The sequence below is a fragment of the Bartonella capreoli genome (assembly GCF_902813205.1).
Classification (GTDB): domain Bacteria; phylum Pseudomonadota; class Alphaproteobacteria; order Rhizobiales; family Rhizobiaceae; genus Bartonella; species Bartonella schoenbuchensis.
This window is the reverse complement of the sequence record NZ_CADDZX010000002.1, coordinates 1-57,671: the sequence shown is the minus strand read 5'-3', so window position 1 is coordinate 57,671 and position 57,671 is coordinate 1. Positions and strand designations below refer to the sequence as shown.

Below are 57,671 nucleotides of genomic sequence, written 5' to 3'. Positions count from 1 at the left end.
TGATGAGGCTGGTATTGTTTATATTGGTGCTGAAGTTCAGCCTGGCGATATTTTAGTTGGTAAAATTACACCAAAAGGTGAAAGTCCAATGACGCCGGAAGAAAAGCTTTTGCGTGCGATTTTTGGTGAAAAAGCTTCAGATGTCCGTGATACCTCTATGCGGATGCCTCCTGGAACTTTTGGTACTGTTGTTGAGGTGCGTGTTTTTAATCGTCATGGTGTGGAAAAAGATGAACGTGCAATGGCGATTGAACGTGAGGAAATCGAGCGTTTAGCCAAAGATCGTGATGATGAGCAGTCGATTCTTGATCGAAATATTTATGCACGTCTTGCAGATATGTTGAAAGATAAAGTTGCAATAGAAGGTCCGAAAGGGTTTTTTAAAGGCAAGAAGCTTGATAGCGCAATAATGGATTCTTATCCACGATCGCAATGGTGGCAATTTGTTATTGATGATGAAAAGATTCAAAATGAAATTGAAGCTTTACGTAAGCAGTATGATGAATCAAAAGAAACGTTGCAACGTTGCTTTATGGATAAGGTTGAGAAAGTTCAAAGGGGCGACGAGATGCCTCCTGGTGTCATGAAAATGGTAAAGGTTTTTGTAGCTGTAAAGCGCAAAATCCAACCAGGAGATAAAATGGCAGGGCGCCACGGTAATAAGGGTGTTGTATCGCGCATTCTTCCTGTAGAGGATATGCCTTTTCTTGAAGATGGAACGCATGCTGATATCGTGTTAAATCCACTGGGTGTGCCTAGTCGTATGAATGTTGGTCAAATTCTTGAAACGCATCTTGGTTGGGCGTGTGCAGGGATGGGTAAAAAAATTGGTGATTTGGTTGAGCTTTATCAGGGGACTGGGGATATACTTCCTTTACGTCAGTGTATTGAGAATCTCATTCCTGATAATGACCGTAATGAACCAGTGCGTCAGTATAATAATGAAAGTCTTTTTAAATTGGCGCTTCAGATGAGAGATGGTGTTTCAATTGCAACACCTGTTTTTGATGGTGCTCATGAAGCTGATATCAACATGATGTTGGAAGATGCTGGTTTAGATAGTTCAGGACAGGTGACGCTTTACGATGGTCGTACGGGAGAGCCTTTTGATCGTCCGGTGACGGTAGGTTATATTTACATGCTTAAATTGCATCATCTTGTTGATGATAAAATTCACGCACGTTCAATAGGGCCTTATTCACTTGTTACTCAGCAACCGTTAGGTGGTAAAGCGCAATTTGGTGGTCAGCGTTTTGGTGAAATGGAAGTATGGGCTCTTGAAGCTTATGGTGCTGCATATACTTTGCAGGAGATGTTGACGGTTAAATCAGATGATGTGGCTGGTCGGACAAAAGTTTATGAAGCGATTGTTCGTGGTGATGATACATTTGAGGCAGGTATACCTGAAAGCTTTAATGTGTTGGTAAAAGAAATGCGTTCACTTGGTCTTAATGTAGAACTTGATGATGCACGCGGACTTGTAGCGCACCAGGCGTTGTCTGATGCAACAGAGTAATGAATAAGGGCGCACAGGAAACAGTGCGCTCTAATCAGTTTGAAGGGCTATAATAAAAATTCTATTAAGGTAGTAAAAGCTGATTTAAGAAGTAGAAATAGGTTTTAAATAAGACTGTGATAAAAAAGAGCCATCGCAGCGGATTCTAAAAATCTTTGAAGGAGAACAGCATGAGCCACGAGGTCATGAATCTTTTCAATCCTCAGGTACCAACGCAGACATTTGACTCTATTCGTATTTCAATTGCGAGTCCTGAGAAGATTCTGTCCTGGTCATACGGCGAAATAAAAAAGCCAGAGACTATTAATTATCGGACGTTTAAGCTAGAGCGTGATGGTCTTTTTTGTGCGCGTATATTTGGTCCTATTAAAGACTATGAATGTCTATGTGGCAAATATAAGCGTATGAAATATAAAGGCATTATCTGTGAAAAGTGTGGTGTAGAAGTTACTCTTTCACGTGTGCGCCGTGAACGCATGGGGCATATTGAACTTGCAGCGCCGGTCGCTCATATTTGGTTCCTTAAGTCATTGCCGGGTCGTATTTCTACTCTTTTAGATTTAACTTTAAAGGATATCGAAAGAATTCTTTATTTTGAAAATTATATTGTTACCGAACCGGGTCTGACGTCGCTCAAAATGCACCAGCTTCTTTCCGAAGAAGAATATATGTTGGCTATTGATGAATTTGGAGAGGACCAATTTACTGCTATGATTGGTGCAGAAGCTATTTATGAGCTTCTTGCTGCAATGGAGTTGGATAAAATAGCGAATGATTTACGCGTTGAATTGGCTGAAACAACTTCGGAATTAAAACAAAAAAAACTGATTAAACGGCTCAAGATTGTTGAAAGCTTCCTTGAATCCGGTAATAAACCGGAATGGATGATTATGAAAACAATTCCGGTGATTCCGCCAGATTTACGTCCATTGGTTCCGCTTGATGGTGGTCGTTTTGCAACATCGGATTTAAATGATCTCTATCGACGTGTTATAAATCGTAACAATCGTTTAAAACGACTGATTGAGCTGCGTGCTCCTGGAATTATTGTACGCAATGAAAAGCGTATGGTACAAGAAGCGGTCGATGCATTGTTCGACAATGGTCGCCGTGGACGCGTGATTACTGGGGCAAATAAACGTCCATTAAAGTCACTTTCAGATATGCTAAAAGGTAAGCAAGGGCGTTTCCGTCAAAACTTACTTGGGAAGCGTGTTGATTATTCAGGTCGTTCAGTTATTGTGACGGGGCCTGAATTGAAATTGCATCAATGTGGTCTTCCTAAAAAGATGGCTCTCGAATTGTTTAAGCCATTCATTTATGCACGCCTTGATGCAAAGGGCTATTCATCAACTGTAAAACAAGCAAAAAAGCTTGTTGAAAAAGAACATCCGGAAGTTTGGGATATTTTGGATGAAGTTATTCGTGAACATCCTGTTTTGTTAAATCGTGCACCAACGCTTCATCGTCTAGGAATTCAAGCTTTTGAGCCTGTTTTGATTGAAGGAAAGGCGATACAACTTCACCCATTGGTGTGTACAGCTTTTAACGCGGATTTTGACGGCGATCAAATGGCAGTGCACGTTCCTCTTTCACTTGAAGCTCAGCTTGAAGCTCGTGTTTTAATGATGTCGACTAATAATATTCTACATCCAGCCAATGGTGCACCGATTATTGTTCCATCACAAGATATGGTTCTTGGTCTTTATTATCTTTCAATTGTTTCTGATAAAGAACCAGGTGAAGGAATGGCATTTGCTGATATGGGTGAGCTGTATCATGCTTTAGAGAATAAAGTTGTGACTCTTCATACGAAGATCAAAGGCCGTTTTAAAAATATAGATGAAAATGGTAAAGAGGTTGCCAAGCTTTACGATACAACGCCTGGTCGTTTGATTATTGGCGAGCTTTTGCCTAAAAATCCGAATATCTCATTTGATATTGTTAATCAGGAGATGACTAAAAAGAACATTTCTAAAATAATTGATCAAGTTTATCGGCATTGTGGGCAAAAAGAAACGGTTATTTTCTGTGATCGTATTATGCAACTTGGTTTTTCTCATGCTTGTCGTGCTGGTATTTCCTTTGGTAAAGATGATATGGTTATCCCCGATAGCAAGTCACGTTTGGTTGCAGAAACGGAAGCTTTGGCTAAGGAATATGAGCAGCAATATAATGATGGTTTAATTACACAGGGTGAAAAATATAACAAAGTTGTAGATGCCTGGGGTAAATGTACTGATCGCATTGCGGATGAAATGATGAAGCGTATTCAAGCTGTTGCATTTGATCCAAAGACAGGTTCTCAGCGGCAAATGAATTCAATCTACATGATGTCGCATTCGGGTGCGCGTGGTTCTGCTAATCAGATGAGGCAGTTAGCTGGTATGCGCGGATTAATGGCAAAACCATCTGGTGAAATTATCGAAACACCGATCATTTCTAATTTTAAAGAGGGTTTAACTGTTAACGAATACTTTAACTCGACCCATGGTGCTCGTAAGGGGCTTGCTGATACTGCATTAAAAACTGCTAACTCTGGTTATCTAACGCGGCGTCTTGTTGATGTTGCGCAGGATGCTATTATTTCAGCGGTTGATTGTGGTACTGTAAAAGGTCTTACTATGCAACCAATCGTTGATGCAGGACAGATTGTTGCGTCGCTTGGTCAGAGAATCCTTGGTCGTACAGCACTTTTTGATATTTTGCACCCAGTTTCTGGTGAAGTTATTCTTCAGGGTGGTGCGATGATTGAAGAGGCTGATGTCGCTAAGATTGAAGAAGCTGGAATTCAGTCTGTTCAGATTCGTTCTGCTCTGACTTGTGAAACGCGTCTTGGTGTTTGTGCTAAATGTTATGGTCGTGATTTGGCACGTGGAACGCCGGTCAATCAAGGTGAAGCAGTTGGTGTGATTGCGGCTCAGTCAATTGGTGAACCAGGAACGCAGCTTACCATGCGTACATTCCACTTAGGAGGAACGGCGCAGGTTGTTGATTCATCTTATTTTGAAGCGTCTTATGAAGGTACAGTAGAACTACGTAATCGTAATGTAGTTCGCAACTCTGAAGGCCATTTGGTGGTTATGGGGCGCAATATGGCTGTTATTGTCAAGGATGAGACTGGTAAAGAGCGTGTTGTGCATCGTATTAGCTATGGTTCACGCATTTTTGTTGATGATGGTGATGTTGTTAAACGTGGACAACGTATAGCAGAGTGGGATCCTTATACACGCCCAATTCTTACTGAAGTTGATGGCTATATAGGTTTTGAAGATATGATTGATGGTTTATCAGTAACTGAAACAGCTGATGAATCTACGGGGATTACGAAGCGTTTGGTGATTGATTGGCGTGCTAATCCACGCAGTGCTGAGCTAAAGCCAGCAATTATCATTCACGCAGATAAGAAAGGTGAGCATATTGCTAAATTGCACAAAGGGGGGGAAGCTCGTTACATGATGTCAGTGGATACTATCCTTTCTGTTGAGCTTGGTTCTTACGTTAAGGCGGGTGATGTTATTGCGCGTTTGCCACTGGAAAGTGCTAAGACCAAAGATATTACGGGTGGTTTACCACGTGTGGCTGAACTTTTCGAAGCGCGGCGTCCGAAAGATCACGCTATCATCGCTGAAGTTAGTGGTACAGTTCGATTTGGTCGGGGTTATAAAAATAAACGCCGTATTATTATTGAGCCAAATGATGCAAATTTTGAGCCAGTAGAATATTTAATTCCAAAGGGTAAGCTATTTCATTTACAAGAAGGCGATCAAATTGAAAAAGGTGATTATATTCTTGATGGCAACCCAGCACCTCATGATATTTTAGCGATTAAGGGTGTTGAAGCTTTGGCGTCTTACCTTGTTAATGAGATTCAAGAGGTTTATCGTTTACAGGGTGTTTTGATTAATGATAAGCACATTGAAGTGATCGTTCGTCAAATGTTGCAAAAAGTTGAAATTACAGAATCTGGAGATTCTGGTTATATTCCAGGTGACAATGTTGACCGTATTGAATTAGATGAAATCAATGATAATTTAATTGCGGAAGGTAAAAAGCCTGCATCTGGTAATCCTATACTTCTTGGGATTACGAAAGCATCTCTTCAGACACCGTCCTTTATTTCAGCAGCGTCATTTCAGGAAACAACTCGGGTGCTTACTGAAGCAGCAGTTTCAGGAAAGATTGATACTTTGCAAGGGTTGAAGGAGAATGTTATTGTTGGCCGGCTTATTCCTGCAGGTACAGGTGGCACAATCGCTCAAATTCGTCGTATTGCCACGATTCGTGATGATTTGATTGTAGATGAACAGCGTAAGTCTAGTCATAGTGAAGAAAGTAAAGCTATGTTGACGGATATGACGGCGAATGCTGCTGTTGAATAATTTTGATTAATATATGCCAAAGAGTAATAGGAAAATGCCTGAGTAAAATTCAGGCATTTTTTTTGGTTTTTAAATGCAGAAATGGCAGATTATTCCTAATAAATATAACTGTAAAATTTAAGCAATTATAATTTCGTTTTATTTTTACATTCATTGATAATGATTGATATCAGTAGTGCTTATTGTTTAGCTGTAAAGTTTTAATTGTTGTGCAACCAAATGAAAATTCATGTCGACTGATATTTTCTATAAAAGGTCATGAGAGGGGGTAGAGAGCGACAGATTGTCTCAAATGATCTAAAATGATTGATTTTAGGGGATGTCAGAGAAGTAATTTGTTAGATCAATTCTGTATTATCTTTTTCCAGAAAGGTGCTAGAGTGATATTATGATGGAAGGGTTAAAAGTTAAAGCCAGCAAAAAAATAAAATGGCTATTAATGCATAAGAATTTATAGATTTTCACGAGTTGATATAGTGGAAAAATATGTGAAATATAACTCAAATCTTAGGCTTAGGTAATATTTCATGCTAATTAAAGTCATGACATTTGGGAACTCAAATTTTGGGAAGCGAGTGTGTTTTATTTAATTACATTGCATTGGTTTTTCTTGTGCCATAGAAAATTTTTTCTATTAAACAGCAATGGTATTTCAGTTTATCTTCTTGTAGGGGGAAAGTAAAAACAAATGGCTAATTCTACTTTTGATATTTTTCAATCTGTTTTGTCACGAAAATCAATTAGAGCTTTTACTGATCAGCCTGTTGAGCAGGAAACAATCAAGAAAATTTTAAAACTCGCAGCGCGAGCACCATCTGGAGCAAATCTTCAGCCTTGGCAAGTAATTGTTATAACAGGAGATATGTTGCAGAAAGTAGGGGGAGAACTTTCACAGCTTGTACTATCAGGTGTAAAAGGAGAGCGTGAATATCATTATTACCCTCGCCAATGGCGAGAGCCTTATCTTTCACGGCGTCGAAAAGTTGGTTTGGATCTTTATAAAAGTCTTGGAATCCAGAAAGGTGAACAGGAAAAAATGCTTCGCCAACATGCGCGAAATTTTTCATTTTTTGGTGCACCTGTTGGACTCTTGTTTACAATGGATCAAGATATGGAAATTGGTAGTTGGCTTGATTTAGGTATGTTTATGCAGACAATTATGTTAGTAGCGCGTGGATTTGGATTAGACACATGCCCTCAAGCAGCTTTTGCTGATTACCATAAGCAAATTTGTACACTTTTATCAGTGTCTTCTGAGCAACGTCTTATATGTGGTATGGCACTTGGTTATCGTGATGCAAACGCTCCAGAAAACAATTTTGAAACTGAACGCGAACTAATCGAAAATTTTGTACGTTTTATTTGATTTGTGCTAATGAAATGTTCTTGTGTTATTGGATAGTTAATTTTAAAATTTGAGGTATTATAAGAAATATCTCAATGCAATTTATAACCTCCGTTTTATTTTAACATTGCATGTTGACATTTATTTTATTAAACTTATTACGCTAAAATAGCGGTATTTTGGATAACCAATTAATTCCTCAAAGGTTGAAGATGGAAGATAGTATAGAAAAAAATTGTTGGGTGGTAGCAAGGCGCGCAACATTGGTATTTATTGCTGTCATTTTTTTAGCTTATCTTACAATTTGATTTTAAATGAGACAAAAATAATAAAAGAACTTATACTCAAAATCTGCATTTTGTTTTGGGGTAAGTAATGTTTCTATCTGTTTTTGAACTTTTTAAAATTGGTATCGGCCCTTCTAGTTCTCATACAATGGGGCCGATGACGGCTGCTAATATGTTTTTGCAAGAAATTATTGCAAAGGATTTATCTTGTTCATCTCATATGAGAGTTTCTCATATTCGTGTTTATCTTCATGGCTCGTTGGCTTTTACTGGTGTTGGTCACGCTACAGATAAAGCTATTATATTAGGATTGTTGGGAGAAAAAGTGTCTACTGTTGATCCTAATAGTATGGGGATGCTTTTAGAAAAAGTTAAACATGAAAAAAAGGTGCAACCGATAGGCCACCCTGCTTATCATTTTGATTTGCAGAATGATCTTATTTTTGAACAAAAAAAAGTTTTATCTGGACATGCTAATGGTCTTGCATTTGAAGGGCTTGATTCTGATGGAAACGTCCTCTTACGGCGGGTTTATTATTCTATCGGTGGCGGTTTTGTGGTAACCGAAGATGAATTAAATGATGCGAATTATAATACAAAATTAGAAACATCTCAGGTGCCATATCCTTTTGACTCAGCGAGTGAAATGTTACTAATGGCAGAAAATTCAGGTCTTTCAATTGCTGAAATGAAACGCATCAATGAAGAAACAAAGATGGAGCGTGCTGCTTTTAATGCTGCGCTCGATGAAATTTGTTCAGCTATGTCAGATTGCATTGATAGGGGGCTTGCACAAGAAGGTGAATTACCAGGTGGCTTGCGTATTCCAAGACGTGCTAAAAAATTGTATAAAGAGCTTTTAGAAGATCAGAAAAAAAATCGTAATCACTCACTTTGGGTCAATGATTGGCTTTCTGTATACGCTATAGCAGTAAATGAAGAAAATGCAGCAGGTGGTCGTATTGTCACCGCACCGACGAATGGTGCAGCTGGTGTTGTACCTTCTGTTCTACGTTGTTATCTGCAATTTAATAATAGTTCCAATCGGGAAGGGGTGCATAATTTTTTATTAACGGCAGCAGCTATTGGCGGTATCATTAAACATAATGCTTCTATCTCTGGTGCAGAAGTTGGTTGTCAGGGTGAAGTGGGAACAGCATCTTCAATGGCAGCTGCAGGATTAACAGCAGCATTAGGTGGTACGCCCGCTCAAATTGAAAACGCTGCTGAAATTGCTCTTGAACATCATTTGGGAATGACATGTGATCCAGTTGCTGGCCTTGTACAGGTTCCATGTATTGAACGCAACGCTATAGGTGCTGTTAAGGCTGTAACAGCTTCTTCTCTTGCTTTACATGGTAATGGAACACATTTTGTTTCTCTTGATGCTTGTATTGAAACGATGCGTCAAACAGGACATGATATGAGTGAGCGCTATAAAGAGACAAGTAAAGGTGGCCTTGCACGCAATGTTACATCATGTTAGCTAAATAAAGATACTTTATTTGATAAAATTATCGGATTATTTATGCATCGAGAGAAGCACTACTTTATTAAGAGTGCTTTATGCATTGAAAGAATGTGATTTTAATAAGGAAATATCGTTTAAATGAAATAAGAAAATGATCGGAAGAATTTCTTTTTAGTAAATCATTGGTATCGAACATTCAGTGTTGCTATTATCGTTTCATAGATATTTTCTTTACTATAACGAAGGTGTAAGCAATATACCGTTTTTAATGTTAGATTCTGCATTGATACTAATAGTTTTGATATTTTTGCGTCTTTTAAGAACAATGTTATTTGAACACCATAAATGTTAAATAATAAAAATAGAAATTCACGCTGGAATCTCTGTAAATTTAAGATAAAAGCCCACGCACTTAAAATCTTTAAAATCTTATATAGTGAATAAATACTTTGTTATCAATCAAGTATTTCTTATAAGGGATGGCTGATATTTAAGTATTGGTTGCCCCTAAACGGAGTTTGACAGGTATATTTCCTGTGCGACTTGCAACTCGTAAATGAATGCGTACAGGAGGCGTAGCTAAACGACGGTTTCGATTTGTTTGACAAATAAGAAGATTAACAAGAGAATGTGTGTTGGACACCATTGGGGTATGCTTTAAATTGGCAAGTTTAGTTGCAGCATCGTGAAGAGAACGTAATGAGAGGAGAGACGATTGTTTTGACTGCTTTCCCTTTTTAAGAGACGGGGAAATAACATTATGTGTCATGGCACTGTCCTTAATACAGAATTCAAAAACTTTTTAATAGATTACAGTATAGCAGTTAAAATTTGCTTTCTTTAGGGTAGAACAAGCATTGTGCGCAGCTTTTTTTGATTGAAAGCCAACAAATCGAGCACGATAATAACGATGTCCACTTTTTTCAAACAGTTGCATATGTGCAGATGTATGTTTTAGAGCTGAATAAGCTGTATTCTTGGCTTTTAAAAGCAGAGAGTTTGCCTGTTCTTTACTGGGAAGAGAACCAATTTGAATGGCCCATCCACCAGTTGTAGATAAAGAAGCAGTAATGATTTTATCTATCTCCCCAGATGTAGTTTTGTGAGGATTAGGAGTTGGTATAATCACCTGGTTTACGGCCGCTATAGCTGTGTTTAATTCATTAGGTTGTGCTGCAAGTGCTGTTAGAAGTGCAGAAACATCGTCATCTAAATCAGTTAGATTTGTTTTAGCAATAGGTATAGGGGTGGCTGCTCTAGTGGGTAAATTATATGACACCGCAGCTACTAAATATTCATTTGTTTTCTTACGACTTGCTTTTGGCAAATATCGGTTTAACAAGTTAGTCATATGAATATCACGTTCTGTAGATGATTTTCCTCCCATTACTACGGCAACAATGGAGCGTCCTTCAATATGCATTGATGTGGCTAAATTAGAACCTGACATTTGTGTATAGCCTGTTTTAATTCCGTCAACACCTTTTATTGTTTTTACTAATTTATTATGGTTGTTAATTGTTTTGCCACGAAAAGAGAAACTTGTTGTTTTAAACAGTTTATACTGCTGAGGAAAATGTTTACGCAAAGCTAACGCCAAAGTGGCCATATCTTTTGCTGTAGAATAATTGCGTGTATCTGGAAGACCTGAAGCATTTGCAAAACGAGTATTTGTCATACCAAGTTTACGGGCTTTCACTGTCATTATTCGAGCAAATTTTTGTTCACTGCCACCAAGATATTCACCTACAGCAGTAGCAACATCATTTGCTGATTTTGTAATAAGAGCTTTAGCAGCTTCTTCTACAGAAATTGTTTGACCTGGTTTAAAGCCTATTTTCGTTGGTGGGCGTGCAGCTGCGTAAGCTGAAACAGGAATGGGTGTGTTTGGCGTTACGCGACGCATTTCCATAGCTTCAAAGAGCATGTACAACGTCATCATTTTTGTTAAAGAGGCAGGATAACGTTTTAAGGTTGCATTGGCTTGAAATAAGGTCTTTCCTGTGTGTGCATCTATAACAATAGCCGCATATTTATCGGGGTAAGCTTCTTTAGGAGTAGCTTTTGCTGAAGAGTAAGAAATAGTTAGAACAATAAAAGTAGTCACTATTCCTTTGTAGAAAGGTGCAATTTTTCGCCAGTTAATATACACGTGTAATACCTTATTTATGCCAAATAATCGCATCAAGATCTTTCTTGTTGCAGTTAGTTTAACACAATTTAGATGAATGGTGTTACTAATTTATTTATAAAATCATTTTGTAAGTCTCTCCATTTGACTTACAATTTGATCATAAAAGAAAATTTATTCTTCATATACTCAAATATTGCGATGGTTATGAGAGGATTTTAAATTAATAAAAAGTATACTACATGGAAAATGATAATGATATTAACTGAAAAACCCGCACTTCATACTATGCAAAATGAAAAGGGCAAGGGCTGGAGCGAAGATAAATATGATACTATTGTTATACCTCAAGTTAAGCCGAAATTTCAAAAGCCTAAATTATACCGTGTTCTTTTGCTGAATGATGATTACACACCTATGGATTTTGTTGTTTTTATTTTGGAAAGCTTTTTTAAAAAAAGTTTTGAGGAAGCAACTCGTATTATGTTAAATGTTCATCAAAATGGGATAGGTGAATGCGGTATTTATACCTATGAAGTGGCTGAAATGAAAGTTGTGCAAGTTATGGAGTGCGCGCGTCAAAATGAACATCCATTACAATGTGTAATGGAATAGAAGAGAGAGGGTTATGCCGTCTTTTACGCCCAGCCTTGAAGAAGTTTTGCATCGTGCATTAACAATTGCTACTCAAGCGCAGCATGAATACGCAACATTAGAGCACCTTTTACTTGCTTTGTTAGATGATGCTGATGCAAGTTCAGTAATCCACGCTTGCCAGGTAGATTTGGAAGAATTACGGGAACGTTTGACTAATTATATCCAATCGGAATTGGATGCACAAATTAAAACCGATAAGGATACAAAACCAACAGCATTTTTTCAGCGTGTTATTCAACGTGCAGTGATTCATGCTCAATCAGCAGGAAAAGATGAAGTATCGGGGGCAAATGTTCTTGTTGCAATTTTTTCTGAACGTGAAAGTCATGCAGCATATTTTCTTCAAGAAATGGGAATGACGCGCTATGATGCTGTGCGTTTCATTTCACACGGTATTGTGCGTGATGATGGGTTATCCCTATTACTTGAAGATCTTGAAGAGCAGTTAGATCAACATGTTTTGGAAAACAATGACAAAGTGGCCAGTGTGCTTGCTACTTATTGTGTTAATTTGAATTGTAAAGCGCGCAGTGGAAAAATTGATTTATTAATTGGTCGTGATGTGGAAATTTCACGAATGATGCAGGTTTTATGTCGAAGGTCAAAAAATAATCCACTGTTGGTTGGCGAACCTGGTGTTGGAAAAACGGCTATAGTTGAAGGGTTGGCTAAACGCATCGTTGATGAAAAGGTGCCCGAAGTTTTATTAAATGCAACAATATTTTCTCTTGATATGGGGGGGCTTGTTGCTGGCACACGCTATCGTGGTGATTTTGAAGAGCGATTAAAGCAGGTTGTTAAAGAATTAGAACAATATCCTGGTGCTATTTTATTTATTGATGAAATTCATACACTAATTGGGGCAGGAGCTACGTCTGGGGGGCATATGGATGCAGCAAATCTTTTAAAACCTGCATTATCTTCAGGTATGATTCGATGTATTGGTTCGACAACTTATGAGGAATATAGAAAAATTTTTGAACTCGATCGAGCTTTGACGCGTCGTTTTCAGAAAATTAATGTTAATGAGCCATCTGTCGCTGATGCAATTAAAATTTTGCAAGGATTGAAGCCTTATTTTGAAGAATTTCACCAAATTAAATATACCGATGCAGCAATGATAGCATCAGTAGAATTATCCTCACGTTATATGGCTGACCGCCGATTACCCGATAAAGCAATTGATGTTATTGATGAAAGTGGTGCTGCGCAGATGCTTTTGCCCAAAAAACAAAGAAGAAAGAGTGTCGGTGTTAAAGAAATTGAATCTACAATTGCAGCTATGGCAAGGATTCCACCAAAAACAGTTTCTAATAATGATCGCAAAGTCCTTGAAAATCTTGAAAAAGAGCTCAAACATGTTGTTTATGGGCAAGATCAGGCGATTGGAATACTTGTATCGTCCATTAAGTTAGCACGAGCGGGATTACGTGAGTCAGAAAAGCCGATAGGAAGTTATTTATTTTCAGGACCAACAGGTGTTGGGAAAACTGAAGTTGCAAAACAACTGGCATCTTCTTTGGGAATTGAGTTGTTGCGTTTTGATATGTCAGAATATATGGAACGGCATACAATAGCACGTTTGATAGGAGCTCCTCCAGGCTATGTAGGGTTTGATCAGGGTGGTCTTCTCACAGATGCTGTTGATCAGAATCCTCATGCGGTTGTGTTGTTAGATGAGATTGAAAAGGCTCATCCAGAATTGTTTAATATTTTATTGCAGGTGATGGATTATGGTAAATTAACAGACCATAATGGTAGAAAAATTGATTTCCGCAATATCATTTTAATTATGACAACCAATGCTGGCGCTTCGGATATGGCAAAGTCGGCTGTGGGATTTGGTAAAATACATCGTGATGGTGATGATATAGAAGCTATCAATAAATTATTTACACCAGAATTTCGTAATCGGTTAGATGCTATTGTTCCATTTGCACCTTTATCCCAATTAGTAATTAATCAAATTGTGCAGAAGTTTATTTTTCAACTTGAAGCACAATTAATTGATAGAGGAATTTCTTTTGAACTCAGTGAATCTGCAATGGTATGGCTTGCTCGTAAAGGGTACGATGCTCAAATGGGAGCACGTCCGTTGAGTCGTGTTATACAAGAACATATAAAAAAGCCGTTAGCTGATGAAATTTTATTTGGGAAATTGCGCACCGGTGGTATAGTTCGCGTATTTACGCACAAGTTAAACAATGGTAGAGAAAAACTAGAATTAGAAATTTTATCTCCTGACCCTTCTCCTTCTGTTGGCTCAAATGATAGCAAAGCTCACAAGAGCTTATTGAATTCTGCAAAATATATAAGAAAAAAGAGCTCTACAACTTAAAACCATTTTTAAAGAACTGATCGGATTTTTTGTGCATGTTCTTTGAGTATTTCTGTAGGCGTTATGACATTATTATGGGGTTTAAGTTCTACTCCTTCCATCCGTGGTATAATATGGAAATGAAGATGGTAAACGGTTTGTTGACTAGCTGCTTCATTAAATTGCATGACTGTTACACCATCCGCTTGAAAAGCTTTTTTAACAGCATTAGCAATTTTTTGAACAACTTTAATGACCGAAAACAATATTTCCGTATCTGCATCTAATAAATTTCTACAGCTTTTTCGGGGAATAACCAGTGTGTGCCCTGGAGCTTGGGGCATGATGTCCATAAATGCAATAACATCATTATCTTCATAGACACGAATGGAAGGAATTTCGTTACGAATCAATTTAGCAAAAATATTGTTATCGTCATATACTTGTTTCATAAAGCATTTTCTTTCAGTATTTATCTAGAAATAGAATTCATTCACACTGTTTTTAAAAGACTAAAAATGTAAACTCTTTGAAAATATAAACTCAAGGCAATTTATAATATTCTATTTTGCGCAAATGTTGAATTTATGAAAGAGTTAGATTTCTATAATAGCTTCTACTTCTACAGGAACGCCCATAGGCAGAGCGCAGACCCCGACAGCAGAACGAGCATGTTTACCTGCGTCACCGAGAATATTAACAAATAGATCAGAAGCTCCATTAGCAACAAGGGGTATATCGGTAAAATTAGGATCTGCTGCAACAAAGACAGTAATTTTTATTATGCGTTTTATTTTACTTAAATCACCAAGGGTTAATTTTATTTGTGCAAGGGTATTAAGAGCACATACTTCTGCGGACTTTTTTGCTTGTTCAGCACTGACAGTTGCGCCAACTTTTCCGATTGCTACTGGTTTTCCACAAGACAGTGGTAGCTGGCCAGAAATGAAAAGTTGATTACCAATTTGTGATGTTGTTATGTAATTTGCAATGGGTTGTATTGCTTCAGGAATAACAATACCAAATTTTTTTAAACGACTTTCAATTGAGTTGGTCATATTTTAACTTCCATATTTTCTATGATATAGTGATATAATGTGTCTCATAAACTATTTTCTAGCTTAAAGAAATGTATTGAAGTGATTTAAGGGGAGGTTTGTCGTTTTTTATATGATTGTGTGCAGAATAAAAAATTGGAAGTCAAAAATAATCAAGCCATTATTTATGATAGGTTTATACAATGTTCTTCTATGTTCCGCAGGAGCTGAAAAACCTATTTTTTTGGTACCTCATCGAGCTATTTACGATTTTCAACTTGAAAGTGTTTCTCATGAAATGTCGATCCTAGGAGTTTCTGGGCGGATGGTTTATGAGCTTACAGGTTCAGCATGTCATGGTTATACTACAAGGTCTCGTTTTGTGAACCGTATTTATATGAAAGATGCACCGATACGTTTAACAGATCAACAAATAACGAGTTATGAAACAGCTAATAGTCATGAATTTCATTTTAATGTTCAAAATAAGATTGGAGAAGACGTTTCAGATAATATCGAAGGGGTGGCTGAGCGCACTAAAGATGGAATTATAGTTAAATTAAAAAAGCCAAAAGAAGATGTCTATAAACTTGCAATAGCTGAATTTCCAATTATGCAATTGAAAACTATTATTCAGCAGGCAAAAGCAACTCGTCATTTTTATCACACAGCTGTATTTGATGGAACAGATGGTGCAAATGAAGTGATAAAAGAAAGTATAGTTATTGGAGACAAAAAGAAGTTAACATCTGATTCTGAAACGAAAAAATTGGGAAAATTAAGTGAGGAAAGCCATTGGCCTGTTACAATTTCTTATTTTGATGATAAAAAAAATAAAGATGGTTTGCCTCTTTATCGTACCAGCTTTCTTTTATATGAAAACGGTATTATGCGAGACTTGCTCATAAATTATGGGGATTTTTCAATACGCGCAAAATTGAAAAATTTTGAACTACTCGATCTTGGAAAGAATTCTGATACTTGTAATCATTAAATAAATGATATGCAGAAAATGACTTGAAAAAAAATCAAATATTAGTATGATATTTTTATTCCACACGCGAAATTCGGGTACTTATAGAAAAAACTATCAAGTGTCCACCGGTAGTAAGTCTTTTTACTTTTTTCGCGGAGGTTAAACCGGAAAGGATAAAATTGTGGCATTACCAGACTTTACTATGCGCCAGCTTTTGGAAGCAGGTGTACACTTTGGTCACCAGACACAGCGCTGGAATCCAAAAATGGCTCCCTATATTTACGGTCAGCGTAATAATATTCATATTATTGATCTTGCTCAGACTGTTCCTCTTTTGTATCAAGCGCTTAAACTTGTTTCAGATACGGTTGCGCAGGGGGGGCGTGTTCTATTTGTTGGCACCAAACGACAGGCGTCTGATATTATCGCTGATGCAGCTAGTCGATCGGCTCAATATTACGTTAACGCGCGTTGGCTTGGCGGTATGCTGACAAATTGGAAAACAATTTCTAATTCAATACACCGTCTACGCAAACTTGATAAAATTCTAACTACTGAAGCGCAGGGCTTTACTAAAAAAGAACGGTTAAATCTTGAGCGTGATCGTGAGAAATTGAATCGTGCACTAGGCGGTATTAAGGATATGGGGTCTGTTCCAGATCTTATGTTTATTGTTGATACAAATAAGGAAAATATTGCCATTCAAGAAGCAAAGCGTTTGGGTGTTCCTGTAATTGCTATTGTTGATACAAATTGTGATCCTGATGGTATTGATTATCCAATTCCAGGTAATGATGACGCTTCGCGTGCGATTTCTCTTTACTGTGATCTTGTTGCACGTGCTGCTCTTGATGGTATTGCTCGTCAACAAGGTGCAATGAATATTGATGTAGGAGCTCAGGCTGATGTACCTGTGGAGCCTGCTTTGGAAGATGCGGTTTCGGTTGTGGAATCATGATTTAAAAACGCCTGTTGAGGCATTTATTTTCTAAAGGAAAGGTTATGAGCGTGCAGAGGGGTTTCGTCTATGCGCGCTTTTGCCGTTATAGGATGAAGAGGCTAATATGAGCATTACTGCTTTACAAGTAAAAGAACTTCGCGAATTATCAGGGGCTGGTATGATGGATTGCAAAACAGCTCTGGCGGAAACTAATGGTGATATGGAAGCTGCGGTTGATTGGCTTCGTAAAAAGGGGATAGCCAAAGCAGATAAAAAAGCTGGACGTACAGCGGCTGAAGGGTTGATCGGTGCAGTATCAAAGGGTTTAAGTGCTGTTTTGGTTGAAGTAAATTCTGAAACAGATTTTGTTGCGCGCAATGATGCTTTTCAAGAAATTGTGCGTAATGTAGCAGTTGCTGCTTTGGATACACAAGGTGGTGTTGAATCTGTGTCTGCATCTATTTATCCAGGCTCTGAAAAAACTATAGATGCAACAATTAAAGATGCAATTGGCACAATTGGTGAGAATATGACATTGCGTCGTTCGGCTAAACTGTCTGTTAAAGATGGTGTTGTTGCTACTTATATTCATAATAGTGTGGCTGATGGTCTTGGCAAACTTGGAGTTATCGTTGCTATTGAAACTTCAGGAGATAAAGATGCTGCTGTTGCTTTTGGTCGTCAGGTTGCAATGCATATTGCTGCAACAAATCCATTAGCGTTAACTGCAAAGGATGTTGATGCTAGTGCTGTTGAGCGTGAAAAGGCGATTTTTTCAGATCAAGCACGTCAATCTGGAAAGCCTGAAAATATTATCGAAAAAATGGTAGAAGGGCGTATGCGTAAATTTTACGAAGAGGTTGTTTTACTTTCTCAAGCCTTTGTTATGAATCCTGATGTTACTGTTGAGGCTGCTTTGAAGGATGCTGAAAAATCAATTGGGGCACCAGCAACGATCACTGGTTTTATTCGTTTTGCATTAGGTGATGGTGTGGAAAAAGAAGAAACTGATTTTGCTGCGGAAGTTGCGGCTGCAGCAAAGAGCTAATTGTTTTTGTAAATGTTGGGCAGAGGCCTAAAATTTATACCATTAATATGAAAAAATATACCTAATTTAAAGGGCATCACGTGACAAGGTGATGCCCTTAGTGTATCGAAAATAGAAAATAAGTGTGCTCTTTAGGAGATCATAGATGACGTTAGCTCTTCGATATAAACGTATTCTATTAAAAGTGTCTGGTGAAGCACTTATGGGGGGGCAAAGTTTTGGAATTGATGTTTCAGTTGCAGATCGTATTGCTTCCGATATTGCTGAAGTGCGGGCAATGGGTGTGGAAGTCGCTATTGTTATAGGTGGTGGCAATATTTTTCGTGGGGTTGCTGTTGCTTCACGGGGTGGGGATCGTGTAACTGGCGATCATATGGGAATGCTTGCCACAGCTATTAATTCTTTAGCGTTACGAACATCATTAACGAAATTGGGGGTTGAGGCGGTTGTACTGTCTGCGATTGCGATGCCACAAATTTGTGAAAGTTTTTCACAGCGTAAAGCGATAAGTTATATGAATCAGGGGAAAGTTGTTATTTTTGCTGGTGGTACAGGTAATCCATTTTTTACAACTGATTCTGCTGCTACTTTGCGTGCAGCAGAAATTGGAGCAGATGTCTTATTGAAAGGAACGCAAGTAGACGGCATTTATTCTGCTGATCCAAAGATAGATCCTACGGCTAAGCGTTTTGATCAATTAACACATGTTGAGATTTTAAAATGGGGATTATCTGTTATGGATACGACAGCGGTAACTTTAGCGCGTGAAAATAATGTACCGATTATTGTTTTTTCTATTCATGAAAAAGGTGGTTTGATTAAGGTATTGAATGGAACGGGTCGATTTACAATAGTGTCGGAATAAAATAATTTTCAGGGCGTAATTAAAGGAGATAGAAATATGAATGTTACATCGATGATGGATGATCTGAAGCGTCGCATGGATGGCGCAGTTTCAGCTTTTAAACACGAATTAAGTGGTTTGCGAACTGGGCGAGCTTCGGCCAGTTTATTAGAGCCATTAACAGTTGAGGCTTATGGTTCTACTGTGCCTATACAACAGGTTGCCAATATTTCTGTTCCAGAGCCGCGTATGCTTTCAGTTTCTGTATGGGATAAAACGATGGTAGGGGCTGTGGAGCGCGCTATTCGCGATTCTGGCCTTGGTTTCAATCCCATTACAGATGGTATGAATTTGCGTATTCCTATACCTGAATTAAATGAAGAGCGCCGTAAGGAACTCGTAAAAATTGCACATCAATATGCAGAACAAGCTCGTGTTGCCACTCGTCATGTTCGTCGTGATGGTATGGATAATTTGAAAAAATTAGAAAAGGAAGGTGAAATTAGCCAAGATGAATCCCGTAATTTATCTGAAAAAGTTCAAAAACTTACAGATGAAACCATCACAGATATCGATAAGATTTTGAGTGTGAAAGAAGCGGATATTATGCAAGTTTAATTTATTTTTGTTTAAAAATAATGTCATATCTGCATTATATCGTCATTGTTGTGAATGGAAAAGAATTGATAGGCACGTATAACAATTAACTTTGATAACAAAACATCAAAAATAACGTTCTTTATTTATTGTATTGTATGCTCTGCAAGAAGGATAGGTCTGAAATGGTGGATAGTTTTTGGTTTTTATCTGAAAATTAAATAAGGCCATCTGGTTACTAACTGAATTCTCAATGAGATTGTTAAAAAATTTTATTAAGTGTGATCTTATTGGTTTATATAATAGGGAATGTTCGTATTTATATTATGGGTAATCGATTAAGTTTTTCATAAGGTATTTTAGCAGTGCTTGTGAATACAGAGTATATAGCGCAATATTAAATGTCTAAATTTTATCATTACTTTTAAACGGGGAGTACAATAAAATAAGTTAAACGCTCTGTTATTTCGCTCAGATTAGTTTCTGATGTTTTTGATCTCTTGAGTAAATTACAGATGGTTTGGCAGAAAAATGATCTAGATACGAAACAGATATTGGGCTTTGATTTAATTATTTGCAAAAGTTTTTCTAATTTTTCGTTTCAGGCAGTATGTTCTGAATTGTATTTTTGTTTGATTTTGATGAACAAACTTTTGAGGCGACTGTAGCTTGAGATTATTGGTTTGATAGGCACTACTTAATATGCTGAAATAATTTGTGATCAGTGTCGGTAAAACTTTAAAAAATATGAATATATACATATCACATGGGTAGAAAATTTTCTCATGTTGATTTTTGTTTTATACCCTTTTTGAATTATTTGGAGATCGTTTTGTCTAATCTTGTTGCTCGTATTCTGACAGCTTTTGTTTTTGGCACTATTGCTTTGTGCTTGACATGGTTTGGAGGGGTTTTATTTTTTTTATTTGTGTGGGGAATTGGGGGCTTTATCCTTTATGAATGGGTTAATATTACTAAAGAAAAATGGAGCACTTTACAAAAAATATTAGCCAGGATTTTTTATCTGGTTTTTGGTTTGTTTTTAATTTTGAGTGCACCTGCTTTATTGATCTTTGGTGTTTTAATAGTTTTAGCAGCACTGTTAAGTATTGGATCTCTTGGGAATATTGGTTGGGTTTTTTGTGGTTTTTTGTATGCATCTGTTCCTGTGGTGGCTCTATCCTTTTTACGAGGTCATGAAGTATTAGGATTTTGGGTAGTTATTTTTTTATTTGTGGTCGTATGGGGAACAGATATTGTTGCATATTTTGGAGGTCGTGCATTTCGTGGTCCCAAATTAGCGTCGCGATTTTCGCCTAATAAAACATGGTCAGGAGCTGTTAGTGGTACACTTGCCGGAATTTTGGGTGGCATATTAGTTGCTTTTTGGGCTTTTGATAAAAGCCTAGTAAATTTTTTTATGCCGTTACTTGCTTTAGTTTTGTCAATTGTTTCACAAATAAGTGATTTAGGGCAATCATGGCTGAAAAGGCGATTTTCTGTTAAAGACTCTAGTTCTTTGTTGCCTGGACATGGCGGATTTATGGATCGTATGGATGGTTTAGTTGGTGCTGCTTTTCTTCTATATATCATTGGTTCATTTATGTCTGGTATGAACACACCTTTTAATTTCTTTTATATGATTTAAATTGGGGGAGGGTATTTTGGAATTTTTTCATCATATATTTAGTGTAGGTGATTTGTTTTTAAGGGGGCTAGGTATTGTTTTCGTTATTATGGTTATCATTTTTGTACATGAAATGGGACATTATCTTATTGGGCGATGGTGCGGTATTAGGGTATCAGTTTTTTCGCTTGGGTTTGGGCCACAAATATTCAGTTATACAGACAAACACGGCACACAGTGGCGTTTAGCACTTATTCTCTTGGGAGGATATGTGAAATTTGTAGGGGATAAAGATGGGACAAGTATGCTGTCATCACAATCGTTTCCCCAAGTGTGTGGTTCATTTGCGAGTGCTCATGCTTGGAAAAGAGCAGCAACTGTTTTTGCGGGTCCCTTATTTAATATCCTTTTTAGTATTGTTGTTTTAACATTTTTTTTCTTTTCTTATGGACGTGTCACCATTGAACCTGTTGTTGGCTCATTGGTGGAAAATGCTCCTGCTATTCAAGCAGGTTTGGTATTAGGTGATCGTTTTGTTGAAATGGATGGTCAGCGGGTTGAAAGTTTTGAAGATTTAATAACTTATGTGACTTTTCATAATGAAGATCCCATAGAATTTAAACTAGAACGTATGGGGCAGGTGTTTAAGACAGTTATTACACCAACAATGACTGAGAGGGATGATGGATTTGGCAATCGGGTTTGGGTGGGCATGATCGGTGTGGGAGCACCTGTTGATCCAGTTGATCCTATGCGTTTGGATCAAGCTTATAAGAAACATATTCACTATAATCTTTTAGGAGCAGTAAGAGAGGCGTCAAAACGCGCGGCGTTTATCATTACTCAAACAGTTTTTTTTGTTAGTCGTTTAATGGAGGGGCAAGGAGATCGTTGCCAGTTAAGTGGCCCTTCTAAAACTGTTAAGATTGCTTGGCAGATTAGTGAGTCAGGATTTATCTCTCTTTTAAATTTTACAGCTTTTCTTTCAATTGGCATTGGTCTGATTAACCTTTTTCCAATTCCTCCGCTTGATGGTGGGCATTTATTATTTTATGTCATTGAGGCTATTGCTGGAAGACGAGTACCAATTAAAATTCAGGAAATCATTTTCTACATAGGTTTCTTTGTTGTGTTTATATTTATGATTTTTGCGCTATTTAATGATTATTTTTGTTGGTTTGGTTATTAAATTATGGAAAATGCTTTATAAATTAGATAATGATGAAAAAAATGGAGATTAAAAGCTGTTTACCATATCCATAGATTTACTATATCTGCAAAATATTATGGCGTTATATGCTATAGTCAGTAAAAAAATAAGTGAATAGAACATGAGAGTCTCGTTGAATAAAAAGTTATTTATACATATTTGTTGAGACATCATGTTTAAAGAAAAAATTAAGGTAAAGAAACTAATGACTATGAATTCGAAACTTCTTAACGCAGCATCTATGTTGGTGTTAGCTATGGTTGTAGTTGCTCCAACGGTAGCCGTTACGTCAATTTCGATGGTTGAAAAAGCACAGGCGTCTGTCGTTCATTCTATTGAGGTTCACGGTAATAAATTTGTGGATGCTCAGATAATTCGGGATAACATACAAATTGTAATTGGAAGAAGTTTAGCGAGTGACGATATTGATGCTGCAGTGAAACGTCTTTTTGCATTAGGTTTATTTTATGACATTAAAATAAATCAAGTGGGTAATAAGCTGATTGTTGCAGTGAAAGAATATGAAGTAGTTAATCAGGTATTGTTTCAAGGTAATAAAACACTCAAAGATCCTGATCTTAAACGTTTTATTTCTTTGAAACCAAATGAAACTTTTAGTTCTGCTAAGCTTTCAGCTGATATAAGGATAATTCGTGAGGCTTATAGCACTGTTGGTCGAAAGAATGTTGCAGTCACAGCTCAGACTATTGATTTAGGAAAAGGGCGTGTGAATGTAGTTTTCAACGTTGTTGAAGGTCAGAAGACGAAAATTGCCGATATTACATTTGAAGGAAATAATACATTTCCAACGCGCCGCTTGCGCGATGTTATTTCAACAAGACCTTCAGGAATATTCTCATTATTGATGAGAGGTGATGTTTATAATGAGGAGCGTTTAGCCGCAGATGAAGAGGCATTGCGTCGTTTTTATTATAATCGTGGTTATGCAGATTTTCGGATTGTTTCATCTAAAGTAGTTTTTGATGAAAAGAGTAATAGTTATAAAATCAACTTCATTCTTGATGAAGGGGAACGCTATAAAATTGGCGATGTTCAGGTTGAAAGTGATATTGAGGGGATTAATACCCAATTTATAAAAGAGGCACTTAAAACCCGTCCAGGTATTATTTATAACGCGGCGTATATTGAGAAATCTGTTGCAATTATTAATAATAAGGTTGCTGATTCTGGGTATGCGTTTGCTAAGGTTGATCCACGAGGAAATCGTGATTTTGCAAATCGTACAATTTCGCTTGTCTATAATATTGAACAAGGCCCTCGGGTTTATGTTCAGCGGATTGAAATACGTGGTAATGAAAAAACTCGAGATTATGTTATTCGTCGTGAAATTGATTTAAATGAGGGGGATGCTTATAATCAAACGTTAGTACAACGGGCAAAACGTCGGCTAGAGAATTTAGGTTTTTTCAAAGCGGTTAATATTTCGATGGTTCCAACTGATGAATCTGATCAGGTTGTATTAGTTGTAGATGTCGTAGAGGTTCCAACAGGAGATCTTTCTTTCTCGGGTGGTTATACAACAGGGGGTAATACTCCAGGTATGTCTCTTGAGGTTTCTGTTACCGAGCGCAACCTTGGTGGGCGTGGTCAATATGTTCGGTTGAGTTTGGGGGCTGGACAAGAGAAGTCTCGTAATTATAATCTGTCATTTGTTGAGCCTTATTTCTTGGGTTATCGTTTGTCTGCTGGTGTTGATATTTTCCGTAGTACTTATCGTGCTGATAATGCATATGATGTACGACAAACAGGAGGGTCACTCCGGTTTGGTGTGTCAATTTTTGAGCAATTGTCTGCTAATTTAGGTTATTCTTATGTGCAAGAAGAATATGATTTTGGTAAAGGCTATGATTTAACTAATGATGATGTCATAAGAGAATTATATGGAAAATATTCTGGTGCGATTGTTCAAGCTGCAAAGCATAGCCCTTGGAAGCGTTCGTCCATTGTTTATGGTCTAACCTATAATTCTATTGATGATATGAATAATCCGCATGATGGTTTATACATTCGCGCTATGCAGGAATATGCAGGGCTAGGTGGAAACGCTCAATTCTTAAAAACAACTGGTAAAGCAATGATGTATAAGACACTTTCTGATGAGATGGATCTTGTCAGTCTGCTTTCTGTTGGTAGTGGTTATATTCATCCAATAGGTAAAGATGGTGTCCGTATCTTTGATATGTTTAAAAGCGATACTGATATGATCAGGGGGTTCAAATATAACGGAATTGGTCCTCGTCAGGTTTCTAATAGTGGTGAAGCATATTTCTTAGGTGGTAAAACGTATATGAATGCAACTGCTGAATTACAGTTTCCTATACCTGTTGTACCTGAGAGTTTAGGCTTCCGTGGTGCTATATTTGCAGATGCTGCAACGCTCTATGGCCATAACTATAAACCTGTTCTTGAAAATGAAATGCCGGTTACAGATACAGGGAGTGCATGGCGTACATCTGCGGGTGTTAGTTTGATGTGGGAATCCCCGTTTGGTCCTCTTCGTTTTAATTATGCTTGGCCAATAACTCAGAAGAAAGGTGATCAAGTGCAGAAATTTGAGTTTGGTATTTCTACTAAGTTCTAATTTGAATTTTCTCTGGGAGGAGGGGAAATTTCATTAAGAAATAAATAGGCTAGGAAAGAGTGTTTGTAATGGCGGGTGCATTTTTTTTTACGCCCTCTCGGCGGTTGACAGTCGCTGATGTTGCAGAGCTGACAGGTGCAAAACTTCTTAATCCAGAGTTTTCTAATACAGTTATAAATACTCTTTCTTCTATTGAAAGTGCTGAGGAAGGTTCTCTTGTTTTTATAGAGAATCAAAAATTTTCTGATGCTTTATTAGGAAGTTCTGCAGCTGCTGTTTTTTGTACAAATGATATCGCTCTTAAAATTCCTAAATCTATTGCAATTTTGGTAACATCAACACCGCAACGTGATTTTGCTCAGATTGGACGCATTTTATTTCCTGATTCTGTTAAGCCAATACCTTGGCTTGGTAAAAAAGAAATTTCACCACATGCATATATTCATCCAAGCGCTAAACTTGAACACGATGTGTGTGTTGAAGCTGGGGCTGTTATTGGTAAAAATGTTGAAATTGGTTCGGGTACACTTGTTTCATCAACTGCTGTTATTGGAGAAAATTGCCGTATTGGACGTGAATGTTATATTGCTCCTAAAGTTACAATTCAGTACTCTTTAATAGGTGATAGGGTTTATCTTTATCCTGGTGTTTGTGTTGGGCAGGATGGTTTTGGCTATGTTAATGGTGTTGCTGGAATTGAAAAAATTCCACATCTTGGTCGTGTGATCATTCAAGATGATGTAGAAATTGGTGCAAATACAACAATTGATCGCGGAACACTTGAAGATACAATTATTGGTGAGGGAAGCAAAATCGATAATCTAGTACAAATTGCTCATAATGTAAAAATTGGTCGTTATTGCCTTATTGCTGCTCAATGTGGGATTGCTGGAAGTACATCTATAGGCGATATGTCTCGGCTTGGTGGAAGTGTTGGAATTGCAGATCATATCATGATAGGTGAATGTGTTCAAATTGCTGCTGGCAGTGGCGTCATGAATGATATTCCAGATGGTGAAAAATGGGGTGGCATTCCAGCACGACCATTTAAACAGTGGTTTCGTGAAGTGGCGGCACTGCGTAGTATTGGTAAAGTCAAAAGGGAGAAACGTTGATATGATCAATACAGGAGAGATCCAAAGTCTAGAAACTGTGGATATTGATAAATTACTGTCAATATTACCGCATCGTTATCCGTTTTTATTGATTGATCGTATCATTGAAATTGATGGCGATCAAAAAGCTATTGGTATTAAAAATGTGACAATTAATGAACCTTATTTTATGGGGCATTTTCCTGAAAAACCAGTTATGCCTGGTGTTTTAATTTTAGAAGCTATGGCGCAAACAGCAGGAGCTATTTCACTTTTAAAATTAGATGAAAAAAAAACAGGTTTAGTCTACCTTATGACTGTTGATAATGCAAAATTTCGTAAACCAGTTGTACCTGGTGATCAACTAAAGCTTCATGTTCAACTGTTAAAAAAGCGATCCGGTGTTAGACGTTTTTCATGTGTTGCAGAAGTAGAGGGTATTCGCGTTTCTGAAGCAGAAGTTTCTGCGATGATTGTCGAATCAGAGCAAACAATGAAATAGGGGTTTAAAAATGTCTGGTACAAAAATTCATCCGACTGCCTTTGTAGAGGAGGGAGCACAGCTTGGTGAGCATGTGTCAATAGGACCATTTTGTCATATTGGTCCCAAAGCTGTTATTGGCGATGGATGCAATTTGATGAGTCACGTTGTAATAATGGGAAAGACAACGTTGGGTGCTAATAGTAAAGTGTTTCCACATGCAATTTTAGGTGGAGATCCACAAAATAATAAACATAAAGGTGGTGATACAACGCTTTCTATTGGTAGAAATTGCACAATTCGTGAAGGTGTAACAATGCATAGGGGGTCTGATTCAAGTATAGGTACGACGGTTGTTGGTAATGATTGTCAATTTTTTGCTTATGCACACGTTGCACATGATTGCCATGTGGGAAATTGTGTAACATTTGCAAATAATGCGATGATCGGTGGTCATGTTACAGTTGGCGATTATGTTATTATCGGTGGTGGTTCTGGTGTTCATCAGTTTGTTCGTATTGGGCATCATGCATTTGTTGGCGGTGTATCTGCATTGGTTGGTGACCTAATTCCCTATGGAATGGCTGTTGGCGTGCAGGCAAAATTTTCGGGATTAAATATTGTCGGTATGAAACGTGCTGGTTTTAAACGTAAAGAAATTCATACATTACGTCATGCAGTTAATATGCTTTTTGATCATTATAAACCACTTAAAGAACGCGTGAATGATGTTTTTTCTTCTTATTCTACATTTCAATCTGTAGTTGATATAGTTAATTTTATTCAAGAAGGAGGAAAACGCTTTTATTGTACACCTCGATTTGAAAGTGATACAATGAGCTCAAATAAGGGTTGAAAATGTCTTTTTCCGGTGCCAGCAGTTTTCTTTCCGGTAGAGTTGCCATCATAGCGGGGAATGGTATTTTACCCGTTGCTGTTGCTCGGGCACTTGAAGAAAGAGGACAAAAGCCTTTTCTTGTACTTTTGTGTGATGAAGCAGACACTGCATTATATAACTATGAACATTGCGAACTATCGATTGGAGAGTTAGCGCGGTTATTTAAGATCTTAAAAAAAGCTATGATTTGCAATGTTATCTTGGCAGGTGGTGTAAAAAAGCGGCCGACTCTTTTACAATTACGACCTGATTGGACAACTTTATTGGCTTTGCCTAAGTTGTTTAAGGCATTAGGGAGTGGGGATGATTCATTATTGAAAGCCTGTATACGAGTTATTGAAGCGCATGGCTTTCAAGTTATTGGTGCTCATGAAGTGCTACCAGATCTATTAGCTCCGATAGAATTTAATTTAACATCGCGGCGCGCTACTCAAAAGGAAAATGTGGATATTCAATTAGCGGCTAAGGCAACAAGATTTTTAGGTCAATTAGATGTTGGGCAAGCAGCCGTAGCTATTAATGGCCGAGTTGTTGCATTAGAGGGTGCAGAAGGAACCGATAGTATGTTGCGGCGGGTCCATGAAATGCGGGAAAGAAAGCAAATTCCGTTGAAAGGTGGTGTTCTTGTCAAATCAGCAAAACCACAACAAGATCATCGGGTTGATTTGCCATCAATTGGGCCTACAACGGTAATTAATGTTGCAAAAAGTGGATTAGCTGGCATTGCAGTAGAGGCAAATAGAAGTTTGATATTGTCTTTAAGAGAAACAATAGAGGAAGCTAACAAGCATTCGTTGTTTATAGAAACATTTGAAAAGTTTGATGATGAATGATCGTTCTTTTAAAATTGCTATTATTGCAGGCGAAGAATCTGGTGATTTACTCGGAGCAGATTTGATTGCTTCTTTATCTTATAAGACAGGGCGTGATATTCATTTAATTGGTGTTGGGGGCAGGCATTTAAAAGCACTAGGTTTAAAAAGCGTTTTTAATTCTGATGATCTTGCTTTAATAGGTTTGGGGGCGGTATTAAAAAAATTGCCATTATTATTGGCACATATTCATAATTTATCCAAATTTATTGCACGAGAAAAACCTGATTGTTTAATTATTATTGATAGCCCTGATTTTACCCATCGTGTTGCAAAAAAGGTGCGCATTTTAGCGCCTTCTATTCCTATTATTAAATATGTTGCACCAACTGTTTGGGCATGGCGACCGGAACGTGCAAAAGCTATACGCAAATTTGTTGATCATATTTTAGCCGTTTTTCCTTTTGAAAAAAATATTATGAGGGATTTAGAAGGGCCACCTACTACCTATGTTGGGCATCGCCTTTTAACTTACCCACCGCTCTTGACTGTTCAATCAGAAAAAAAACCTTTGCCTTTTGAACAGGCATCACTACCTACAATGATTGTTTTGCCGGGGTCACGCAGTTCGGAAATTCGTCATTTAATGCCTATTTTTGGAAGAACAGTGGAAATTATTAAACAACGTATCCCTAATTTAAGGATTGTTGTATTGACTTTACCACGTTTGATGGATGAAGTTCGTTTTTTAGCGCAAACTTGGAAAAGCAAAGTTGAGATTGTTGCTGGTGAAGATGCGAAATGGCGTGCTTTTACAGACGCTAATGTTGCACTTGCAGCACTTGGGACGGTGTCCCTTGAATTAGCTTTAGCAAGAATTCCAATGGTACTTTGTTATAAACTTGATTATTTGTCTAAATTATTCATTTTTCCAAAGATAACGTTATGGAGCGCTGCTCTTCCAAATATTATTGCTGATAAACCTGTTGTTCCAGAATATTTTAATGAATTTTTACGACCTGGTATGTTAGCAAGACAGATAGAGCAACTTTTGTATAATCGTTTATTACGACAAGCGCAGTTAGATGCTTTTGATATGATAGAAGAGAAGATGAAAACCGATTTGCCATCAGGAGTTCTCGCAGCTCAAGTGATCACAAACTTTCTCAAGAAAAAATCGAGGCATTTAGAAGTGTAGATAAAATAATGCTAATAATTAATGTTTAATTTTAGCAAGAAATTCACGAGCACGTTGGCTTTTAGGATTAGTAAAAAATATATTAGATGCTGTATCTTCAATAATTTTCCCGTTTTCTAAAAAAAGTATTCTTTCTGAAACTTCACGGGCAAAATTCATTTCATGAGTAACACAGAGCATCGTTATCCCTGTATTTGCTAGTTGAGCCATAACCTCTAAAACTTCTCCGACACTTTCTGGATCAAGCGCTGATGTTGGCTCATCGAAAAGCATCACTTTAGGTTCCATACAAAGTGCACGGGCAATAGCAACGCGTTGCTGTTGCCCGCCAGATAGTTGTAAAGGATATTTGTCACAATGTTTTTCAATACCAACATGCGTAAGGTAACGAATTGCCCGTTCCTTTGCCTGTTTTTTGGAGAGCCCTTGAACTGTCATAGGTGCTAAAATACAATTTTGTATAACAGTCATATGAGGAAACAAGTTAAAGTTCTGAAAGACCATTCCTATTGTACGTAGGATAACTTTTTGTTGTTGTATGGGAGCAGTATGAATATCAATATCATGAATGCGAATTGAGCCTTCTTGTGCTTTTTCCAATTGATTAATACAACGGATTAGGGTTGATTTTCCTGATCCAGAAGGGCCACAAATAACAATACGTTCACCAGTTTCTACATGCAGATTGATGTCATGTAATACCTGAAAGGTTCCATACCATTTATTTAAATGTTGAATAGAAATAATTGGATCTTTAGCGGTATTTACAGGTTGATTCTTTTTATTTTCCAGATTCATTTTATTGGGTTCTCTTATTGATGAATTACTCAATTCATTTAGCATCTTAGGTTAGGTGAAAAATTTTGTGCCATGTTTCATTTAACGTAAATGTCGGGTTAGACGGCGCTCGATAAGAACGATAAAACCATGAATAAGCTCAACGATAAAAAGATAAATAATAGCAACCCAAACATAAACTTGGAAATCAAATGTGCGTGCATAAATTAGTTTAGCAATACCCATTAGATCATAAATAGTTACTAATGAAGCTATAGCGCTGGATTTAATTATTAAAATAAACTCATTTCCTAAGGGACGTAATGCTAGAATCATTGCTTGAGGAATGAGAATTCTAAAAAATGTTGTAGAATTACTCAGCCCTAAAGCTTTTGATGCTTCATGTTGTCCAGTTGCTACAGATTGAAAACTTCCTATAAAGATTTTAGCCTGATATGCAGCTGAATTGAGCGCAAAAATGAAAAGACAACAATACCATGCGCTTTGAAAAAACCACCATAAACCGATTTTTTGCCAAAAGTCGCTCATTGATCCAAGGCCATAATAAAAGAGGAATAATTGCGCCAATAAAGGAGAACCACGGAAAAAGTAGGTATAAGCACGTGATAAATACTGTAAGAGCTTATTGCTTGATAGATGTGCAAGCGTAATAAGTATCCCAAGAAAAAAGCCAATAAAGCAAGAAATAAAAGTTAGCTCAAGAGTAATAATAAGGCCATCAATGAATCTTGGGCCGTAATGGTTTAGAAACTCAGTGTTGAAAAGAAAATGGAGCCACTCAGGAAACATCAGATTAGACCTTTTGATAGGCTGTTTGAGTGTATGTTTCTAAATAACGTAGGATTGTAGAAGAAACTGCTGAAAATAATAAATAGAGTAAACACGCTACAAAATAAAAAAACATGGGTTTATTGGTTGCAGCAACTGCTAAATTAGTTTGTCGCATTAGATCGACCAGTGAGATAGTTGAAACAAGAGATGTATCTTTAAGCAAAGTGAGCCAAGTATTGGAAAGCCCTGGTAAGGCATTGCGAATAAGCTGAGGAAAAACAATCCGAAAAAATGTAGTAAAACACGAAAAACCTAAAGCTTTAGCTGCTTCATATTGACCTTTATCAAAAATTTTGAATGCTCCAAGCCAAACTTCACAAGAAAAAGCTGCAAAAACCATACTAAGTGCAAGAACACCAGCGGTAAAAGCGTTAATGCTAAATGTTGTTTCGATATAAAAATAGTCAAATATAGCTTGGATCAGATTTTGTAAACCGTGGTAAACCAGAAATAAGGTTAAAAGTTCTGGTAATCCACGGAATATTGATGAAAATAGAGTAGCTATAACTTTAAATATCTTGATATTGGATTGAATCATCATTGCGTTTAGGAGACCTAAAGGAAGTCCTAAAAGTACACTACATAAAGCTAATGACAGTGTTATTCCTGCACTAGAAAGTATAACCACACCCCAGCCCCCATTGCTAAGTGATAGCAATGCCAAATTTTCGATCATTTCTGTGCTCCTAATAAAGGTATGGATAGTTATTTTCTGAAAGAATAAATAGTGGATTCAATGTCCATTTTTAATAAATATCAACCTCGAAATATTTTTTTCTAATTTTATCATATGTTCCATCCATACGGATTTCCTTTATAGCTTCATTAAACTTGTTTTTAAGGTCATCATTGTTCTGACGTATGCCAATAGCAATGGGCAGTTGTGTTCCTTCAATGCTTCCCAAAAGTCGGCAACATTCTTTCCCTTCATTTTCAAGCCAGTTTAATATTTGTAGTTTATCAAGAATAACAATATCAAGGCGATGACTTAAAAGGTCACGATTTACTTCTATTGCTGTAGGATAGAGTTTAATATTCACTCCTTTAGAGGCATAATTATCTTCTGCATACATAGATTGTGTTGTATTTGATTGTACACCAAGATTTTTGCCTTTAAATGCTTCTGCTGAAATTTCTTTAATCTGTGAATTTTTAGGAATAATTACAGCTAATGCTGTTCTATAGTAAGCATCTGTGAAGTCAATTTTTTGTAATCGCTCTTGTGTAGGAGCTAGGGATGCAATGATAGCATCATATTTTTTTGCAAGAAGACCGGGGATGATTCCATCAAAATCTTGAAGAACGATTGAGCATTCAACATTCATTTTTTCGCAAAGTGCATAAGATATATCAATATCAAACCCCTGAAGTTTATTGTTTGAATCAATATAACTAAAAGGGGGATAAGAACCTTCAGTTGCAATTTTTAGTGTTTTAGCATTCACCAATTGGGTAAATAGCGTTACACTAATCATAAGAATTATTGCTAATAATTTCATTATGTTCTCCTGTTGAGAATGCATAGCTAGATATTAAATCATTACATTTTTATAATCTGTAAACTCTATTGAGAGCAATGCAAAAATTTGTTGGTATTTGCTTTGTTACGAGTATAAAATATTTATCATGAGAGTTTTTATTTTCTCTGTTAAATATCAGTGTGTTAAAATACATATTATAATAAATCTACTGTGGTATAAATTGTTGATCTACAGTAGTTAAAATCTGTTATTTTATGACGTAGAGCCAATATGATTTCAACAATGCTATTATACTTTTGCAAAAAGATTTTTAATTAAAGTTTGCTAGCTATTTCGGTCTTAATGCTGTTTGAGCAATTATAAAATCTTTAATATTCAAAAATAAAGCCTCAGTGAATTGAGACTTTATTGGTTAGTTTTTTATTTTTAAGTTTATCTCTCATTTAGATAAACATATTTACGTGCAGCACGACCTGTATAAAGTTGACGCGGACGTCCAATTTTTTGTGCTGGATCTTCGATCATTTCTTTCCATTGTGCAACCCAGCCGACACTACGTGCCAATGCAAAAAGAACAGTAAACATTTCGGTAGGAAAGCCTAGAGCTTTTAATGTAATTCCAGAATAGAAATCAACATTAGGATAGAGCTTTTTTTCAATAAAGTATTCATCACTCAGAGCAATTTTTTCAAGTTCCATAGCAATGTCAAGAAGTGGATCATCTTTAATATTGAGTTCTTTTAAAACTTCATGGCAGGTTTTTTGCATAAGTTTTGCACGTGGATCATAATTTTTATAAACTCTGTGGCCAAAGCCCATAAGACGGAAAGGATCATTTTTATCTTTTGCACGTGCGATAAATTCAGGAATTTTTTCAATAGAGCCTATTTCTTGCAGCATTTTTAAGCATGCTTCATTAGCACCACCATGGGCTGGCCCCCAAAGGCACGCAACACCTGCTGCAATACACGCAAACGGATTTGCTCCTGATGAACCTGCCAGACGTACGGTTGATGTGGATGCGTTTTGTTCATGATCTGCATGCAGAGTAAAGATTCGGTCCATAGCTCGTGCAAGAACTGGATTAACTTTGTACTCTTCACAAGGAACAGAAAAGCACATGTGAAGGAAATTTGCAGCATAACCAAGATCGTTACGTGGATAAACAAAAGGCTGTCCAATGCTGTATTTATAAGCCATAGCAGCAAGAGTCGGGACTTTTGCAATAAGACGAATAGAAGCGATCATTCGTTGTTTTGCATCTGTAATGTCAATGGAGTCATGATAAAATGCAGACATGGCTCCAAGACAAGCAACCATAACTGCCATAGGATGAGAATCACGACGGAATCCATGGAAAAAACGTGAAAATTGTTCGTGCACCATTGTATGGTGCATAATCCGGCGATCAAAATCAGCTTTTTCTTGTTGAGTTGGCAATTCACCGTAAAGCAAAAGATAACATACTTCGAGGAAGTCTCCGTTTTCAGCTAATTGGTCGATAGAGTAACCATGGTAAAGTAATACTCCTTTATCTCCATCAATATAAGTAATTTTTGATTCACAAGAAGCGGTTGAGGTAAACCCAGGATCATAAGTAAAACTATCAGTTTCTTTATAAAGAGAAGTAATTTCAATTACATCAGGCCCAATGGTTCCTTTATGCACTGGCAATTCTATTTTTTTATCATTTACGATAATATATGCTTTATTCTCAGACATTAATATTCCTTTCAGATCCCTTCATCTATGAAATTGAGATGCCGCTTTGTCGGATAAGGAGGTATATAGTTAAAGATTTTCCTACGTATATTAAGAATAGATTTACTCTAAAAGTTAGTTTATGCAATCTAAAAATATTTTTTATTTTCAGGCTTAATAAATATGTATTTTATTTTTTAAAATTAAAAAATAATTTCATTTTGCATTAAGGCATTTGTACTTTCGATTTTTATTGTATTCACTATATTGGTATTCATCTGAATTAACATTCAGATGGAACAATTTGGTCATTAATGCGATTGAGAGATTCATCTCGCCCCAATAGAACAAGAACATCAAAAACCCCAGGGGATGATGCACATCCTGTAAGAGCTGCTCGCAGTGGTTGGGCAACATCTCCAAATTTAAGCTGTTGTGTTTGTACATAGTTTCGAAGAGTTTCGTCCAACGTTTCTGAATTCCAATGGGAGCAAGTTTTTAAGGCAAAATAGACTCCTTTTAAAATGGTTCGACCATTTCCATTTAAAAGTGTTTTGGCTTTTTCATCGAGAGGTAATGGTCGTTGTGCAAAGATAAAAGAGGCACTATTGATAAGCTCAAGCAGTGTTTTCGAACGTTTTTTCAAATTTGGTATTGCAGTTAGAAATTGGACACGTTTGTGTTCATCAAGTTTTTTCATAATTTCTAGACCGCCTTCAATTTCTGGCAAAATACTAAGAGCTGCATCGAAAAGGCTTTGATCGTTGCTCATACGAATGTAATGCCCATTAATGGCATCTAGTTTTTTGAAATCAAAACGAGCAGCACCTTTGTTAATATCATTAATATCAAACCAAGAAATCATATCTTCTGTAGAGATAAGTTCATCATTGCCATGGCTCCAGCCTAAACGAACAAGATAATTGCGTAAAGCATCAGGAAGATATCCCATTGCTCGATAGGCATCGACACCTAATGCACCATGTCTCTTTGATAATTTTGCACCATTTTCACCGTGAATAAGCGGGATATGCGCCATAGTAGGGATATTCCATCCCATTGCATTGTAGATAATTGTTTGACGGGCTGCATTGGTGAGATGATCGTCCCCACGAATAATATGTGTTATTTCCATATCATGATCATCAACAACAACGGCATGCATGTAGGTTGGGGTGCCATCAGAACGTAAAATGATAAAGTCATCTAAATCTTTGTTAGGAAAACGAATATCCCCCTGAACGCGATCGTGTAAAATTGTTTCACCATCTTGTGGTGCTTTAATGCGAATAACAGGCTTAATCCCTTTGGGAGCTTCAGATGCATCACGGTTGCGCCAACGCCCATCATAACGTGGTGGTCGGCCTTCTGCACGAGCAATTTCACGCATTTCAGCTAATTCTTCAGGTGAAGCATAACAATAATAAGCTTTACCATCTTTGACTAATTGTTCAGCAATTTGACGATGGCGTTCTGCTCGTTCAAATTGTGAGATAGGAACTCCATCATAACTGAGTCCCATCCAGTGCAAACCGTCTATAATAGCTTTAACTGCTGCTTCTGTTGAGCGTTCTCGATCTGTATCTTCAATACGTAGAAGCATTTTGCCACCGTTATGTTTTGCATAAAGCCAGTTAAACAGAGCAGTGCGAGCGCTACCAATATGAAGAAAACCTGTGGGTGAGGGGGCAAAACGGGTGATAACAGGCACGGATATATCCTTTGATTAAGATGTTATTTCTGGGACTTTACTAAAAGATTATGTTAGCATAGCCAATAGGGTGTGCAATAGCCGCATTGCGAGTAAAGTGGGGATTTGCGGATGTTAGGTCCAAATAAAGTTAATGATAGTCTATCAAGGAGAAGCTTCTCGAAAGAGAAAAGTTTGGATCTAATACAACAGGATGATCTTTCTATTCGTAATAGCGTAGATAATATCATTTGTACTAGGCAAAGCATTTATTTACTCACATTTTTAAAAGAAAATATAATTATCTTCTGGAAGTGGTTGACAGACTGCATACAAAAGGAAATTTCTTTTGGACTGCCTTTCTTACTAATTTTAATATTTTTTTCCACAGGTGTTATTTTTTATTTCAATTTGGATAGAGAACCAAGTTGGAAGCCATTTATTATATTGATTAGTACATTTCTTGGAGTGTTGTATATTTTACGCCGTTATCGAGGAATGTGGCTCATAACTGGTTTTTTATTTTGTATTATATTGGGTGCTTTAGCAGCAAAGATAGAAACCTGGCGTATGTCTACAACAATGTTGGACAGCGATGTTTCCACTACATTAACAGGGAGAATTGTTTCTATAGAACCAATAGAAAAAGGAGGATTCCGCTTAAATGTAGATGTCTTAAACACAGAAAAACCAATATTACGTCATGCACCTGATCGTGTTCGTTTAATAGCAAAACATTTGCCAGATGGATTAGCTTCCGGTGATGGATTATATGGGAAAGTAAGGCTTCGTGCTTTATCTGGACCTGTACGTCCAGGAAGTTATGATTTTAGTTTCCATAATTATTTTAAAAGAATTGGTGCTCATGGAATTTATCTTGGAAAACCAATTAAGATATCAGTTACACCCCCCGATACAATATTAGATAGAGTTTTACAAAAAATTGAAAATTTACGAATAGTAATGACTCAAAAAATCAATACAGCAATTGGCGGAGAGGAAGGACAAATTGCTGCTGCTTTGATAACTGGGCAAAGGGGTGGTATTTCAAAGGACACTAATAAAGCATTGCGTGTAGCTGGGTTAGCTCATATTTTGTCAATATCAGGTTTGCATATGGCTCTACTTAGCGGTATGGTTCTTATCGTTATTCGTAGTTTTTTAGCGCTTTTTCCTAATTTTTCATCTTATTATTCAGCTAAGAAATTTGCTGCTGTCGTTGCATTAATAATAACAGCTTTTTATTTGGTGTTATCTGGCATGAATATAGCGGCGCAAAGAAGCTTTGTGATGGTTTCTGTTCTGTTGATTGCTGTATTATGTAATCGTTCTGCTGTGACAATGCGCAATTTCGCTATTGCTGGTTTGGTAACTGTGGCTACTATTCCGCATGCGATATTAAGTCCCAGTTTTCAAATGTCATTTTCTGCAACCGCAGCTTTGATTGCCGTTTTTGGTTGGTGGAGTGAAAGGCGATCTTCTTATACAGAAAGAACGACACCTTCTTATGTTGGAGGTGGAGTATTTCGCCTTGTTTTTTCATCACTTATTTCAATCTGCGTATCTTCACTTGTGGCAGGTTCTGCTAGTGGAATTTACGCTGCTTACCATTTTGCAAATGTAGCACCACTTGGCATGATCAGTAATATTTTAGCATTACCTATTGTCTTCATTTTTGTTATGCCATTTGGGTTAATAGCAGCATTTGCAATGCTTGTAGGGCTTGAATGGTTGCCACTGCAAATTATGGGTTTTGGTATCTCTCTTGTAACAAAAATTGCTTATGCTGTAACAGCTATTTCTCCTGCTTTTCATCCTGGATTTATGCCATTATCTGCATTGGTTTTATTAAGCTTAGGCTTAGTTGGTCTTACCTTTTTCAAAACAGCTATCAGATTCTTTTTTAGTATTTTTATTTTTATAGGTATTTTTATTTGTATGGTGTCTTCACCCGTGCAACTAATCATAGCGAATAATATGAGCTTTGTGGGGATCATAAATGAAAGAAAATTATATATTGATCGTTATTATGCCTCTAAGTTTACACTATCTATATGGGAAAATTCATTCCACGCGCAAAATGCTATAAAACCAACAGAAACTGGTCCATCACTCAACGGACAATTTATTTGTAATGATAATATTTGTACAGCCTTTTTAGAAAACAAGTTAAAAGTTGCTGTTTTACATGGGAAAACAGATCAGTGTATAACCGCAGATATCGTAATTGAAGCATCTACAATAAGAAACCAAATATGCGATAAGATTGCACCTATAACATTTACACTTCAACAATTACTATCACGAGGAAGTGTTATAATGACTAAAAGCGGAAATATTATTTGGTCTTCTAATGGGTTTCATAGACCTTGGAACATGCATAGACAAAATTCTCAAAGACCACGTAGCGATCGTATCAAAAAAATATAACTCTATTTTAGAAACTCTAAAATAAAGTTATATTTCAAGAACATTCTAACGTAACAGCTAGTTTTATGAAAAATACATTGAAGGCAAATTTTATTCTAATTCAGAAAAACTCACACTAAGCTGACTGTATCTTTCTTCTCCAATAGTGTTAAGAAGTTGAATCTGAGTTTCAAGAAAATCAATATGATTCTCTTCATCTTCAAGCAATTCATCGAATAACTTCTTTGAAACATGGTCAGAAAGCTTAGAACAAATCTCGCGCGACTTAAGGTAGGATTCTCGAGCATCATACTCACTTTTAAGATCATATTCTAAAACTTCTCTAAGGTTTTTTCCAATACGCAATGGCGCAGGGAATTCGAGGTTAGGATGCCCTTCAAGAAAAGTTATGCGCTTAACAATTCTATCTACATGTTTCATTTCTTCTGTAGCTTCTTTACGTTCTATTTCAGCTAACTTTGTGTAACCCCAACTTTCTGTCATGCAAGAATGCAACTGATATTGATTAACGGCACTAATCTCAAGAGCAAGGGCTTCATTGAGCTGCTTGACAATTTCTGGATGACCTTTCATGGTATTTAATTTCCCTATGTTGATTTCTTTAATGGGTGGACACAACTAAAATAAGAGGATAGCGCATTATTCTGCCTAATTATGTTTACGAGAATAATTTTCTATTACCTTAATAATAATTACTACAATATTAGAAAAATAACCTCAACATTTCTTACATTATTTCATTAAATTATATAATTTTTTATAAGTTGTAATCAATGACCAACATTCTTTTTTAAAAAGAAAAGGGATGATTTTTCATTATCTAACTGCTTAATTGTTGATAGTTTTGCAGGAATGTATGATTACTATAAATTTTTAATGATGAAAATTGATGCTAAGATTATTTACTAAATGAAGAAAATATAAACAAACTTCAAAGGAGCTGTAGTTAGTCATTGTATTCTATAGAGCGATATGTTTTGTTATAATAAACTGATGTTTTAAACAGAAAATGGCAAATAAGTCTGTGAGAATTGGAAAAACAGAGCGCTTTTTTGTTATTAATTCGTAATGAATAAAGATAATCGGTAACAGGAAAAGTGATTCATGGATGCTCAAAAATTAAAAAAGATAGCGGCTACTAAAGCACTTGAGTTTGTTCAAAATGATATGCGCCTTGGTATAGGCGCTGGTTCTACAGTTAATGAATTTATTCGTCTACTTGGTGAACGTGTTGCAAATGGTCTGCGTGTGATTGGTGTTGCCGCCTCTCATTATTCTGAACAATTATGTCTTAAATACGGAGTGCCTGTCACTACTTTAGAACAAATATCTGAACTTGACCTTGATATTGATGGGGCTGATGAAATTGGTCCTAATATGACCTTAATTAAAGGAGGGGGGGGAGCATTATTGCGTGAAAAAATTGTAGCAGCAGCATCTCGTACAATGCTTGTTATTGCAGATGAGACAAAAATGGTAAAAACGCTTGGTTCTTTTGCTCTGCCGATTGAAGTTAATCAATTCGGTGTGAGCGCTACACGCAAAGCAATTGAAAAAGTAGCTGATGATCTAGGGCTTTCGGGGGAAATTAGGTTGCGGATGAATGGCAATATTCCTTTTAAGACAGATGAAGGCCATTTTATTCTTGATGCATTTTGGGGGCGCATTATGCAGCCCAAAATATTATCAGATGCATTATTTGAAATTCCTGGTGTTGTTGAGCACGGTCTTTTTTTGGGGTTGGCTTCACGTTCAATTATAGCAATGGCAGATGGTACAATAAAAATTTTAGAACCATGTGATTTTTGAATGAGATAAGTTATATTCTGATGTATTGGTTATAATAAAAGGCTGTTTAAAATTTTGAATAGAAATAATATAATTATGGAGTAATAATGAATGAGAACTATATTTTCTCTCCAACGCTTTATGGTATTGCTTGGTATAGTTGCTGTTTTTATTGTGAATATCGGGATGGTTTATGCACAAGATGTGAAAGCCCAACATTTAGATTCAGCAAGAAAGATGATCAAAGCCATTCAAGCGACCGATCAATTTGATAGTTTTTTGCCAAGTGCTGCATATAACCTTAAAAATGAGCTAATAAGTGGCGATCCAAATTTAGCAACAACTATTTCTGAAATTGTTGATAAGCAAGCACTTATTTTGGCTAAACGACGTGCTGATTTGGAAGAAGAAATTGCTCATGTATATGTAAAACATTTTAGTCAGGAAGAACTAGATACAATTGCAGCATTTTATAATTCTGCTGCTGGTAAAAAGTTTTTAACAGAAGTTCCAAATGTCGCGCGTGACTCTTATTCTGTCTTTGATAAGTGGCGTTCTACTGTCATGCAAGATCTTGTACAAAATGTGGAGAAAGAAATGGTTGAGATACTCGGTTTGAATAAACCCATTACTTCAGAGCCTGATTCTTCAACAGGTTCAAAATAGTTTTATTGATAATATAGAGTTATCAGTATTTTTACTTACTAAAAGCGGCGGTTTTACCGTCGTTTTTAATGAAAATAAGTGCTTTTTAAGTATCGTATCTATACAAAATTTTATTAAAAACAAAAAAGACTTTCATTCAGTGATAAAGATTAATAACCTGTACGATATAAGTGTATGGGAAGGAATAATTTATGGCATCTTTTGATTTTGATTTATTTATTATTGGGAGCGGTTCTGGCGGTGTGCGTGCTGCTCGTCTCGCCGGGGGGCTTGGTAGGCGTGTAGCTATAGCAGAAGAATATCGCATAGGGGGTACTTGCGTTATTCGTGGTTGTATCCCCAAAAAATTATTTGTTTATGCGTCAAAGTACGCACAAGAATTTAGTGATAGCGTTGGTTTTGGTTGGCAATGTACTGATCCAATTTTTAATTGGGAGAAATTAGTTGCAGCTAAAAATAAAGAAATATTAAGACTAGAAGAACTTTATCGAAGACAATTAAAAAATAATAATGTTCATATTTATGAAAGCCGTGCTGTTTTTGTTGACGATCATACATTAGAGCTTTCTGCAACAGGTGAACGAGTAACAGCAGAAAAGATTTTAATCGCAACAGGGGCAAAAACTTTATCGAATACTACAATAGGTAGCGATTTATGTCTTACTTCTAATGAGATTTTTGATCTTAAAGAGTTACCAAAATCAATAATGATCGTTGGTGGGGGGTATATTGGTGTTGAATTTGCTAATATTTTTCATGGATTAGGTGTAAAAACAACATTGCTCCATCATGGTGATTTAATTCTTCGTAATTTTGATCATGATTTGCGGCAGTTATTAAGTGATGCAATGATTGAAAAGGGGATTTCTATTGTCTATGGGGCAACAATCTCTCAAGTTAAAACCAACGGTAATGGCTATGACGCTATCTTGTCAGATGGGCAAACTATCAGTGTTGATCAGATTATGTTTGCTACGGGGCGGGTACCAAATACTGTAGGTTTAGGGCTTCAGCAGGCAGGGGTTAAGTTTGATGAAATTGGTGCAGTTATTGTTGATGAAAAAATGACCACAAATGTGCCTCATATTTGGGCTGTTGGCGATGTGACTGGTCGTCGTCAATTAACACCTGTCGCTATCCATGAGGCAATGTGTTTTATTAAAACCGCATTTAAGAACACTCCAACTATACCTGATTATGATTTAATTGCGACAGCTGTTTTTTCACAACCGGAGATTGGGACAGTCGGTCTTTCAGAAGAGGATGCAATACGCTGTTATAAACGTGTTGAAATTTATCGTACGTTATTTCGTCCTATGCGCAATACTCTTTCTGGTAATTCAGAAAAAATGTTTATGAAGCTTGTTGTTGATGGTGAAAGCCGTATCGTCGTTGGTGCACATATTTTAGGCGAAGGCGCTGGTGAGATGGTGCAGCTTATTGGAATTTCTCTCAAAGGAAAACTGACAAAAGATATATTTGATGCAACTATGGCAGTCCATCCAACAGCAGCAGAAGAACTGGTAACGATGTATGAACCAAATTATATATATGAAAATGGAAAGAAGTTAGAAGACTAAACGTTGGATACTATGGTGAACTAACTTAAGGCTTTTGCTATAATCTGCATGGAGGGGCTTTAGAGAGAGTTACGATGGTAAAAAAATGGGCACCTGGATCTTGGAGAGAAAGGCCAATTAAGCAAGTTCCAACTTATCCAGATCAATCTCTATTAGCAAATATTGAAAATGAGCTGCGCAGATATCCTCCTTTAGTTTTTGCTGGTGAAATTCGTGATTTGAAAGATAAATTAGCAGCAGTTACTAAAGGTCAGGCTTTTTTGTTACAAGGTGGTGATTGTGCAGAGAGCTTTGCAGAATATGAGGCTAATAATATTCGTAATTTTTTTCGTGTGTTTTTGCAAATGGCGATTGTTTTAACTTTTGGCAATTCTAAGCCAGTTGTTAAAATTGGTCGTATTGCTGGTCAATTTGCAAAGCCACGCTCTTGCGATATGGAAAGCAAAGGTAAAGATAAGCTTCCTGCTTATCGGGGTGATATTATTAATAGCATTAAATTTGACAAAGATTCTCGTATTCCTGATCCGCGACGAATGTTAATGGTCTATCGTCAATCGGCTGCAACGCTTAATTTGTTACGTATTTTTTCACAAGGTGGCTATGCTAACTTAGAAAATGTTCATAAATGGATGTTGAGTTTTATTTCCAATAGCCCACAAGGTGAACGTTATGAATTGTTGGCAAAACGTATTTCTGAAATAATAGATTTTATGCGTTCAATAGGAATTACGGCCAAAGCAAATTCTTCATTGTACACAACGTCTTTTTATACAAGCCACGAAGCACTTTTGCTTAACTATGAAGAACCTTTAACACGAATTGATTCAAGTTCTGGAGATTGGTATGCGGCATCTGGCCATATGTTATGGATAGGTGATCGTACACGCCAACTTGATCATGCACATGTTGAATATTGCCGCGGTATTAAAAATCCTATTGGATTAAAATGTGGTCCTTCTATTGATCCTGATGAGCTTTTGAGGTTAATTGATATTCTTAATCCTAAGAATGAGCCAGGTAGGCTTACTCTCATTGTACGTTTTGGTTATGATAAGATTGAGAATTATCTTCCTAGGCTCATTCGTGTAGTTGAGCGTGAGAGACGCAATGTTCTATGGTCTTGTGATCCAATGCATGGCAATACAATTATGGCGAATGGTTATAAAACTCGCCCCTTTGATCATATTTTAAAAGAAGTCGAAAGTTTTTTTTCTATACATCAGAGGGAAGGAACTTATCCAGGTGGCATTCATATTGAAATGACTGGTCGTGATGTGACTGAATGTACAGGTGGTACATATGCTATTTCAGTAGAAGATCTTTCTGATCGCTATCATACTCATTGTGATCCACGATTGAATGCGAATCAGGCATTAGAATTAGCTTTTCTTGTTGCTGAACTTCTTAAAAAGAATCATGATGCTAATTTATTAACTGTTGAGTCAAATACGTAAAGAGGAAAATCACTTAGCGTAATTTATAATTAATGCTTTTCTATTTGTGAAATTAAACGCTTTTTAAGAAAAGGAATGCTTTGGTGATTGAAACTGAGTTATAGTCACACTAAATTAATTTAATGACACAACAACTTATAGAGAATGATTTTCGGATTGCAGTTGCCCAATTAAATCCTGTTATCGGTGATATTGAAGAAAATTTTGCTCTCGCAATAATGGCCCATCAGAAAGCTCAAGAACAAGGTGCTGATCTTGTATTATTAACTGAGCTTTTTATAAGTGCTTATCCACCGGAAGACCTTGTGCTTAAGCCTGCTTTTATAAAGGCATGTGAAAATGCTGTGCAGAGATTAGCAAAAGTGACAAAAAATGGACCAGGTATTGTTATTGGTGTTCCAATAAGACGTGATGATGCTATTTATAACGGTGTTATGCTCCTTAACGATGGGCAAATAGTTGCTGAACGCTTAAAGTTTGATTTGCCTAATTACGCTGAATTTGACGAAAAGCGGGTATTTTCTTCTGATCCGTTTCTTGAGCCTATTGTTTACCGTGGAATAACACTCGGGATTGTGATCTGTGAAGATATTTGGAGTGATTCTTCTATTTGTGCACAGCTTAGCAATAAAGGAGCTGAGATTATTCTTGTTCCTAATGGATCTCCTTATACGCATCATAAAACACTCAAACGTTTAGATATTGTTCGAGCGCAAGCTATCCAATCGGGTGTGCCGATTATTTATGCTAATCAAATTGGTGGTCAAGATGAGTTGGTTTTTGATGGAGGATCTTTTGCATTGAATGGACAAGGCAAAATGGCATTTCAGATGAAACATTTTGAGAGCCATATTGCTTTAAGTCACTGGCAACGACAATCTATCGGATGGCAATGTATTTCTGGTCCTAATGAAGAACTTTTAAGTGGACTAGCTGCTGATTATCAAGCTTGTGTTTTAGGTTTAAGAGATTATGTTAACAAAAACTGTTTTCAAGATGTTATTCTTGGTCTTTCAGGGGGTATTGATTCAGCACTTTGCGCAACAATGGCAGTAGATGCTCTTGGCGCTGAGAGAGTTCGCACTGTAATGATGCCTTATCATTATACTTCACAAGAATCGTTGAAAGATGCTGAAGATTGCGCGCATTTTTTAGGGTGTCGTTACGAGGTTATACCAATTATTCAACCTGTTGAGGGCTTTTTGAATGCATTAGCACCTGTGTTTTCACAATTGAAACCTGATCTTACAGAAGAAAATCTTCAAAGTCGTACACGTGGAACTATTTTAATGGCTCTTTCGAATAAATTTGGTTCAATGGTGATTACAACAGGTAATAAGTCAGAAATGGCAGTTGGATATGCAACACTTTACGGTGATATGAACGGTGGTTTTAACCCTATTAAAGATATTTATAAAATGCAGGTCTATGCATTGGCAAAATGGCGTAATAAAAATCACTTGCAGAATTTATTAGGGGCAAAAGGAGTTGTTATTCCATCTAATATTATCATGAAAGCACCTTCCGCGGAGTTACGGGAAAATCAGAAAGATGAAGATTCTCTTCCTCCTTATCCTATTTTAGATGATATTTTACAATCTCTTGTGGAAGATGACATGAGTGTTGGTGAGATTGTTCAATGTGGGCATTTACGAGAAACGGTTGAGAAAATTGAACACTTGCTTTATTTAGCTGAATATAAAAGGCGACAGTCTGCACCTGGTGTAAAAATCAGTTCTAAAAGCTTCGGACGTGACCGTCGTTATCCTATTATCAATCGTTTTCGCGATAAAAGTTGAGCATTGTTTAATGATAAAAGTTCGTTTTGCCCCATCTCCAACAGGTTATATTCATATTGGCAATGCCCGTATTGCTTTATTTAATTGGCTTTATGCGCAAGCATGTAATGGCACATTTGTTTTACGCTATGACGATACAGATGTTGAACGTTCTAAACAAGAATATATTGATGGTATTATGATTGATCTTGAGTGGCTTAGTATTAGGCCAGATGAAATTCATTATCAATCTAAACGATTTAGTCGATATGATGAGGTTACAGAAACTCTTAAACAACGTGGTCTTCTGTACCCCTGTTATGAAACGGCGGAAGAATTAGATCGGCGCCGCAAAATCCAGCTTTCGCGCAAGCTACCTCCTGTTTATAATCGTGAGGCATTAAAATTGACCCCAGAAGATAGAAGAAACTTTGAATCTCAAGGTCGTAAACCCCATTGGCGTTTTCTTTTACCTAATTTTGAAAATGATCCATTTCAAACAAAGCGGACAGAAATTCATTGGGATGATCTTGTAAAGGGAAAGCAGCTGATTGATTTAGCTTCTATTTCAGATCCCGTTTTAATTCGTGAGGATGGGAGCTATCTTTATACACTGCCTTCTGTAGTTGATGATATAGATATGGCTATTACACATGTTATTCGTGGTGATGATCACATTACCAATACAGGTGCGCAGATTGCTATTTTTAAAGCTCTTGGTGTAAAGCCGCCGATTTTAGGGCATATTAATTTGTTGACTACGATTTCAGGAAAAGGGCTTTCAAAACGTAACAATGACCTTTCTGTCCGTTCTTTACGACAAGAAGGATTTGAATCGATGGCTGTTCAATGTCTTTCTGTTTTGACTGGAACATCACAAAATGTGCAGATTTATCCTAATCAGGCTGTTCTTTTAGAGCATTTTGATCTCCAAAACACATCAAAATCAGCTGCAAAATTTGATTCTGTTGATCTCCTTTCTCTAAATAGTCACCTTGTTCATGAGTTGACATATGAGGATGTCAAAGAACGGCTTGAGAAGCTTTCTATTGATGGAGAAAAGGTAGAAGAATTTTGGAATGCGATAAGAAACAATATTGATAAAGTGAATGATGCAGCTTTATGGTGGACAATTATTCATGATGATATGCATGATGGTCAGAATTTCAAGGCGATTGCTCCTGAAGATCATGCATTTGTACGTCAATCTGTTGATTTGTTACCGAAAGGTGTATTAAATGATGAAAGCTGGCAAATTTGGACAACAGCATTAAAAGAAAAAACAGGCCGTAAAGGGAAGGCTTTATTTATGCCATTGCGTCAGGCGCTTACTGGAATGGAACATGGTCCTGAAATGGCCAAACTTTTGCAGCTTTTGGGGCGTGAAAAAGTCGTAAATAGGTTGACTGTTTAAAAAAATCACTCAGTGAAGAACAATTTAAAAATATTTTATCGATCTTATCGTTATTCTCAATAATCAGACTTGCGATTTAAGAGCGGGTTTTTATGAGCATAAATGCTGGAACATCGGCACCAAACCCAAGGGGAGTATGATTTTGATCTTTCTCTGAATGGGATAACTCGGGTGAATTTATTTTATTTTTTGTAGTTTTACTATGAGATGTTTTATCTTCTTTTGATGCTTTTTTAGTGTGAGCAGTGTGTTTTTTAGGGGTGGATTTTTTTGAAAGTTTTGCAGATTTTGTTTTTACAATAGAGTCATTTGTCTGATCACTGATAGATAAAGTAGAAAGATCCCCATTAAGCCATTCAATTTTTTCTTTACTTATTTTTTCAATGGCGCTGATGTATTTTTGGTCATCGTGTGTAACAATGGTAAAAGCTTTTCCAGTACGCTTTGCACGCCCTGTACGACCAATCCGATGAATATAATCCTCGGCATGTGTTGGTACATCATAGTTGAAAACATGACTGACATCTGGGATATCAAGCCCACGGGCGGCAACGTCAGAAGCAACAAGAAGTGTGAGTTTATTGTCTTTAAAATCAGCTAATGTATTCATGCGTGAGTGCTGATCCATATCACCATGAAGTGCACCTACACTAAAATTGTATTTGGTAAGTGATCTAAAAAGCTCAGAAATATCTTTTTTCCGATTGCAGAAAATAATAGCGTTTTTAAGTTCATCACCTTCATTATAAATAAGCTCTCGCAAAACAGCTCTTTTATCCCACGCTTTGCTTCCAGATTTGACAAGACGTTGTGTAATTGTTGTAGCTGTTGATGACGCTTTTGTAACTTCAACACAGATGGGTGAATGTAAAAATTGCTCTGTCAATTTTGTAATTTCTGGCGCCATTGTTGCTGAGAAAAACAAAGTTTGACGGGTAAACGGAGTTAATTTGCAGATACGTTCAATATCAGGAATAAACCCCATATCCAACATACGATCGGCTTCATCAATGACAAGAATTTCAGTACCTATCAAAAGCAATTTACCACGTTCAAAATGATCAAGAAGACGTCCTGGTGTTGCTATAAGAACATCGGCACCCTGTTCAAGTTTGCGATTTTGATCTTCAAAAGAAACTCCACCAATTAAAAGAACGACATTTAAACGATGATTCAATCCATATTTATCGAAATTTTCTTGAACTTGGGCTGCAAGTTCTCGCGTTGGCTCTAATATAAGAGTACGAGGCATTCTTGCTCTTGCGCGGCCTTTTTCCAGTAATGTAAGCATAGGGAGAACGAATGAGGCTGTCTTACCAGTACCAGTCTGAGCGATCCCAAGCACATCTTTACGTTGAAGCACATGAGGAATTGTTTCACTCTGAATAGGTGTTGGAGCCGTATATCCTGCTGATCTTACAGCTTTAATAACTTTTTCGGAAAGGCCTAAATCGTCAAAACTATTCAAAGGTGGTGTCATTTTTCTATCGATTGTTCTGCAATTTTAACCTAGTTAGTTAGGTTGGTTCGCATCCCATATTATGAAGAGGGTTAAGACGCATTTGCAAAAAAGTCAACTGTAACTACTCTATATGTATAAGAAAACAACGATAAAAATAATTAATAACGAAATTGTTCTGATAAAATACGTTCATCCCATGAATGGTCAGGGTCGAAAAGAATAGAAGCTGTTACATCTGAAGCTGATGAAATGATAACTGAATGAACAGATTTAACTTCCACATTATCAGCGGCAGCGTTTACAGGGCGTTTGTTTGCTTCGAGCATATCAAAACGCACTGTTACCGTATTGGGCAGTAATGCTCCATGCCAGCGTCGAGGGCGAAAAGGGCTAACAGGGGTGAGGGCCATAAGAGGTGCCATGAGAGGCAAAATGGGACCTTGTGCTGACAAATTATATGCGGTAGATCCTGCTGGTGTGGCAACAAGGATACCATCACAATTGAGTTGTTCCATGCGTACTTTGTTATCAATGCTGATACGAATCTTAGCAGCTTGATAAGATTGACGAAATAAAGATACTTCATTAATTGCAAGTGCTTCAATATGTTGTTGACATTCAGTGTTTGCAATCATGCGTAGGGGGTGAATTTCTTTTTTGTGCGCAGCAGCAATGCGGATTGGCAATTTCTGCTCATGAAACTCATTCATAAGGAATCCTATTGAACCTCGATTCATGCCATAAATAGGTTTTCCAGTATTCATAACATCTCGCACCGCTCGTAACATTGTTCCATCACCGCCGAGTGCAACAACTACATCGCTTTCTTCAAGAGAAGAATGGCCATAAACGGAGATTAATTGATTGGTGGCTTTAATAGCCTCTTCAGTTTCAGCAGAAATGAAATGAAAGCGACTTGGTAATGGTGGCATTGAGAATTGTCCTGGTATTTTCGGTATATTTTTAATGTATTTTTTAGAATTTGGAAGTTTTATATAAGCACCATTTTTGCAAAAAGAAGGAATTTTGTATGAAAAGTTAATCTATTGTGGGACAATATTTTTCTTTTTGCAATTTTTTTCAAAATGGCAATTCACCATTGAAGCTGAGAGCATGATCAGTTAAAAGGCCTCAACTGGTTTTAAAACAGTTTTTCGGCACCCGTAGCTCAGTTGGATAGAGCGCTGCCCTCCGAAGGCAGAGGTCACAGATTCGAATTCTGTCGGGTGCACCACTTTTTTCAATACTATTTTGAACATCATTGTAAATGATATAGCGTTAGTTTATGTACTTAAATAAAAATTGAACGGCGGATACTTACAAAACGTAAGGAAATTTTTCTTTATTGTGTGTTTTTTATTTTATTAAAAGCTAAGCAGAGTTTTTATTTATAAAATTTTTAAGCTTTTGTACCTGCTAAAATATCTGAAATATAATACTTTACAGAACTATATTAATAGACAAATTATTCTAACAATATTTTTGTTAAAATTAATATTCATTAGAAAAATAGTAGATTAGTTTTATTATATTAGAAAACCATTTTACAATTGACGACGCTATTTTAATATATTTGCTATTATCAATTAATTATAAAACTGGCTAAGATATTTTAATTTAATGCAACAGTTCTCGTTAATGTATTGTTAGTTCCTAACTTTAAACAATTATCGCTATTTACGCGGCATTTTATAGGCATATTTTATCAATTGAGGTGTTTAAAAATCATGCTTATAAATTAGATATACTCACTATAATATTTGATATTAAATTTTAAATGACCTAGTATTGTTTTTGGTGAAATAAATACAAGCTATATGGAGCTGTGGTATTTTTTCTTTTCATAAGCAATACGCTAATCTTGCGTTATACTAGATTAATAAGAAAGAAGATTATGACGATTATACTCAAGCCAGGCGAGGTAACACTTAGCGAACTTGAATCTGTTTATTGGGGTGGTAAAATAAGCAAACTTCATGAAGATACACATCTAGTTATCAAGAAGGGGGCGGCATGCATTGCTGAAATTGCTGCGGGTAATGAACCAGTTTATGGCATTAATACCGGTTTTGGAAAGTTAGCTTCTATTAAAATTGATGTAGATGATGTGGTCATTTTACAAAGAAATCTTATTTTATCACATTGTTGTGGTGTAGGGGCTCCTTTAGCTGAAAATATTGTACGTTTGATAATGACATTAAAGCTTATTTCGCTTGGGCGAGGGGTTTCTGGTGTTCGTCTGGAATTAGTGCATTTATTAGAAAATATGCTTGAAAAGGGAGTTATTCCTGTCATTCCTGAAAAGGGATCAGTTGGTGCATCAGGTGATCTGGCGCCACTTGCTCATATGGCAGCTGTTATGATAGGTGAAGGAGAAGCGTTCTTTCAAAATATTCGTATGAGTGGAGCAGATGCTTTAGAAAAAGCAGGGTTATCGCCTATTGTTTTAGAAGCAAAAGAAGGTTTAGCTCTTATCAATGGCACTCAAACCTCAACAGCACTTGCACTTGCAGGTCTTTTTCACGCTTATCGGGCATTGTGTGGAGGGCTTCTTTCTGGCGCAATGTCTACAGATGCCATTATGGGCTCAACGGCTCCATTTCATCCTGATATCCATATTTTACGCGGCCATCATGGGCAGATTGTTGTGTCGCAAGCATTAGAAAAACTTATAGAGGGTTCAGGAATTCGGATAGAGCATTTGCATGATGATAAACGTGTCCAGGATCCTTATTGTATACGTTGCCAACCACAAGTTATGGGTGCTTGTTTTGATATTCTTATATCAGCAGCAAAAACACTAATTATTGAAGCAAATGCAGTAACAGATAATCCATTGATTTTAAGCAACGGTGCAGTTGTATCGGGTGGAAATTTTCATGCTGAACCAGTGGCTTTTGCTGCTGATCAGATCGCGCTTGCTTTATGTGAAGTAGGTTCAATTTCTCAAAGACGTATTGCTCTTATGGTTGATCCAGCAGTTTCCTATGGGCTTCCTGCTTTTTTAGTACAAAATGCAGGTCTTAATTCAGGTTTCATGATCGCTGAAGTAACAGCAGCTGCTTTAATGTCTGAAAATAAACAAATGGCATATCCTGCTTCGGTTGATTCAACACCAACTTCAGCAAATCAGGAAGATCATGTTTCAATGGCTTGCCATGGTGCTCGTCGATTATTAGCTATGAGCGAAAATCTTTTTACTATTATTGGTATTGAAACACTTGTTGCAGCACAGGGAATTGAATGCCGTGCTCCTCTAAAAACAAGTCCTTTATTGCAGTCTGTTATGGAATATTTACGTAAGAATATCACGACTCTTAAAGCGGATCGTTATATGGCTGTAGATCTTGAAAAGGTGCATGTACTTGTAAGTGGGGGACATTTATTATCTGTTTTACCAAAAACAATTTTTCCGCAATTGGAGCTGAAATAATATTTATTTTGAAATTAAGTAAAGGAAAAAGCTCATTATATTTTTTAGGCTTTTCTCATATAGGTTTGGTGTCAGATGATATATTTGACCGATTAAGTAAGTAGAGACGATTTATAAATCGAACGAGTATATTCATTATTTCTATGCTTAGGTTGTAATAATGTAGCGGCAATACATCGAAAGCATCATAAAAAAGGCATTATTTATTATCAACACTTCCTAAAACTGAGAGAACAAAAAGAATATAATTTTTTGTTATCAACAGTGCAAATTGCATCACCATATATAATGATTATGCGCTTTAACCGTTATGATATTATATTTTTTATGAGATGAAAAAATAGAAATTTCAAAATCTTTCAGATCCATTAAAGTTTTTTGTATTTCAGTCGGCTTCGGTGCTTGTTACTCTGAAGATTTGCGCCTTTATAAGGATTATGTAGCATTTGAAAAAGGAAAAAAATGTCAATAAACCAACTTAAACGAGGTATGAATAAACGTCAGGTTATATTTTTAGCTTTCGGGTCTGCTATCGGAACAGGCCTTTTTTACGGGTCTGCACAAGCAATTAATCTTGCTGGTCCAAGTGTTCTTATTGCGTACTGTATTGCAGGTTTAGCTGTTTTTATGGTGATGCGTGCTCTAGGTGAGATGATTATTCATAATCCTTTGCCAGGTTCTTTTGCCCGTTACGCTGCAAATCATATATCACCTTTGGCTGGTTTTTTAACAGGGTGGACATATGTTTTTGAAGTGGTTCTTGTTGGTTTAGCTGATATTACAGTTTTTGCCACTTATATGGGGTTTTGGTATCCTAGTGTTTCTCCTTGGATCTGGACATTGAGCATTACACTTATCATTACCGCTATTAATTTAGCGGCAGTAAAAGTATATGGTGAGCTAGAATTTTGGCTGTCTTCTATCAAAGTAATTGCTATTATTGTTATGATTATTTTAGGCCTAGCAATTATTGTATTTAATTGGAATATGGGGGCGCAACCCACCATTCATAATTTATGGCAAAATGGTGGTATATTTCCCAATGGTTGGTTTGGTTTTTTAGCTTGCTTTAGCGTCGTTGTTTTTTCTTTTGGTGGGGTAGAGATTGTTGGAATAGCGGCTATGGAAACGCAAGATCCTAATAAAACTATTTCAAAAGCAATTAATTCTATTCCGATTCGGATTTTACTATTTTACGTTATGACTTTAACGGTTTTTATGATACTTTATCCTTGGAATAAAATTAGTTTTATTGATAGCCCTTTCGTTTCAATTTTTGAGAATCTTGGTATTTCATCAGCAGCTAATATTCTTAATATTGTTGTTGTTACAGCGGCTGTTTCAGCCATTAATAGCGAGATGTATGGTGCTAGCCGCATGATTCATGGGCTGTCACAAGAAGGCTATGCATTTAAGAAATTTCAATGTCTATCAAAAAACGGTGTACCAATTTTTGTTATTTTACTAATATTTGTCATATTTCTTTTTGGTGTTGTTCTTAACTATTTTTATCACGATCAACTTTTCTTTCTTATTGCAGCAATGGCAACATTTGCGACAGTTTTCGTTTGGGTGATGATTTTGCTTTCGCAAATTTTTATGCGACTTAAAATGCCCAAAGAAGAACAGCATAATCTAAAATTTTCGATTCCATTTTGGCCAATAGGATCAATTTTTGCTATTTTGTTTATGATTTTTGTTTTCGTTTTGTTATGCTTTTTTAATGATACACGACCAGTTTTAATCATAGGAGTAGCTTGGATTAGTTGGCTTGTAGTTTGTTTTTACATACTTAATTTTTTAAATAAAAAAAACAGAAAAACTATCTGTAAAAATTGAGTTTTTTATTTATTAAAAACAAAAAATTTTTGCTATTATTGATAAATAATCATTACAAATGCGGTAAATATTATAAGCACCAATTTCATTGGCAAACCGAGTTTTAGTGATTGAGTGAGTGAAAAATCTACTTTATGGAAATTCCATATTACTGATAAATTAACATAATATGGTATATATGAAATTTATTTTACGCTTTATTGATAAACATTTAAGTAATTTTTTTTGTAAAATATTTTTAAATAGCTTAGGAGGGTATAATTATTATTTATAATTTTACAATCCTCATACAAATATATCAAATTCGCATCTTAACTTTTCTTGCTTCCATATTAAGATAATCGCCTTAAATAAAAAGGGGAATAACTAATTACCACTTGAATTGTGATATTCAGCATACGCTCTCGCACAAACCGTTGAAAATATTCTCCACCAGTTAGGTTAAGAAGATCAAAGGTATTCATGTACACATGTGCAGAACTTGTTTTCTACTGTCAGAAGATAAAAGGTAAGGTGATGTACTTGGAAAAGCTTGGTATGTGCATGGAGAGAGTGATTGAAGATACTCGTACGAAGGCGCTGAAACAATAAGAGAGACGAGAGAATGTAATTTCATTTATAGAGTTTGACAGAAGAACAGCAAAATAGAGAAAATTGCTGATCACTTTTGGATTGGATATACATTTAAATCAACAGAAATACACCTTAGAGAAAGATTTAAAAGTTTTTTTTGGTTATAAAATCAAAGCACTCTGTAAGAGCTAATTTGAGAAAATTAGAACAGATACAAAAATTAGGACAGGATTAAGTGAATATAATCTCACTTTTTCTGTTAAAGCAGAGAGGGGATTTTTAAGCTTTTTCTAAAGATGCATGTTCTTCATTTTTTGTGGGTGTTAGGCTAATTTGCAAATTTAGAGCACTCAAAAGATTAAGAAAAATCGAGAGTTTAAGATTATCTTTATTGCTTAAAGAGCGGTAAAGAGATGCTCTTGATAACCCAGCGTTTTTAGCAATTTTCTCATTCCTTGGTTTTTGCTATTATCCCAAGAGCGTGAGCAAGATACTGATTATTTTTACTTTCAAGAGCATCTTGCAAAAGAATTTGTTGAGTTTCAGGAGTTTTAAAATACTCACTTGTATCAAATTTAGTGATTTTCATGTTTATATTCACAGGGATTTTTTGATATCTTTTTGTTGTGTAGATTTATCACTGCCATTAAAGAAGTAAGGTAATTTTTTGTTCTTGTTTTTAAAATAAATCCGATATCAGGACCATAATTATTTCTAATTTTCCCAATGCTATAGAAGACTTTTGCATTACCAAGAAGCTTCATTTTATTCTCGCTATCCGTATCTCAATATGCGTTTACACAATCTCATCTTTTAAAATCTAGCTATTGTATAAAATATTTTGTCTTGTACACTGTAAACATATGTAACTTATAAAATACAGTTGTTACAATGTTAAACACAATCTTTTGTTTCGATGACAGAAATTTTTTTCATTTTTAGAAATTATTTTATGAGTATTAGCAATTAGTTATATGAATGATATGAGAAAAAACTTATTAAGGTTATCAACATACTCTACTTGATCTTTATCTTTTCAATCTTTTAAAGATAATGTTATTTCTAAATAATTTCAGAGATCTAACTGCAGTTGCGATATAATTGGTGGATAAAATACTCCAATAATTATGTATGGATTTGGCGCTATTTTATGCCATTCAAATGTTGTTCCTAAGAAAAAGTGGAGATCTGTGGTTTTTGCAATTCCATCCAAATATTTTTTCTTAACCTTTTGAGCTTTTTCTTCATCAGATTAAGCCTTTTTCCTAAAGTTCCAATAAAGTTGACCTATTTCCCAATCTGATATCATTAGCGTACTACTAACGTTTTCATCATCCGTAAATTGATATGAAAATTTATAGGGTAATTGTTTTGATGATGTAAAACAAGAACTATCTATTTTATTAAAAAGCGAGCCTTGTTTAGCTAATTCACGAGTAATGGTTTCTTTATTAGAATTTTGTGTTGTTTTAACTCGTTGAAAAGTAAAATCATTATTAAAAATAACCAGAGACAATTCATTAGACTTTGCGCCTGCAATTATAGTCTTTAGATTAGTGTATCTAATATTAAACGTTTACGTTCTTCCCAATTTCCTTTAGAGGGAACGGATCCACAAATTTTTAATATCTTCAATATTACACGGTCGATAACTTTCTGGTCTGAAATCTTTCGGATTTTTGCCAAGATCCAGCTCTATCCATTGGTATTTTTTGTATTTTACGTTTAAAAAACGAAATGGTGCTGGATAAATCCTGATCAAGGTCCCATCTTCCTTAACACCAGCAGTACACACTAACTCTATGTATTTTTTAGAAGGTACTGGGTAAGTTTTTACTACAATCAACACTCGTTCTTTTTTTAATATTCTCATATTCAATTATCAAATATGTTTTATTTTAAATTTCCACTGAGGTAGTTTGGAGAGAGCGAGTGCAATTTGTCCTCTATGACATATACATACATTTTCTTCAAAACAAGTAATTGCAATGCGTTTTCTGTCTAAGAACAGCTGATATAATTTTTCTAATTCAAGAGAATTATCTTTAAGAGTTGTATTGTTATAGTCTTGAAAAAGACGCTCATAATCTTTTTGCGTTTTCAAATCTTGATGCTTTTCAGAAATAATACCCAGCTCTGGAATATGCCTATATTCAATACCCAATGCATTTACAATTTTAGATAATTGCGTTTTGGAAAACCCATATTTGCGACTTAATGGGTTTTTTCGAACATCACATAAAGTTTTGATATTATTTTTGATAAGACGATTGAGATAGTTTTCAAAAGATTGCCCCTCATACCCAATGGTGAAGAAACAAAAAGTCTCATCCTTTGGTCGAAATGTATCGATTTTTTCTAAATCTTTTTTCTCCATAACATTATTTGCTATACAACTGTTAATCGCAAAATATGGATAGTTTTTGTAGACATACTGAATAAGTTCATTACCTTTAAGTTTGCTAAATTTTTCAACAAATGAAGAAATTTTCTTTCGTGTAGCAAATTCAATATTAGCACTATAATCATTCTTTATTGATGTAAGCTGTCAATCATTTTCGTTCGCAAGTATGCCTAATTCTATAAGCTTGCATTTGTCAGCATAAGACTGAAAAGAGAAACATCTATATTTGTAAGGCACAAACTCGTAACTTTGTTTTTCTTCCCCTTGCGTAAATAGGAACAAATACTTTTAAAAATCTATACTTGAAAGGCGTCCTCTAAATTTTTGAATGAAGGCTAACAATAGTTTTTGCCGTTTGAATAGAATCCTGCCTTTTACTATTTTCATAATATTATTTCTGTATCTGATTGACGTAGATGAATTTGAAAAAAACACTCAAATTTCAACAAGTTGCGCTGGTTTATGATTTGCTTGATACAAATCAGTAAAATTATAGTACAAAAAATCATATAAATTATTTATTATCAGTTACTTATTTTATTTTTCTGTATTAACTAGTTTAGTATATTGTACTATACTATTATAAAATATAAAAAAATAAGTTTTTTATATCCGTATTTTGTTTCAATTATTTTCCTTAGAAAAGGTATAAAAATATGATCAATAAAATAACTTTAATAGGTTATCTTGGTGCCGATCCCGAAAGCAGAACAATGGCATCTGGTGCAGAGGTGGTGAACTTTCGTATAGCCAGCATTCAAGAGCTGTAAGTTTTTCTTTTGTCGTGAAATTATTACCAATGTCATGATAGTAAATTTTACAATCTCCGGAAACATTGGGATTTTTGATAAACAATGTTATGGCAATACCAGTCATACT

General features: G+C 36.2%; 45 protein-coding genes, 1 tRNA gene and 1 pseudogene (1 of these 47 running past the window's edge). 30 read left to right on the top strand and 17 right to left on the bottom strand.

The window, feature by feature from the left end; translation table 11 throughout:
- The 4 genes from rpoB to J7R05_RS02225 form a co-directional block, all read left to right on the top strand.
- A protein-coding gene (rpoB, locus tag J7R05_RS02240; RefSeq protein WP_208541202.1) for a DNA-directed RNA polymerase subunit beta crosses the window boundary here: on the top strand, positions 1 to 1,516 show its final stretch. 2,633 nt of this gene lie to the left of the window's left edge; only the last 1,516 of its 4,149 coding nucleotides appear in the window; its start codon lies beyond the left edge, outside the window; its stop codon occupies positions 1,514 to 1,516.
- A gap of 170 nt (positions 1,517 to 1,686) precedes the next feature.
- A complete protein-coding gene (rpoC, locus tag J7R05_RS02235; protein ID WP_208541030.1) occupies positions 1,687 to 5,898 on the top strand; it encodes a DNA-directed RNA polymerase subunit beta' in 4,212 nt (1,403 codons plus the stop codon).
- A gap of 688 nt (positions 5,899 to 6,586) precedes the next feature.
- A complete protein-coding gene (locus J7R05_RS02230; RefSeq protein WP_208541029.1) occupies positions 6,587 to 7,264 on the top strand; it encodes a nitroreductase in 678 nt (225 codons plus the stop codon).
- A 354-nt stretch (positions 7,265 to 7,618) separates the two neighbouring features.
- Entirely contained in the window at positions 7,619 to 9,016 is a 1,398-nt protein-coding gene (locus tag J7R05_RS02225) for an L-serine ammonia-lyase (RefSeq protein ID WP_208541028.1), read from the top strand.
- Between the two features lie 475 nt (positions 9,017 to 9,491).
- Here J7R05_RS02225 and J7R05_RS02220 read toward each other — a convergent pair whose 3' ends face one another.
- Together J7R05_RS02220 and J7R05_RS02215 are read right to left on the bottom strand one after the other, a co-directional pair.
- The gene (locus J7R05_RS02220) at positions 9,492 to 9,770 is read right to left on the bottom strand and encodes a hypothetical protein (RefSeq protein ID WP_208541027.1); all 279 of its coding nucleotides are present in this window, start codon (positions 9,768 to 9,770) and stop codon (positions 9,492 to 9,494) included.
- Between the two features lie 33 nt (positions 9,771 to 9,803).
- Positions 9,804 to 11,153, bottom strand: a complete 1,350-nt coding sequence (locus J7R05_RS02215; RefSeq protein WP_208541026.1) for a D-alanyl-D-alanine carboxypeptidase — start codon at positions 11,151 to 11,153, stop codon at positions 9,804 to 9,806.
- Positions 11,154 to 11,387: 234 nt separating this feature from the next.
- Between J7R05_RS02215 and clpS the strand changes: the two genes are divergently transcribed.
- On the top strand, positions 11,388 to 11,747 hold the full coding sequence (gene clpS / locus J7R05_RS02210; protein WP_208541025.1) for an ATP-dependent Clp protease adapter ClpS: 360 nt from the start codon (positions 11,388 to 11,390) through the stop codon (positions 11,745 to 11,747).
- A 13-nt stretch (positions 11,748 to 11,760) separates the two neighbouring features.
- Positions 11,761 to 14,127, top strand: coding sequence for an ATP-dependent Clp protease ATP-binding subunit ClpA (gene clpA / locus J7R05_RS02205; protein ID WP_208541024.1), 2,367 nt, complete (start codon positions 11,761 to 11,763; stop codon positions 14,125 to 14,127).
- 8 nt (positions 14,128 to 14,135) lie between these two features.
- Here the strand turns inward: clpA and J7R05_RS02200 are convergent, their stop codons facing one another.
- Both J7R05_RS02200 and J7R05_RS02195 read right to left on the bottom strand, forming a co-directional pair.
- A complete protein-coding gene (locus tag J7R05_RS02200; protein WP_208541023.1) occupies positions 14,136 to 14,558 on the bottom strand; it encodes an HIT family protein in 423 nt (140 codons plus the stop codon).
- A 144-nt stretch (positions 14,559 to 14,702) separates the two neighbouring features.
- Positions 14,703 to 15,164 (bottom strand): RidA family protein, encoded by a 462-nt coding sequence (locus tag J7R05_RS02195; RefSeq protein WP_208541022.1) that lies wholly within the window; start codon positions 15,162 to 15,164, stop codon positions 14,703 to 14,705.
- Positions 15,165 to 15,312: 148 nt separating this feature from the next.
- On the opposite strand from J7R05_RS02195, the gene J7R05_RS02190 reads away from it, so the two are divergent.
- The 13 genes from J7R05_RS02190 to lpxB all read left to right on the top strand — a co-directional run bounded on the left by J7R05_RS02190 (position 15,313) and on the right by lpxB (position 29,470).
- On the top strand, positions 15,313 to 16,137 hold the full coding sequence (locus J7R05_RS02190) for a cell envelope integrity EipB family protein (RefSeq protein WP_208541201.1): 825 nt from the start codon (positions 15,313 to 15,315) through the stop codon (positions 16,135 to 16,137).
- A gap of 163 nt (positions 16,138 to 16,300) precedes the next feature.
- Positions 16,301 to 17,077 carry a 30S ribosomal protein S2 gene (gene rpsB / locus J7R05_RS02185; protein ID WP_010703639.1) on the top strand — a complete coding sequence of 259 codons (777 nt, stop codon included), beginning with the start codon at positions 16,301 to 16,303 and terminating at the stop codon, positions 17,075 to 17,077.
- 106 nt (positions 17,078 to 17,183) lie between these two features.
- Positions 17,184 to 18,107 carry a translation elongation factor Ts gene (tsf, locus tag J7R05_RS02180; RefSeq protein ID WP_208541021.1) on the top strand — a complete coding sequence of 308 codons (924 nt, stop codon included), beginning with the start codon at positions 17,184 to 17,186 and terminating at the stop codon, positions 18,105 to 18,107.
- 145 nt (positions 18,108 to 18,252) lie between these two features.
- Positions 18,253 to 18,972, top strand: a complete 720-nt coding sequence (gene pyrH, locus J7R05_RS02175) for a UMP kinase (RefSeq protein WP_010703641.1) — start codon at positions 18,253 to 18,255, stop codon at positions 18,970 to 18,972.
- Between the two features lie 36 nt (positions 18,973 to 19,008).
- Positions 19,009 to 19,569, top strand: coding sequence for a ribosome recycling factor (gene frr, locus J7R05_RS02170; protein ID WP_208541020.1), 561 nt, complete (start codon positions 19,009 to 19,011; stop codon positions 19,567 to 19,569).
- Between the two features lie 811 nt (positions 19,570 to 20,380).
- A complete protein-coding gene (locus J7R05_RS02165) occupies positions 20,381 to 21,196 on the top strand; it encodes a phosphatidate cytidylyltransferase (protein ID WP_208541019.1) in 816 nt (271 codons plus the stop codon).
- 16 nt (positions 21,197 to 21,212) lie between these two features.
- Positions 21,213 to 22,364, top strand: a complete 1,152-nt coding sequence (rseP, locus tag J7R05_RS02160; protein WP_208541018.1) for an RIP metalloprotease RseP — start codon at positions 21,213 to 21,215, stop codon at positions 22,362 to 22,364.
- A 226-nt stretch (positions 22,365 to 22,590) separates the two neighbouring features.
- On the top strand, positions 22,591 to 24,987 hold the full coding sequence (gene bamA / locus J7R05_RS02155) for an outer membrane protein assembly factor BamA (RefSeq protein ID WP_208541017.1): 2,397 nt from the start codon (positions 22,591 to 22,593) through the stop codon (positions 24,985 to 24,987).
- 68 nt (positions 24,988 to 25,055) lie between these two features.
- Positions 25,056 to 26,102, top strand: a complete 1,047-nt coding sequence (gene lpxD / locus J7R05_RS02150; RefSeq protein WP_208541016.1) for a UDP-3-O-(3-hydroxymyristoyl)glucosamine N-acyltransferase — start codon at positions 25,056 to 25,058, stop codon at positions 26,100 to 26,102.
- A 1-nt stretch (position 26,103) separates the two neighbouring features.
- The gene (fabZ, locus tag J7R05_RS02145) at positions 26,104 to 26,583 is read left to right on the top strand and encodes a 3-hydroxyacyl-ACP dehydratase FabZ (protein ID WP_078689658.1); all 480 of its coding nucleotides are present in this window, start codon (positions 26,104 to 26,106) and stop codon (positions 26,581 to 26,583) included.
- Positions 26,584 to 26,593: 10 nt separating this feature from the next.
- Entirely contained in the window at positions 26,594 to 27,418 is an 825-nt protein-coding gene (gene lpxA / locus J7R05_RS02140; RefSeq protein WP_208541015.1) for an acyl-ACP--UDP-N-acetylglucosamine O-acyltransferase, read from the top strand.
- Between the two features lie 2 nt (positions 27,419 to 27,420).
- Complete coding sequence (locus tag J7R05_RS02135) at positions 27,421 to 28,293, top strand: LpxI family protein (RefSeq protein ID WP_208541014.1); 873 nt, start codon at positions 27,421 to 27,423, stop codon at positions 28,291 to 28,293.
- A complete protein-coding gene (gene lpxB / locus J7R05_RS02130) occupies positions 28,286 to 29,470 on the top strand; it encodes a lipid-A-disaccharide synthase (protein WP_208541200.1) in 1,185 nt (394 codons plus the stop codon). The genes J7R05_RS02135 and lpxB overlap by 8 nt, the downstream gene beginning before the upstream one ends.
- An 18-nt stretch (positions 29,471 to 29,488) precedes the next feature.
- Here lpxB and J7R05_RS02125 read toward each other — a convergent pair whose 3' ends face one another.
- From J7R05_RS02125 to gltX (J7R05_RS02100), 6 genes are all read right to left on the bottom strand, one after another.
- Positions 29,489 to 30,268 (bottom strand): amino acid ABC transporter ATP-binding protein, encoded by a 780-nt coding sequence (locus J7R05_RS02125; RefSeq protein ID WP_246468200.1) that lies wholly within the window; start codon positions 30,266 to 30,268, stop codon positions 29,489 to 29,491.
- Positions 30,269 to 30,349: 81 nt separating this feature from the next.
- Positions 30,350 to 31,057, bottom strand: coding sequence for an ABC transporter permease (locus tag J7R05_RS02120; protein ID WP_208541013.1), 708 nt, complete (start codon positions 31,055 to 31,057; stop codon positions 30,350 to 30,352).
- 4 nt (positions 31,058 to 31,061) lie between these two features.
- Positions 31,062 to 31,775 (bottom strand): ABC transporter permease, encoded by a 714-nt coding sequence (locus J7R05_RS02115; protein ID WP_208541012.1) that lies wholly within the window; start codon positions 31,773 to 31,775, stop codon positions 31,062 to 31,064.
- Between the two features lie 70 nt (positions 31,776 to 31,845).
- A complete protein-coding gene (locus tag J7R05_RS02110) occupies positions 31,846 to 32,598 on the bottom strand; it encodes a transporter substrate-binding domain-containing protein (protein WP_208541011.1) in 753 nt (250 codons plus the stop codon).
- Between the two features lie 414 nt (positions 32,599 to 33,012).
- On the bottom strand, positions 33,013 to 34,302 hold the full coding sequence (gltA, locus tag J7R05_RS02105) for a citrate synthase (protein ID WP_208541010.1): 1,290 nt from the start codon (positions 34,300 to 34,302) through the stop codon (positions 33,013 to 33,015).
- Positions 34,303 to 34,564: 262 nt separating this feature from the next.
- The gene (gene gltX, locus J7R05_RS02100; RefSeq protein WP_208541009.1) at positions 34,565 to 35,992 is read right to left on the bottom strand and encodes a glutamate--tRNA ligase; all 1,428 of its coding nucleotides are present in this window, start codon (positions 35,990 to 35,992) and stop codon (positions 34,565 to 34,567) included.
- 111 nt (positions 35,993 to 36,103) lie between these two features.
- On the opposite strand from gltX (J7R05_RS02100), the gene J7R05_RS02095 reads away from it, so the two are divergent.
- Positions 36,104 to 38,401, top strand: coding sequence for a ComEC/Rec2 family competence protein (locus J7R05_RS02095; RefSeq protein WP_208541008.1), 2,298 nt, complete (start codon positions 36,104 to 36,106; stop codon positions 38,399 to 38,401).
- Positions 38,402 to 38,491: 90 nt separating this feature from the next.
- Here J7R05_RS02095 and bfr read toward each other — a convergent pair whose 3' ends face one another.
- Positions 38,492 to 38,974, bottom strand: coding sequence for a bacterioferritin (gene bfr / locus J7R05_RS02090; protein ID WP_208541007.1), 483 nt, complete (start codon positions 38,972 to 38,974; stop codon positions 38,492 to 38,494).
- A 531-nt stretch (positions 38,975 to 39,505) separates the two neighbouring features.
- Between bfr and rpiA the strand changes: the two genes are divergently transcribed.
- The 6 genes from rpiA (at position 39,506) to gltX (J7R05_RS02060) (ending at position 47,081) form a co-directional block, all read left to right on the top strand.
- Entirely contained in the window at positions 39,506 to 40,210 is a 705-nt protein-coding gene (rpiA, locus tag J7R05_RS02085; protein WP_208541006.1) for a ribose-5-phosphate isomerase RpiA, read from the top strand.
- Between the two features lie 90 nt (positions 40,211 to 40,300).
- Positions 40,301 to 40,855: a DUF2059 domain-containing protein gene (locus J7R05_RS02080; protein WP_208541005.1), complete on the top strand. Its 555-nt coding sequence runs from the start codon at positions 40,301 to 40,303 to the stop codon at positions 40,853 to 40,855.
- 191 nt (positions 40,856 to 41,046) lie between these two features.
- Complete coding sequence (gor, locus tag J7R05_RS02075) at positions 41,047 to 42,435, top strand: glutathione-disulfide reductase (RefSeq protein WP_208541004.1); 1,389 nt, start codon at positions 41,047 to 41,049, stop codon at positions 42,433 to 42,435.
- A 74-nt stretch (positions 42,436 to 42,509) separates the two neighbouring features.
- Positions 42,510 to 43,889 (top strand): class II 3-deoxy-7-phosphoheptulonate synthase, encoded by a 1,380-nt coding sequence (locus J7R05_RS02070; protein ID WP_208541003.1) that lies wholly within the window; start codon positions 42,510 to 42,512, stop codon positions 43,887 to 43,889.
- Positions 43,890 to 44,011: 122 nt separating this feature from the next.
- Positions 44,012 to 45,688 (top strand): NAD+ synthase, encoded by a 1,677-nt coding sequence (locus J7R05_RS02065; protein ID WP_208541002.1) that lies wholly within the window; start codon positions 44,012 to 44,014, stop codon positions 45,686 to 45,688.
- Between the two features lie 10 nt (positions 45,689 to 45,698).
- Positions 45,699 to 47,081, top strand: a complete 1,383-nt coding sequence (gene gltX / locus J7R05_RS02060; protein ID WP_208541001.1) for a glutamate--tRNA ligase — start codon at positions 45,699 to 45,701, stop codon at positions 47,079 to 47,081.
- A 76-nt stretch (positions 47,082 to 47,157) separates the two neighbouring features.
- Here the strand turns inward: gltX (J7R05_RS02060) and J7R05_RS02055 are convergent, their stop codons facing one another.
- On the bottom strand, positions 47,158 to 48,561 hold the full coding sequence (locus J7R05_RS02055) for a DEAD/DEAH box helicase (RefSeq protein ID WP_208541000.1): 1,404 nt from the start codon (positions 48,559 to 48,561) through the stop codon (positions 47,158 to 47,160).
- Positions 48,562 to 48,701: 140 nt separating this feature from the next.
- Positions 48,702 to 49,475, bottom strand: coding sequence for an NAD kinase (locus J7R05_RS02050; protein ID WP_078689673.1), 774 nt, complete (start codon positions 49,473 to 49,475; stop codon positions 48,702 to 48,704).
- Positions 49,476 to 49,700: 225 nt separating this feature from the next.
- Here J7R05_RS02050 and J7R05_RS02045 point away from each other — a divergent pair.
- The 3 genes from J7R05_RS02045 to J7R05_RS02035 all read left to right on the top strand — a co-directional run bounded on the left by J7R05_RS02045 (position 49,701) and on the right by J7R05_RS02035 (position 53,815).
- Positions 49,701 to 49,777: transfer RNA gene (locus tag J7R05_RS02045), tRNA-Arg, on the top strand.
- A gap of 660 nt (positions 49,778 to 50,437) precedes the next feature.
- Complete coding sequence (gene hutH / locus J7R05_RS02040) at positions 50,438 to 51,976, top strand: histidine ammonia-lyase (protein ID WP_208540999.1); 1,539 nt, start codon at positions 50,438 to 50,440, stop codon at positions 51,974 to 51,976.
- 462 nt (positions 51,977 to 52,438) lie between these two features.
- Positions 52,439 to 53,815 (top strand): amino acid permease, encoded by a 1,377-nt coding sequence (locus tag J7R05_RS02035; protein ID WP_208540998.1) that lies wholly within the window; start codon positions 52,439 to 52,441, stop codon positions 53,813 to 53,815.
- A gap of 852 nt (positions 53,816 to 54,667) precedes the next feature.
- Here J7R05_RS02035 and J7R05_RS09570 read toward each other — a convergent pair.
- The 4 genes from J7R05_RS09570 to J7R05_RS02020 form a co-directional block, all read right to left on the bottom strand.
- Positions 54,668 to 54,832, bottom strand: a complete 165-nt coding sequence (locus J7R05_RS09570; RefSeq protein WP_343070478.1) for a hypothetical protein — start codon at positions 54,830 to 54,832, stop codon at positions 54,668 to 54,670.
- A gap of 4 nt (positions 54,833 to 54,836) precedes the next feature.
- Positions 54,837 to 54,977 (bottom strand): helix-turn-helix domain-containing transcriptional regulator, encoded by a 141-nt coding sequence (locus J7R05_RS09180; RefSeq protein WP_246468198.1) that lies wholly within the window; start codon positions 54,975 to 54,977, stop codon positions 54,837 to 54,839.
- 1,008 nt (positions 54,978 to 55,985) lie between these two features.
- A complete protein-coding gene (locus tag J7R05_RS02025) occupies positions 55,986 to 56,234 on the bottom strand; it encodes a hypothetical protein (protein WP_208540997.1) in 249 nt (82 codons plus the stop codon).
- 36 nt (positions 56,235 to 56,270) lie between these two features.
- The gene (locus J7R05_RS02020) at positions 56,271 to 56,765 is read right to left on the bottom strand and encodes a DUF488 domain-containing protein (protein ID WP_208540996.1); all 495 of its coding nucleotides are present in this window, start codon (positions 56,763 to 56,765) and stop codon (positions 56,271 to 56,273) included.
- 683 nt (positions 56,766 to 57,448) lie between these two features.
- Between J7R05_RS02020 and J7R05_RS02015 the strand changes: the two are divergent.
- Positions 57,449 to 57,547 (top strand): annotated as a pseudogene (locus J7R05_RS02015) (single-stranded DNA-binding protein); the annotation flags it as partial.
- Positions 57,548 to 57,671 lie beyond the last annotated feature (124 nt).

Bases quoted from the DNA above. Each gene is read 5' to 3' on its own strand.
- J7R05_RS02225 (WP_208541028.1), top strand. From the start codon at position 7,619: ATGTTTCTATCTGTTTTTGAACTTTTTAAAATTGGTATCGGCCCTTCT.
- gor (WP_208541004.1), top strand. From the start codon at position 41,047: ATGGCATCTTTTGATTTTGATTTATTTATTATTGGGAGCGGTTCTGGC.
- rpiA (WP_208541006.1), top strand. From the start codon at position 39,506: ATGGATGCTCAAAAATTAAAAAAGATAGCGGCTACTAAAGCACTTGAG.
- J7R05_RS09180 (WP_246468198.1), bottom strand. From the start codon at position 54,977: ATGAAAATCACTAAATTTGATACAAGTGAGTATTTTAAAACTCCTGAA.
- gltA (WP_208541010.1), bottom strand. From the start codon at position 34,302: ATGTCTGAGAATAAAGCATATATTATCGTAAATGATAAAAAAATAGAA.
- J7R05_RS02035 (WP_208540998.1), top strand. From the start codon at position 52,439: ATGTCAATAAACCAACTTAAACGAGGTATGAATAAACGTCAGGTTATA.
- rpoC (WP_208541030.1), top strand. From the start codon at position 1,687: ATGAGCCACGAGGTCATGAATCTTTTCAATCCTCAGGTACCAACGCAG.
- lpxB (WP_208541200.1), top strand. From the start codon at position 28,286: ATGAATGATCGTTCTTTTAAAATTGCTATTATTGCAGGCGAAGAATCT.
- J7R05_RS02070 (WP_208541003.1), top strand. From the start codon at position 42,510: ATGGTAAAAAAATGGGCACCTGGATCTTGGAGAGAAAGGCCAATTAAG.
- J7R05_RS02050 (WP_078689673.1), bottom strand. From the start codon at position 49,475: ATGCCACCATTACCAAGTCGCTTTCATTTCATTTCTGCTGAAACTGAA.
- fabZ (WP_078689658.1), top strand. From the start codon at position 26,104: ATGATCAATACAGGAGAGATCCAAAGTCTAGAAACTGTGGATATTGAT.
- J7R05_RS02220 (WP_208541027.1), bottom strand. From the start codon at position 9,770: ATGACACATAATGTTATTTCCCCGTCTCTTAAAAAGGGAAAGCAGTCA.
- clpS (WP_208541025.1), top strand. From the start codon at position 11,388: ATGATATTAACTGAAAAACCCGCACTTCATACTATGCAAAATGAAAAG.
- tsf (WP_208541021.1), top strand. From the start codon at position 17,184: ATGAGCATTACTGCTTTACAAGTAAAAGAACTTCGCGAATTATCAGGG.
- J7R05_RS02120 (WP_208541013.1), bottom strand. From the start codon at position 31,057: ATGTTTCCTGAGTGGCTCCATTTTCTTTTCAACACTGAGTTTCTAAAC.
- J7R05_RS02020 (WP_208540996.1), bottom strand. From the start codon at position 56,765: ATGGAGAAAAAAGATTTAGAAAAAATCGATACATTTCGACCAAAGGAT.
- J7R05_RS02125 (WP_246468200.1), bottom strand. From the start codon at position 30,268: ATGAATCTGGAAAATAAAAAGAATCAACCTGTAAATACCGCTAAAGAT.
- J7R05_RS02110 (WP_208541011.1), bottom strand. From the start codon at position 32,598: ATGAAATTATTAGCAATAATTCTTATGATTAGTGTAACGCTATTTACC.
- J7R05_RS02135 (WP_208541014.1), top strand. From the start codon at position 27,421: ATGTCTTTTTCCGGTGCCAGCAGTTTTCTTTCCGGTAGAGTTGCCATC.
- J7R05_RS02055 (WP_208541000.1), bottom strand. From the start codon at position 48,561: ATGACACCACCTTTGAATAGTTTTGACGATTTAGGCCTTTCCGAAAAA.
- bamA (WP_208541017.1), top strand. From the start codon at position 22,591: ATGACTATGAATTCGAAACTTCTTAACGCAGCATCTATGTTGGTGTTA.
- frr (WP_208541020.1), top strand. From the start codon at position 19,009: ATGAATGTTACATCGATGATGGATGATCTGAAGCGTCGCATGGATGGC.
- J7R05_RS02200 (WP_208541023.1), bottom strand. From the start codon at position 14,558: ATGAAACAAGTATATGACGATAACAATATTTTTGCTAAATTGATTCGT.
- gltX (WP_208541001.1), top strand. From the start codon at position 45,699: ATGATAAAAGTTCGTTTTGCCCCATCTCCAACAGGTTATATTCATATT.
- hutH (WP_208540999.1), top strand. From the start codon at position 50,438: ATGACGATTATACTCAAGCCAGGCGAGGTAACACTTAGCGAACTTGAA.
- clpA (WP_208541024.1), top strand. From the start codon at position 11,761: ATGCCGTCTTTTACGCCCAGCCTTGAAGAAGTTTTGCATCGTGCATTA.
- J7R05_RS02095 (WP_208541008.1), top strand. From the start codon at position 36,104: ATGTTAGGTCCAAATAAAGTTAATGATAGTCTATCAAGGAGAAGCTTC.
- J7R05_RS02230 (WP_208541029.1), top strand. From the start codon at position 6,587: ATGGCTAATTCTACTTTTGATATTTTTCAATCTGTTTTGTCACGAAAA.
- bfr (WP_208541007.1), bottom strand. From the start codon at position 38,974: ATGAAAGGTCATCCAGAAATTGTCAAGCAGCTCAATGAAGCCCTTGCT.
- J7R05_RS02115 (WP_208541012.1), bottom strand. From the start codon at position 31,775: ATGATCGAAAATTTGGCATTGCTATCACTTAGCAATGGGGGCTGGGGT.
- J7R05_RS02195 (WP_208541022.1), bottom strand. From the start codon at position 15,164: ATGACCAACTCAATTGAAAGTCGTTTAAAAAAATTTGGTATTGTTATT.
- J7R05_RS02080 (WP_208541005.1), top strand. From the start codon at position 40,301: ATGAGAACTATATTTTCTCTCCAACGCTTTATGGTATTGCTTGGTATA.
- lpxD (WP_208541016.1), top strand. From the start codon at position 25,056: ATGGCGGGTGCATTTTTTTTTACGCCCTCTCGGCGGTTGACAGTCGCT.
- lpxA (WP_208541015.1), top strand. From the start codon at position 26,594: ATGTCTGGTACAAAAATTCATCCGACTGCCTTTGTAGAGGAGGGAGCA.
- J7R05_RS02065 (WP_208541002.1), top strand. From the start codon at position 44,012: ATGACACAACAACTTATAGAGAATGATTTTCGGATTGCAGTTGCCCAA.
- pyrH (WP_010703641.1), top strand. From the start codon at position 18,253: ATGACGTTAGCTCTTCGATATAAACGTATTCTATTAAAAGTGTCTGGT.